Source organism: Pseudomonas sp. SF2, assembly GCF_036858055.1.
Lineage (GTDB): Bacteria > Pseudomonadota > Gammaproteobacteria > Pseudomonadales > Pseudomonadaceae > Aquipseudomonas.
The window spans coordinates 1-57,671 of record NZ_JAMBDI010000004.1 but is presented as its reverse complement, the minus strand read 5'-3'; the positions used below and the strand labels follow the sequence as shown (position 1 = coordinate 57,671).

General features: G+C 62.6%; 49 protein-coding genes and 1 pseudogene (1 of these 50 running past the window's edge). 24 read left to right on the top strand and 26 right to left on the bottom strand.

Annotation, left to right across the window (positions count from 1 at the left end):
• Positions 1-837, top strand: partial view of a bifunctional acylase PvdQ gene (gene pvdQ, locus M2S36_RS01545; protein WP_333956586.1) — the end only. It extends 1,476 nt beyond the left edge of the window; the window shows 837 of its 2,313 coding nt (coding positions 1,477-2,313); the start codon falls outside the window, past its left edge; the stop codon is at positions 835-837.
• Positions 838-888: 51 nt separating this feature from the next.
• Here pvdQ and M2S36_RS01540 read toward each other — a convergent pair whose 3' ends face one another.
• Both M2S36_RS01540 and M2S36_RS01535 read right to left on the bottom strand, forming a co-directional pair.
• Complete coding sequence (locus M2S36_RS01540) at positions 889-1,611, bottom strand: UDP-2,3-diacylglucosamine diphosphatase (protein WP_207835006.1); 723 nt, start codon at positions 1,609-1,611, stop codon at positions 889-891.
• A complete protein-coding gene (locus tag M2S36_RS01535; protein WP_087500592.1) occupies positions 1,608-2,108 on the bottom strand; it encodes a peptidylprolyl isomerase in 501 nt (166 codons plus the stop codon). The genes M2S36_RS01540 and M2S36_RS01535 overlap by 4 nt, the downstream gene beginning before the upstream one ends.
• A gap of 248 nt (positions 2,109-2,356) precedes the next feature.
• Here M2S36_RS01535 and M2S36_RS01530 point away from each other — a divergent pair, with 248 nt between their 5' ends.
• Both M2S36_RS01530 and cysS read left to right on the top strand, forming a co-directional pair.
• A complete protein-coding gene (locus M2S36_RS01530) occupies positions 2,357-4,060 on the top strand; it encodes a glutamine--tRNA ligase/YqeY domain fusion protein (RefSeq protein ID WP_087500591.1) in 1,704 nt (567 codons plus the stop codon).
• A 9-nt stretch (positions 4,061-4,069) separates the two neighbouring features.
• On the top strand, positions 4,070-5,452 hold the full coding sequence (gene cysS, locus M2S36_RS01525) for a cysteine--tRNA ligase (RefSeq protein ID WP_112253490.1): 1,383 nt from the start codon (positions 4,070-4,072) through the stop codon (positions 5,450-5,452).
• A 36-nt stretch (positions 5,453-5,488) separates the two neighbouring features.
• On the opposite strand, the gene M2S36_RS01520 is transcribed toward cysS, so the two are convergent.
• The 3 genes from M2S36_RS01520 to csiR all read right to left on the bottom strand — a co-directional run bounded on the left by M2S36_RS01520 (position 5,489) and on the right by csiR (position 8,434).
• A complete protein-coding gene (locus tag M2S36_RS01520; protein ID WP_207835002.1) occupies positions 5,489-6,880 on the bottom strand; it encodes a sensor histidine kinase in 1,392 nt (463 codons plus the stop codon).
• Positions 6,858-7,538, bottom strand: a complete 681-nt coding sequence (locus M2S36_RS01515) for a response regulator transcription factor (RefSeq protein ID WP_025338946.1) — start codon at positions 7,536-7,538, stop codon at positions 6,858-6,860. The genes M2S36_RS01520 and M2S36_RS01515 overlap by 23 nt, the downstream gene beginning before the upstream one ends.
• A 200-nt stretch (positions 7,539-7,738) precedes the next feature.
• On the bottom strand, positions 7,739-8,434 hold the full coding sequence (csiR, locus tag M2S36_RS01510) for a DNA-binding transcriptional regulator CsiR (protein ID WP_063914834.1): 696 nt from the start codon (positions 8,432-8,434) through the stop codon (positions 7,739-7,741).
• Positions 8,435-8,631: 197 nt separating this feature from the next.
• On the opposite strand from csiR, the gene glaH reads away from it, so the two are divergent.
• The 5 genes from glaH (at position 8,632) to hemB (ending at position 14,679) form a co-directional block, all read left to right on the top strand.
• Positions 8,632-9,609 carry a glutarate dioxygenase GlaH gene (glaH, locus tag M2S36_RS01505; RefSeq protein WP_013972903.1) on the top strand — a complete coding sequence of 326 codons (978 nt, stop codon included), beginning with the start codon at positions 8,632-8,634 and terminating at the stop codon, positions 9,607-9,609.
• A 114-nt stretch (positions 9,610-9,723) separates the two neighbouring features.
• On the top strand, positions 9,724-10,974 hold the full coding sequence (gene lhgO / locus M2S36_RS01500; RefSeq protein ID WP_207834993.1) for an L-2-hydroxyglutarate oxidase: 1,251 nt from the start codon (positions 9,724-9,726) through the stop codon (positions 10,972-10,974).
• 151 nt (positions 10,975-11,125) lie between these two features.
• Positions 11,126-12,517, top strand: a complete 1,392-nt coding sequence (gabP, locus tag M2S36_RS01495; RefSeq protein WP_063914831.1) for a GABA permease — start codon at positions 11,126-11,128, stop codon at positions 12,515-12,517.
• Between the two features lie 86 nt (positions 12,518-12,603).
• Positions 12,604-13,497 carry a PA4780 family RIO1-like protein kinase gene (locus M2S36_RS01490; RefSeq protein WP_063914830.1) on the top strand — a complete coding sequence of 298 codons (894 nt, stop codon included), beginning with the start codon at positions 12,604-12,606 and terminating at the stop codon, positions 13,495-13,497.
• A gap of 207 nt (positions 13,498-13,704) precedes the next feature.
• Entirely contained in the window at positions 13,705-14,679 is a 975-nt protein-coding gene (gene hemB, locus M2S36_RS01485; RefSeq protein ID WP_013972900.1) for a porphobilinogen synthase, read from the top strand.
• Positions 14,680-14,731: 52 nt separating this feature from the next.
• Here the strand turns inward: hemB and M2S36_RS01480 are convergent, their stop codons facing one another.
• The 3 genes from M2S36_RS01480 to M2S36_RS01470 all read right to left on the bottom strand — a co-directional run bounded on the left by M2S36_RS01480 (position 14,732) and on the right by M2S36_RS01470 (position 17,142).
• Positions 14,732-15,433: a YoaK family protein gene (locus M2S36_RS01480; protein ID WP_333956584.1), complete on the bottom strand. Its 702-nt coding sequence runs from the start codon at positions 15,431-15,433 to the stop codon at positions 14,732-14,734.
• A 9-nt stretch (positions 15,434-15,442) separates the two neighbouring features.
• On the bottom strand, positions 15,443-16,072 hold the full coding sequence (locus M2S36_RS01475; RefSeq protein WP_207834989.1) for a riboflavin synthase subunit alpha: 630 nt from the start codon (positions 16,070-16,072) through the stop codon (positions 15,443-15,445).
• Positions 16,073-16,224: 152 nt separating this feature from the next.
• Complete coding sequence (locus M2S36_RS01470) at positions 16,225-17,142, bottom strand: LysR family transcriptional regulator (RefSeq protein WP_063914826.1); 918 nt, start codon at positions 17,140-17,142, stop codon at positions 16,225-16,227.
• Positions 17,143-17,262: 120 nt separating this feature from the next.
• Between M2S36_RS01470 and M2S36_RS01465 the strand changes: the two genes are divergently transcribed.
• The 9 genes from M2S36_RS01465 (at position 17,263) to M2S36_RS01425 (ending at position 28,383) form a co-directional block, all read left to right on the top strand.
• On the top strand, positions 17,263-18,021 hold the full coding sequence (locus M2S36_RS01465; protein ID WP_207834987.1) for a 5-oxoprolinase subunit PxpA: 759 nt from the start codon (positions 17,263-17,265) through the stop codon (positions 18,019-18,021).
• Between the two features lie 58 nt (positions 18,022-18,079).
• The gene (locus M2S36_RS01460) at positions 18,080-18,967 is read left to right on the top strand and encodes a 5-oxoprolinase subunit B family protein (RefSeq protein ID WP_333956582.1); all 888 of its coding nucleotides are present in this window, start codon (positions 18,080-18,082) and stop codon (positions 18,965-18,967) included.
• The gene (locus M2S36_RS01455) at positions 18,964-19,935 is read left to right on the top strand and encodes a biotin-dependent carboxyltransferase family protein (RefSeq protein WP_207834976.1); all 972 of its coding nucleotides are present in this window, start codon (positions 18,964-18,966) and stop codon (positions 19,933-19,935) included. Before M2S36_RS01460 ends, M2S36_RS01455 begins: the two co-directional genes overlap by 4 nt.
• Positions 19,936-20,210: 275 nt before the next feature.
• Positions 20,211-21,086, top strand: a complete 876-nt coding sequence (gene icmH, locus M2S36_RS01450) for a type IVB secretion system protein IcmH/DotU (RefSeq protein WP_207834974.1) — start codon at positions 20,211-20,213, stop codon at positions 21,084-21,086.
• 14 nt (positions 21,087-21,100) lie between these two features.
• Entirely contained in the window at positions 21,101-23,179 is a 2,079-nt protein-coding gene (locus tag M2S36_RS01445) for a type VI secretion system Vgr family protein (RefSeq protein WP_207834971.1), read from the top strand.
• Positions 23,179-24,102, top strand: a complete 924-nt coding sequence (locus tag M2S36_RS01440; RefSeq protein ID WP_233687407.1) for a hypothetical protein — start codon at positions 23,179-23,181, stop codon at positions 24,100-24,102. The genes M2S36_RS01445 and M2S36_RS01440 overlap by 1 nt, the downstream gene beginning before the upstream one ends.
• Entirely contained in the window at positions 24,099-27,317 is a 3,219-nt protein-coding gene (locus M2S36_RS01435) for a T6SS effector BTH_I2691 family protein (RefSeq protein WP_333956581.1), read from the top strand. The genes M2S36_RS01440 and M2S36_RS01435 overlap by 4 nt, the downstream gene beginning before the upstream one ends.
• Complete coding sequence (locus M2S36_RS01430; RefSeq protein WP_325176032.1) at positions 27,314-28,129, top strand: DUF6708 domain-containing protein; 816 nt, start codon at positions 27,314-27,316, stop codon at positions 28,127-28,129. The genes M2S36_RS01435 and M2S36_RS01430 overlap by 4 nt, the downstream gene beginning before the upstream one ends.
• On the top strand, positions 28,126-28,383 hold the full coding sequence (locus tag M2S36_RS01425; RefSeq protein WP_207834959.1) for a PAAR domain-containing protein: 258 nt from the start codon (positions 28,126-28,128) through the stop codon (positions 28,381-28,383). The genes M2S36_RS01430 and M2S36_RS01425 overlap by 4 nt, the downstream gene beginning before the upstream one ends.
• A 202-nt stretch (positions 28,384-28,585) precedes the next feature.
• Here M2S36_RS01425 and M2S36_RS01420 read toward each other — a convergent pair whose 3' ends face one another.
• Genes M2S36_RS01420 through M2S36_RS01390 form a run of 7 tightly spaced genes read right to left on the bottom strand, consistent with a single transcriptional unit; the run spans position 28,586 to position 35,432 of the window.
• Positions 28,586-29,545, bottom strand: a complete 960-nt coding sequence (locus tag M2S36_RS01420) for an SdiA-regulated domain-containing protein (protein ID WP_333956580.1) — start codon at positions 29,543-29,545, stop codon at positions 28,586-28,588.
• Positions 29,542-31,098: a glycosyltransferase family 39 protein gene (locus M2S36_RS01415; protein ID WP_333956579.1), complete on the bottom strand. Its 1,557-nt coding sequence runs from the start codon at positions 31,096-31,098 to the stop codon at positions 29,542-29,544. Before M2S36_RS01415 ends, M2S36_RS01420 begins: the two co-directional genes overlap by 4 nt.
• A 3-nt stretch (positions 31,099-31,101) precedes the next feature.
• Positions 31,102-31,374, bottom strand: a complete 273-nt coding sequence (locus tag M2S36_RS01410; protein ID WP_201201464.1) for a lipid-A-disaccharide synthase N-terminal domain-containing protein — start codon at positions 31,372-31,374, stop codon at positions 31,102-31,104.
• Positions 31,371-32,114, bottom strand: a complete 744-nt coding sequence (locus M2S36_RS01405; RefSeq protein WP_207834953.1) for a glycosyltransferase family 2 protein — start codon at positions 32,112-32,114, stop codon at positions 31,371-31,373. The genes M2S36_RS01410 and M2S36_RS01405 overlap by 4 nt, the downstream gene beginning before the upstream one ends.
• A 34-nt stretch (positions 32,115-32,148) precedes the next feature.
• Positions 32,149-33,123, bottom strand: coding sequence for an NAD-dependent epimerase/dehydratase family protein (locus tag M2S36_RS01400; RefSeq protein ID WP_333956578.1), 975 nt, complete (start codon positions 33,121-33,123; stop codon positions 32,149-32,151).
• Entirely contained in the window at positions 33,111-34,448 is a 1,338-nt protein-coding gene (locus M2S36_RS01395) for a UDP-glucose dehydrogenase family protein (RefSeq protein ID WP_063914818.1), read from the bottom strand. Before M2S36_RS01395 ends, M2S36_RS01400 begins: the two co-directional genes overlap by 13 nt.
• Positions 34,449-34,496: 48 nt before the next feature.
• Complete coding sequence (locus M2S36_RS01390; protein ID WP_333956577.1) at positions 34,497-35,432, bottom strand: LysR family transcriptional regulator; 936 nt, start codon at positions 35,430-35,432, stop codon at positions 34,497-34,499.
• 118 nt (positions 35,433-35,550) lie between these two features.
• On the opposite strand from M2S36_RS01390, the gene M2S36_RS01385 reads away from it, so the two are divergent.
• Entirely contained in the window at positions 35,551-36,414 is an 864-nt protein-coding gene (locus M2S36_RS01385) for a type 1 glutamine amidotransferase domain-containing protein (RefSeq protein ID WP_241106696.1), read from the top strand.
• 118 nt (positions 36,415-36,532) lie between these two features.
• The gene (locus M2S36_RS01380; RefSeq protein ID WP_207834936.1) at positions 36,533-37,579 is read left to right on the top strand and encodes a class I SAM-dependent methyltransferase; all 1,047 of its coding nucleotides are present in this window, start codon (positions 36,533-36,535) and stop codon (positions 37,577-37,579) included.
• Between the two features lie 142 nt (positions 37,580-37,721).
• Here M2S36_RS01380 and M2S36_RS01375 read toward each other — a convergent pair whose 3' ends face one another.
• The 6 genes from M2S36_RS01375 to yghU form a co-directional block, all read right to left on the bottom strand.
• Positions 37,722-38,966, bottom strand: a complete 1,245-nt coding sequence (locus M2S36_RS01375; protein WP_021782415.1) for a saccharopine dehydrogenase family protein — start codon at positions 38,964-38,966, stop codon at positions 37,722-37,724.
• 31 nt (positions 38,967-38,997) lie between these two features.
• Positions 38,998-40,095: a carboxynorspermidine decarboxylase gene (locus tag M2S36_RS01370; protein ID WP_333956576.1), complete on the bottom strand. Its 1,098-nt coding sequence runs from the start codon at positions 40,093-40,095 to the stop codon at positions 38,998-39,000.
• 343 nt (positions 40,096-40,438) lie between these two features.
• The gene (locus M2S36_RS01365; RefSeq protein WP_207834935.1) at positions 40,439-41,356 is read right to left on the bottom strand and encodes a pyridoxal-phosphate dependent enzyme; all 918 of its coding nucleotides are present in this window, start codon (positions 41,354-41,356) and stop codon (positions 40,439-40,441) included.
• On the bottom strand, positions 41,353-42,027 hold the full coding sequence (locus M2S36_RS01360; RefSeq protein WP_207834933.1) for a helix-turn-helix transcriptional regulator: 675 nt from the start codon (positions 42,025-42,027) through the stop codon (positions 41,353-41,355). The genes M2S36_RS01365 and M2S36_RS01360 overlap by 4 nt, the downstream gene beginning before the upstream one ends.
• Positions 42,028-42,211: 184 nt before the next feature.
• Positions 42,212-43,915, bottom strand: coding sequence for an amidase (locus M2S36_RS01355; protein WP_063914811.1), 1,704 nt, complete (start codon positions 43,913-43,915; stop codon positions 42,212-42,214).
• Between the two features lie 269 nt (positions 43,916-44,184).
• Positions 44,185-45,027 (bottom strand): glutathione-dependent disulfide-bond oxidoreductase, encoded by an 843-nt coding sequence (gene yghU / locus M2S36_RS01350; RefSeq protein ID WP_333956575.1) that lies wholly within the window; start codon positions 45,025-45,027, stop codon positions 44,185-44,187.
• Positions 45,028-45,227: 200 nt separating this feature from the next.
• On the opposite strand from yghU, the gene M2S36_RS01345 reads away from it, so the two are divergent.
• Positions 45,228-46,274 carry an alpha/beta hydrolase family protein gene (locus M2S36_RS01345; RefSeq protein WP_333956574.1) on the top strand — a complete coding sequence of 349 codons (1,047 nt, stop codon included), beginning with the start codon at positions 45,228-45,230 and terminating at the stop codon, positions 46,272-46,274.
• Here M2S36_RS01345 and M2S36_RS01340 read toward each other — a convergent pair.
• The 4 genes and pseudogenes from M2S36_RS01340 to M2S36_RS01325 form a co-directional block, all read right to left on the bottom strand.
• A complete protein-coding gene (locus M2S36_RS01340; protein WP_333956573.1) occupies positions 46,236-47,429 on the bottom strand; it encodes an MFS transporter in 1,194 nt (397 codons plus the stop codon). The genes M2S36_RS01345 and M2S36_RS01340 overlap by 39 nt on opposite strands.
• A gap of 247 nt (positions 47,430-47,676) precedes the next feature.
• Positions 47,677-49,263 (bottom strand): ABC-F family ATPase, encoded by a 1,587-nt coding sequence (locus M2S36_RS01335; RefSeq protein ID WP_075045122.1) that lies wholly within the window; start codon positions 49,261-49,263, stop codon positions 47,677-47,679.
• A 20-nt stretch (positions 49,264-49,283) separates the two neighbouring features.
• Positions 49,284-49,490 (bottom strand): annotated as a pseudogene (locus M2S36_RS01330) (site-specific integrase); the annotation flags it as partial.
• 63 nt (positions 49,491-49,553) lie between these two features.
• Positions 49,554-50,921 carry an HD domain-containing phosphohydrolase gene (locus tag M2S36_RS01325; RefSeq protein WP_333956572.1) on the bottom strand — a complete coding sequence of 456 codons (1,368 nt, stop codon included), beginning with the start codon at positions 50,919-50,921 and terminating at the stop codon, positions 49,554-49,556.
• Between the two features lie 171 nt (positions 50,922-51,092).
• Here M2S36_RS01325 and M2S36_RS01320 point away from each other — a divergent pair, with 171 nt between their 5' ends.
• Both M2S36_RS01320 and M2S36_RS01315 read left to right on the top strand, forming a co-directional pair.
• Positions 51,093-52,019, top strand: a complete 927-nt coding sequence (locus tag M2S36_RS01320) for a cytochrome-c peroxidase (RefSeq protein ID WP_333956657.1) — start codon at positions 51,093-51,095, stop codon at positions 52,017-52,019.
• The gene (locus M2S36_RS01315) at positions 52,016-53,827 is read left to right on the top strand and encodes a DAHL domain-containing protein (RefSeq protein ID WP_233687401.1); all 1,812 of its coding nucleotides are present in this window, start codon (positions 52,016-52,018) and stop codon (positions 53,825-53,827) included. Before M2S36_RS01320 ends, M2S36_RS01315 begins: the two co-directional genes overlap by 4 nt.
• 73 nt (positions 53,828-53,900) lie before the next feature.
• Here the strand turns inward: M2S36_RS01315 and M2S36_RS01310 are convergent, their stop codons facing one another.
• Complete coding sequence (locus M2S36_RS01310) at positions 53,901-54,158, bottom strand: hypothetical protein (protein WP_207834883.1); 258 nt, start codon at positions 54,156-54,158, stop codon at positions 53,901-53,903.
• Positions 54,159-54,914: 756 nt separating this feature from the next.
• On the opposite strand from M2S36_RS01310, the gene M2S36_RS01305 reads away from it, so the two are divergent.
• Positions 54,915-55,259: a hypothetical protein gene (locus tag M2S36_RS01305; protein ID WP_207834881.1), complete on the top strand. Its 345-nt coding sequence runs from the start codon at positions 54,915-54,917 to the stop codon at positions 55,257-55,259.
• 355 nt (positions 55,260-55,614) lie between these two features.
• Positions 55,615-57,671 (top strand): Ig-like domain-containing protein (locus M2S36_RS01300; RefSeq protein WP_333956570.1); only part of this gene is annotated, 2,057 nt, incomplete at its 3' end.

Genomic DNA, 57,671 nt, shown 5'->3' with positions numbered 1-57,671 from the left:
GCCAACCCGGCGCAGCCGCTGACCGGTTATTCGCCGCTGGTCAGCCGCAGTGACCAGCCGCTGGGCATGCGTGGCCGCTTTGCCCTGCAACGCCTGCAGGGTCAGGCCCGGTTGGGCGTTGACGACCTGCTGCGCATGGTGACCGATGACGAGGTCTACCTGGCCAGCCTGGTACTGCCTGACCTGCTGCATTGGTGCAAGGGCGCCGATGCGGATGTGCGTGCCGTATGCAGTAGCCTGGCGGCCTGGAATGGCAAGGCTGACCTGGACAGTGGCATTGGCCTGGTGCACTTCCAGAACCTGTTCGATGCCCTGGCCGAGCACCCGGAAAGCTGGCGGGTGGCCTTCGACCCGGCCGATCCGCAGCACACCCCGCGTGGGCTGGCGGTCGAGCAGGCGGCCGTGCGCAAGCTGCTGCACCAGGCCGCGCTGGCTTCGCTCAAGCAGGTGAGTGACAGCGGCATAGCGGGGGAGGCGCGTTGGGGGCAGGTGCAACAGTCGAGCGATGGCACGCCGGTGCCGGGTGGCCCGCAGGCATTGGGTGTGTACAACGCGATCTACAGTGTGCCGCAAGGGCAGGGCAAGCGGCTGGTGGTCAGTGGTACCAGCTACCTGCAGCTGGTCAGCTTTACCGACAAGGGGCCAGAGGCCCGTGGATTGCTGGCGTTTTCCCAGTCGAGTGAAGCGGCTTCGGTGCATGCCAGTGACCAGACCAGGGCGTTTGCGGCCAGGCAACTGGCGGTGATTCCGTTTACCGAGGCGCAGATCAAGGCTGATCCCGAGTACCGGGAAGTGGTGATCAGTGAGCGGGACAAGGGGGCGGTGGTCCAGCAGTAAGGCATACCGGCCTCTTCGCGGGCACGCCCGCGAAGAAGGCGACTCGGTCGGTCAGGAAAACTCGAACGGCGCCAGCTGAAACCCTTGCTCGTCAACCTGCAAGGCCCAGCCCCGGCGGTCCCAGTCGCCCAGCACGATACGCCGTGCCGGTTGCCCGTCGACCACCAGCTTGTGTATCGCCGGCCGATGGGTATGCCCATGCACCAAGGTGCGCACACCATGCGCCGCCATCACCTTCGGTACTTCCTCCGGCGTGACATCGACAATTTCGGTGGACTTCATCCGCGTTTGCGTGCGGCTTTCGCTGCGCAGCTTGCGTGCCAGCTTGTAGCGGGCCGACAGCGGCAGGTGCCGCAACAGCCACAGGCTCAGCGGGTTGCGCAGCAGACGGCGCATTTTCATGTAGGCCAGGTCGCGGGTGCACAAGGTATCGCCATGCATCAGCAGCACCTGTTCACCGCCCAGTTCGATCACGCTGGGGTCGTGCAGCAACGTGCAGCCGGCAGCGTCGCAAAAGGCCTGGCCAATCAGGAAGTCACGATTGCCGTGCATCAGGTAGATGGCCGTGCCGCTGTCGCTCAGCCGACGCATGGCGTGGCAGACCGACTGCTGGAAGGGTGTCATGGCATCGTCACCGATCCAGGCTTCGAAGAAGTCGCCAAGGATGTACAACGCCTGGGCGTGGCGGGCACGGCCATCGAGCAGATCAAGAAACGCCCGGGTAATGTCCGGGCGTTCTTCTTGCAGGTGCAGATCGGAGATCAGCAGGATCACTCAATGATCTCGGCTTTCTCGATGACCACGTCGTCTTTTGGCACGTCCTGGTGGCCAGCCTTGGAGCCAGTGGCGACTTTTTCGATGGCGTCGACGATTTCACGGCCTTCGATCACTTCGCCGAATACCGCATAGCCCCAGCCCTGCACGTTCTTGCCGCTGTGGTTGAGGAAGTCGTTGTCGGACGAGTTGATGAAGAACTGCGCCGAGGCGGAGTGCGGCTCCATGGTGCGGGCCATGGCGATGCTGTACTTCTTGTTCTTCAGGCCGTTGTCGGCTTCGTTCTGGATGCTGGCGCGGGTTTTCTTCTGGCTCATGCCAGGCTCGAAGCCGCCGCCCTGGATCATGAAGCCCTTGATCACGCGGTGGAACACGGTGCCGTTGTAGTGGCCGTCCTTGACGTACTGAACGAAGTTTTCGGTAGTCAGCGGCGCTTTCTCGGCGTCCAGTTGCAGGACGATGTCGCCGTGGTTGGTGCTCAGTTTGACTTTGGACATGCTGAAACTCGCTCTTTCAAGGCAATCGGGAATTAGGGTGCGCAGGGCGCGGGTTATCACCTGACGCAGGATCAGGCGATCGCGACACATGGCGCGCACTGGCCATTTTGCCAGGCTGCGGCAAAAAGCCGTGATAAATCACGCCAGTTTGTCCGGGCCCGGCTGTCAGCAGCTTGACTGCTTCGGCTATGATAGGCCCTTTGATTCAATCGGCCTACCCAGGCCGGACACGTGCATTCAAGGATCCTATGAGCAAGCCCACTGCCGACAACGCGCCCAACGCCGCTGCCAAAGGCGCCCCCGCTGTCCCTGCGAACTTCCTGCGGCCGATCATCCAGGCCGACCTGGACTCGGGCAAGCACAGCAGCATCGTCACCCGTTTCCCGCCGGAGCCCAATGGCTACCTGCATATCGGTCACGCCAAGTCGATCTGCGTCAACTTCGGCCTGGCCAAGGAATTCGGGGGCGTTTGCCACCTGCGTTTCGACGATACCAACCCGGCCAAGGAAGACCAGGAGTACATCGACGCCATCCAGAGCGATGTCAAGTGGCTGGGCTTCGACTGGGCCGGCGACGTGCGCTACGCCTCCGACTACTTCGACCAGCTGCACGATTGGGCGGTCGAGCTGATCAAGCGTGGCAAGGCCTACGTTTGCGACCTTACCCCTGAGCAAGCCAAGGAATACCGTGGCAATCTCAAGGAACCGGGCAAGAACAGCCCGTTCCGCGAGCGCAGCGTTGAAGAGAACCTCGACCTGTTCGCCCGCATGAAGGCTGGCGAGTTCAAGGACGGCGAGCGCGTGCTGCGGGCCAAGATCGACATGGCCTCGCCGAACATGAACCTGCGCGACCCGATCCTGTACCGCATCCGCCATGCCCACCACCACCAGACCGGTGACAAGTGGTGCATCTACCCCAACTACGACTTTACCCACGGCCAGTCGGACGCGATCGAGGGCATCACCCACTCGATCTGCACCCTGGAGTTCGAAGGGCATCGTCCGCTGTACGACTGGTTCCTCGACAACCTGCCGGTGCCGGCTCACCCGCGCCAGTACGAGTTCAGCCGCCTGAACCTGAACTACACCATCACATCCAAGCGCAAGCTCAAGCAGCTGGTTGACGAAAAGCACGTCGAAGGCTGGGACGACCCGCGCATGTCCACCCTGTCCGGCTTCCGTCGCCGTGGCTACACCCCGGCCTCGATTCGTAACTTCTGCGAAATGATCGGCACCAACCGTTCCGACGGCGTGGTCGACATGTCGATGCTCGAGTTCAGCATCCGTGACGACCTGGACCGCACCGCGCCGCGCGCCATGTGCGTGCTGCGCCCGCTGAAAGTGGTCATCACCAACTATCCGGAAGGCCAGGTCGAGCAGCTCGAACTGCCGCGCCACCCGAAGGAAGACATGGGCGTGCGCGTGCTGCCGTTCTCCCGTGAGCTGTACATCGACCGCGACGATTTCATGGAAGAGCCGCCGAAGGGCTACAAGCGCCTGGAGCCGGCCGGTGAAGTGCGCCTGCGCGGCAGCTACGTGATCCGCGCCGACGAGGCGATCAAGGATGCCGACGGCAACATCGTCGAGCTGCGTTGCTCGTACGACCCGGACACGCTGGGCAAGAACCCGGAAGGCCGCAAGGTCAAGGGCGTGATCCACTGGGTGCCGGCCGAGGGCAGCGTCGAGTGCGAAGTGCGCCTGTACGACCGTCTGTTCCGCTCGCCGAACCCGGAAAAGACCGAGGAGGGCGGCAGCTTCCTGGACAACATCAACCCAGGTTCGCTGCAAGTGCTCAGCGGCTGCCGTGCCGAGCCGTCGTTGGCCCAGGCGCAGCCCGAGGACCGCTTCCAGTTCGAACGCGAAGGCTACTTCTGCGCCGACCTGAAAGACAGCCAGCCGGGGCGCCCGGTGTTCAACCGCACTGTCACCCTGCGTGACTCCTGGGGCAGCTGAGGAACCGCCGTGCTTACCATCTACAACACGCTGAGCAAAGCGAAGGAAGTCTTCAAGCCGCTGGATGGCAACAAGGTGCGCATGTACGTGTGCGGCATGACCGTATACGACTACTGCCACCTGGGCCATGGCCGCAGCATGGTGGCCTTCGACCTGGTCACCCGCTGGCTGCGCAAGAGCGGCTATGAGCTGACCTACGTGCGTAACATCACCGACATCGATGACAAGATCATCAACCGGGCCAACGAGAACGGCGAGAGCTTCGACGCCTTGACCGCCCGCATGATCGACGCGATGCACGAAGACGAGCGCCGCCTGAACATCCTGCCGCCGGACCAGGAGCCGCGTGCCACCGACCATATCGCCGGCATGCACGCAATGATCCAGACCCTGATCGACAAGGGTTACGCCTACGCCCCGGGCAATGGCGACGTGTACTACCGCGTCGGCAAGTTCGTCGGCTACGGCAAGCTCTCGCGCAAGAAGATCGAAGACCTGCGCATCGGTGCCCGTATCGAGGTCGACGAAGCCAAGCAGGACCCGCTGGACTTCGTGCTGTGGAAGGGCGTCAAGCCGGGCGAGCCGAGCTGGGAATCGCCATGGGGCCCGGGGCGTCCGGGCTGGCACATCGAGTGCTCGGTGATGTCCACCTGCTGCCTGGGTGAAAGCTTCGACATCCACGGTGGCGGTAGTGACCTGGAGTTCCCGCACCACGAGAACGAGATTGCCCAGAGCGAGGCGGCCACCGGCAAGCAGTACGCCAATGCCTGGATGCACTGCGGCATGATCCGTATCAATGGCGAGAAGATGTCCAAGTCGTTGAACAACTTCTTCACCATCCGCGACGTGCTCGAAAAGTATCACCCGGAAGTGGTGCGTTACCTGCTGGTGGCCAGCCACTACCGCAGCGCAATCAACTACTCGGAAGACAGCCTGCGTGATGCCAAGGGCGCACTGGAGCGCTTCTACCACGCCTTGCGCGGCTTGCCGCGGGTGGCGGCCAAGGGTGGCGAAGAGTTTGTCGAGCGCTTCAGCGTGGCCATGAACGACGACTTCGGCACCCCCGAAGCCTGCGCCGTGCTGTTCGACCTGGTGCGCGAGATCAACCGCCTGCGCGACAGCGACGTGGAGGCCGCTGCCGGCCTTGCCGGTCGCCTGCGCGAGCTGGGTGATGTGCTGGGTGTGCTGCAGCTGGAAGCCGATGACTTCCTGCGTGCTGGTGCCGAAGGCAAGGTGGATGCCGCTGAGGTCGAGGGCTTGATCCAGGCGCGCCTGCAGGCGCGTGCGGACAAGAACTGGGCCGAGTCCGACCGTATTCGCGACCAGCTGACCGCCATGGGTGTGGTGCTGGAAGACAGCAAGGGTGGGACTACCTGGCGTCTGGCTGACTGATCGGCTTCAAGGGGGGCCGCTTTGCGGCCCCGGCTTTTATTTGGCCAGTCCAGCCAATGGGCAATGTAGAACCAACCTGGCCCCACCCAATTCGCTTTCCCCCACCTCCAGCCCGAACCCATGCAGGTCGACGATCGCCGCAACGATCGACAACCCCAGCCCGAACCCCGCATGGCGGTGGCCTTCATCGCTACGGTAGAAGCGCTTCAGCACTGCCGCACGTTCCTCTTGCGGAATACCCGGCCCGCTGTCCTCGATGGCCAGGTGCAGGCCCTTGTCATCCTGGGTGGCAGCAATCCGCACCCGCCCACCCTCAGGCGTGAACTTGATGCCGTTGCCCACCAGGTTGGCCAGCGCCTCGAACAGCAGTTCGCGATCACCGTGCAATGCTGGCAGTTCAGCTGGCTGCTGCAGCTCCAGGCGAATGCCGCCATCTTCGGCCAACGGCAGGTAAAAGTCGTGCAACTCCACCAGCAGTTCGTGCGGGTCAAGCTGGACGAAACCGGCTCGACGCTGGCGGTCTTCCAGTTCACTGATGCGCAACAACCCGCGAAAACGCGCCATCAGGGTGTCGGTTTCGCCGATGGCCTGGTCCAGCGCCTCTGCCTGGGTGGAGTCGACGTCACTTTGCTGGCGAATGCGGTACAGCTGGGCGCGCAGGCGAGTGAGCGGGGTGCGCAGGTCGTGGGCGATGTTGTCGCACACGCCCTTGACCTCATGCATCAGCCGCTCGATGCGGTCGAGCATGGCGTTGACGATGGCCGCCAGCATGTCCAGCTCGTCACGCCGGGCCGACAGCGGCAGGCGGTGGGTAAGGTCACCGGCGACGATCAGTTCGGCCTGGGCCTGGATCGCGCGGATGCGCTTGAGCGGCCGGCGCCTTAGCAGGTACCAGCCGGCAAACCCCGGGATCAGGGTCAGCGAGATCCCCCAGAGCAGGGCATGCAGGATGATCCGGGTGACCACGAACAGCGAGCCGTTGTCGCGCACCAGCACCAGCCAGCGGCCATCCTGCACCTTGATCGCCACCGCGTCGCAGCTGTCACGCGGCATGTGCGGGTCGTCGGCGTCCAGGCAGCGCTTGAGTTCGTGAACCTTGCCGTCCAGCCCCAGCTCTGGCGGGACAGCACGAATGCGCCCGCCGATCGGGTTGAGCTGGTTGTCGAACAGGCCATAGGCGTCGAAGCTGCGTTCTTCGAAGGCCTGGCTGGCAACCAGGGCGTCGTCCAGCTGCTTGCCGCTCATGTGTGCGAACAGGTGCTGGCGCTGCAGCATGGAATGGCGGGTGAGTTTGTTCAGGTAGCTGGACACCTCGAAGTACAGCACCCCCATGAGGATGCTGCTCCAGGCCACGAACAGAAAGCTGTACAGCGCCAGCAGGCGGCTGGTCGAGGAGCTCCAGCCCTTAGACGGGTTCAGCAATGGCATAGCCGGAGCCCCGTACCGTACGGATCAGCGGCGACTGGCCGGGTGAGTCGATTTTCTTGCGCAGACGGCCGATGTGCACGTCGATCAGGTTGGTGCCCGGGTCGAAGTGGTAGCCCCAGACTTCCTCGAAAATCATCATCCGCGTGATCACCTGGCCGCTATGGCGCATCAGGTACTCCAGCAGCTTGTACTCGGTGGGCAGCAGGTTGAGGGTTTGTTCGCCGCGGCGGGCTTCGTGGCTGATCAGGTCCAGTTGCAGGTCGGCGACCTGCAGGCGGGTCTGGGTCATGGGCACGCTGTTGCGGCGCAGCAGTACTTCGACTCGTGCGGCCATCTCGTCGGAGGCGAACGGCTTGGTCAGGTAGTCGTCACCCCCGGCACGCAGGCCGCGTACCCGCTCGTCGACATCGGAGAGGGCGCTGATCATAAGGATCGGTGTGGCGATCTTGAGGCTGCGCAGGGTGGTAACGATGGTCAGCCCATCGACCTCGGGCAGCATGCGGTCGAGGGTGATCAGGTCGTAGCCGCCGGCAATGGCCTTGGCCAGGCCTTCACGGCCATTGTCGGCCCAATCCACCTCCAGGCCGTGGCTGGTAAGTTCGGCGACGATTTCCTGGCCGGTGACGGCGTCGTCTTCGATGGTCAGTACGCGAGGCATGCTGGTTTCCGGGCATCTAATGGAGACTTGATTGTGCCAAAGAATAGCCAAACGGCGATTTAAGAAAAATTCATCTAGCGTCTTTGGCCTGCACTGGCCTCTTGGCCGGTAAACCCGCTCCCACAGGTGCAGCGTCGCCCCCAAGAGCGGTGACATCCCTGTGGGAGCGGGTTTACCCGCGAAGCAGGCGCCGTGGTGTTTCAGCGTGCGCCAATCCCTTCGGCATGCATGATCTGCGCAATGATCGGCACCGGGGTCATCAGGTGCGAACGCATCATGGCACTGGCGCGCTTGGCGTCCCGGGCCAGAATCACTTCGACCAGTGCTGCATGCTCCTGGCGCTTGAGCTCCAGCGCCTGTTCGGAAAACACCGTCTGGGTCAGCCACAGGTGCCGGTAGCGCTCGGCCTGGTCGAACAGGTAGGTGCGCGCCTGCAGCAGGTGCTTGGAGCCGCAGCCCGAGGCAATGGCAGTGTGAAACGCCTTGTGCCGTTCGTCCCACACATCCAGGCGCTGCTCGCGGGTCTTCACTTCCACCACCTTGGCCAGGGTATGCGAGTGGGCCAGTACCGACGCCTCCCAGGCGTCGTCGCCACGCTCGATGGCCAGGGTGATGATCATCGCCTCCAGGTTGGCGCGGGCATCGTAGATGTCGTTCATCTCGTCCAGCGACATGGGCGCCACGCGGTAGCCCTTCTGGCTGATCGCGTTGACCAGGTGCTCGGCCACCAGCTGCGACAGCGCTTCGCGCAGCGGGCCCACGCCCAGGTCGTAGCGGTCCTTCAGGGTGCTCATCAACAGCTTTTCTCCGGGCTTGAACACGCCGCGGATGATGTCCTTCTTGAGCCTCTCATACCCGCTGAATGCTGAGTTTTGTCGGGGGGCGAGCGCTTCCAAGATCCTGTTCCTCAAACGGTTTTGTCGATCATACCGAAAGCGTTCGCTGGCGAAAAACAATGGACAAACAAACGTTTTGTCGTCGAACAACAAAAATGTAGACATTTTCAGTTTGTGGCGATATTTTTACCTCGCCCGCACTGATCCAGCTCATGCCCGGACGGCGCCACCCCACTTTTTTCTGCCAGGACACTGCCATGAACGCTTTTACGCAGATCGACGAACTTGTGATGCCACTGCCGCTCGAACCGCGTGGTTACACCATCGCCCCCTCGAAACAGTCGCCGCGCCTGCTTGAACTCACCTTTGCCCGCGAAACGGTCGAAGCGTTCGTCCAGGCCGTTGCCCAGTGGCCGGTGCAGGCGTTGGAGTACAAGTCGTTCCTGCGCTTCCGGGTTGGCGAGATCCTCGACGAGCTGTGCCAGGGCACCCTGCGGCCGGTGCTGCTCAATACCATCCTCAATCGCGCCAGCGGCGGCATGCTGATCACCCCGGTCGGCCTGGATGACGTGAGCCAGGCCGAGGACATGGTCAAGTTCACCACCGCCTGCGCACACCTGATCGGCCGCTCCAACTACGACGCCATGAGCGGCCAGTTCTATGCCCGCTTCGTGGTGGTCAACACCGACAACTCCGATAGCTACCTGCGTCAGCCGCACCGGGTCATGGAGTTGCACAACGATGGCACCTTCGTCAACCAGATCACCGACTACGTGCTGATGCTGAAGATCGACGAAAAGAACATGGAAGGCGGCAACTCGCTGCTGCTGCACCTGGACGACTGGGAGCAGTGCGACGAATTCTTCCGCCACCCGCTGGCCCGTCGGGAAATGCGCTGGACCGCACCACCGAGCAAGAAGGTGTCCGAGGATGTGTTCCACTCGGTGTTCGACACCGATGCCGAAGGCCGTCCGACCATGCGCTACATCGACCAGTTCGTGCAGCCGGAGAACTACGAGGAGGGCATCTGGCTGAACGCCTTGTCCGAATCGCTCGAAGGCAGCGAGAAGAAGCTGTCGGTACCGGTGGGCGTGGGAAGCTTCCTGCTGATCAACAATCTGTTCTGGCTGCATGGCCGCGACCGCTTTACGCCGCACGAAGGCCTGCGCCGCGAGCTGATGCGCCAGCGCGGCTACGTCGCCTTCCCCAAACCGCTGTACCAGCGCGGGCAATAATGACAGGGCGCGGGGCGGGCGCCCGCCCACGCGCCTTTGCACAAAACGATGCCACCATGACCCGTGCGGGCCATGGTGAGCCAGTCAGGCAATGCCTGCGTGTGAGGTAAGGCTGTGTACGATTTCATCATCATTGGCGGTGGCATTGTGGGCATGTCCACGGCCATGCACCTGATCAAGGTCTACCCGGACGCGAAGATTCTCCTGCTGGAGAAAGAGTCCGGCCCGGCCCGCCACCAGACCGGCCACAACAGCGGCGTGATCCACGCCGGCGTGTATTACACCCCCGGCAGCCTCAAGGCGCGCTTCTGCCTGGAAGGCAACAAGGCCACCAAGGCCTTCTGCACCCGGCACGGCATCCGCTTCGATGAGTGCGGCAAGCTGCTGGTGGCCACCAACGACCTGGAAATGCAGCGCATGAAAGCGCTGTGGGAGCGCACCGCGGCCAATGGCCTGGAGCGCTACTGGCTGTCGGCGGCCGAACTGCGCGAGCGCGAGCCCAATATCGTCGGCATGGGCGGCATATTCGTGCCCTCCAGCGGCATCGTCAATTACGCCGAAGTGACTGCGGCCATGGGCGCCGAGTTCCAGCGCGCCGGCGGCGAAATCCGTTACGGCGCCGAGGTGGTCGGCCTGCAGGAACTGGCCAGCGAAGTGATCGTGCGCACGCAGGGTGACGAATTGCGCAGCCGTTTCCTGGTGACCTGCTCGGGCCTGATGGCCGACCGGGTGGTGAGCATGCTGGGCTTGCGTACCGAGTTCGTCATCTGCCCGTTCCGCGGCGAGTACTACCTGCTGCCCAAACAGCACAACCAGATCGTCAACCACCTGATCTACCCGATTCCCGACCCGTCCATGCCGTTCCTGGGCGTGCACCTGACGCGCATGATCGACGGCACCGTCACCGTTGGCCCCAACGCCGTGCTGGCGATGAAGCGTGAGGGTTATCGCAAGAGCGACATCAGCCCCAGCGACCTGTTCCAGACCCTGACCACCCCCGGCATTCTCAAGGTGCTGGCGAAGAACTTCCGCCCGGGCCTGATCGAGATGAAGAACTCGCTGTTCAAGGGCGGCTACCTCAAGCAGGTACAGAAGTACTGCCCGAGCATCACCAAGGCCGATCTCACGCCTTACCCGGCCGGCGTGCGTGCCCAGGCCGTGTCGCGTGACGGCAAGCTGATCGACGACTTCCTGTTCGTCAACACTGCGCGCAGCGTCAATGTGTGCAACGCGCCGTCGCCGGCCGCCACCTCCGCCATCCCGATCGGTGCCTACATCGTCGACAAGGTCTGTGAGCAGGTTGCCCGCCAGGGCAGCGGGTTCCCCAAGGCCGACCTGGCGCCCCGGCAGCGGGCTGCCGGCTGACATAGCGGTAATACGTTCTGCGGTTTCGTTTTACTCAACCCGTACTGCCCTACTCACCATCTAGGGCAGGGCGGGCTTTTTCGCGCCTGCGTCGGTGACGTGCAAGCCGGCGGCCCCCGCGTGGGCATGACAAAAACAACAAGGTAGCGCCATGCAAACCCACAAGAACAATTTGAGTCATGGATTGAAATCACGGCATGTCACCATGCTGTCCATTGCCGGCGTGATCGGTGCCGGCCTGTTCGTCGGCTCCGGCCGTGCGATTGCCGAAGCAGGGCCCGCCACCATCCTGGCCTATATCCTGGCCGGCGCACTGGTGGTGCTGGTGATGCGCATGCTGGCCGAAATGGCCGTTGCCTCGCCGGACACCGGTTCGTTCTCTACCTATGCCGACCTCGCCATTGGCAAGTGGGCCGGCTACACCATCGGCTGGCTGTACTGGTGGTTCTGGGTACTGATCATCCCCATCGAGGCCAATATCGCCGCCACCATCATCAATTCCTGGGTCCCGCAGATGGAGATCTGGGTATTGTCGCTGGTGATTACCCTGTTGCTGACCGCCACCAACCTGTTCAGCGTGAAGAACTACGGTGAGTTCGAGTTCTGGCTGGCGTTGGTGAAGGTGGTGGCCATCGTCGGTTTCATCGCGCTGGGAGTGTGCGCCATCTTTGGCCTGCTGCCAGGCTCCGGTGTCAGCGGTGTGTCGCGCCTGTGGGATAGCGGCGGTTTCATGCCCAATGGTTTTGGTGCCGTGCTGAGCGCCATGCTGATTACCATGTTCTCGTTCCTCGGGGCCGAGGTGGTGACCATCGCCGCGGCCGAATCCGACGAAGCAGGCAAGCATATTTCCAAGGCCACCAACTCGGTGATCTGGCGGATCACCCTGTTCTACATCCTGTCGATCTTCATTGTCATCGCGCTGGTACCGTGGACCGACCCGCGCCTGGCCACCGAAGGCTCGTATGTCACGGTGCTGGACACCCTCGGGGTACCGAATGCCAAGGCCATCATCGACTTCGTGGTGCTGACCTCGGTGACCAGCTGCCTCAACTCCTCGCTGTACACCGCCTCGCGCATGGTCTATTCGCTGAGCCGCCGCGGTGACGCCCCTGCCTGCGCCCAGGTGACCAGCCGCAGTGGCACGCCGGTGGTGGCGGTGCTGCTGTCTACCGGTGCGGCGTTCCTGGCGGTGATCGCCAATTACCTGGTGCCGGCCAAGGTGTTCGGCTTCCTCATGGCAAGCTCCGGCGCCATTGCCTTGCTGGTGTACCTGGTGATCGCCGTTTCCCAGCTGCGCCTGCGCCAGCGCCTGACCGCACAGGGCAAGACGTTGGGCTACCGCATGTGGCTGTTCCCGTGGCTGACCTGGGGCGTGATCCTGTTCATCAGCGGTGTGCTGGTGCTGATGCTGTTCCGTCCGGACCACCGCCTGGAAGTGGTATCGACCATGGTGCTGGCGGTGCTGGTGGTGTGTTCCGGGCTGCTGGTGACACGGCGTCGGGCGCGCGGTGTGGCGGTTGGCAGTGTAGGGCAGGGCGCCTGAGTCGTTCGCCCTGAAGACAGACGAGCAAGTCGCATCAGGCTGTGAGAGGATGTCCGCAACACAGCCAGGACCCCGAACGCAGCCTGATGAAGACACCGAAAAGAATCGAACCCCTGATCGAAGACGGCCTGGTCGATGAAGTACTGCGGCCATTGATGAGTGGCAAGGAAGCCGCCGTGTATGTGGTGCGCTGCGGCAGCCAGGTACGCTGCGCCAAGGTCTATAAAGAAGCCAACAAGCGCAGTTTCCGCCAGGCCGCCGAGTACCAGGAGGGCCGCAAGGTGCGCAACAGCCGCCAGGCCCGGGCCATGGCCAAGGGCAGCAAATACGGCCGCAAGGAAGCCGAAGACGCCTGGCAGAATGCCGAAGTGGCGGCGCTGTTCCGCCTGGCCGGTGCCGGCGTGAGGGTGCCCAAGCCCTATGACTTCCAGGACGGCGTGCTGTTGATGGAGTTGGTGACCGATGCCGACGGTGACGCGGCCCCTCGCCTGAACGACGTGCACCTCGACGCCGAGGATGCCCGGGCGTTCCATGCTTTCGTGATTCGCCAGATCGTACTGATGCTGTGTGCCGGACTGGTGCATGGCGACCTGTCGGAGTTCAACGTGCTGCTTGGCCCGGACGGGCCGGTGATCATCGACTTGCCGCAGGCTGTGGACGCAGCGGCCAACAACCATGCCTTCAGCATGCTGCAGCGCGATGTGGCCAACATGGCCCACTATTTCGGGCGCTTTGCGCCGGAGCTGAAAAGTACCCGGTATGCGCAGGAAATGTGGGCCTTGTACGAGGCGGGCGAACTGCGCCCGGACAGCCCGCTGACGGGGCTGTTCGAGGATGACGAGCAGGCGGCTGACGTGGCCGGGGTGATGCGCGAGATCGATGCGGCGCGGCTGGATGATGCGCGCCGGCGTGCCGCGCGGGTCGAGGCCGAGCATGGGGTGGCCAGGGCAGAGGAGCCTGCGCCGCCCTGGCTGCAGTAACAGGTTGCTTGCAGTGGCCTCTTCGCGGGTAAACCCGCTCCTGCAAGTGCAGCGCGAATTCTGTGGGAGCGGGTTTACCCGCGAAGAGGCCGGCCCAGGAAAAATGCAGCCATTGCCTTTGACGCAAGACAATATCTCGTCATCTGGCCTTTTCACTGGCGCGAGACAGGCATAAGGTATACGCCGTTCAAATTCCCTGGAGCTGTCATGTCCAACCAATTCCCGTCCGTTCGTCCACGCCGCCTGCGCCAGAACGAGTCCCTGCGCACGATCTTCCAGGAAACCGAGTTCCGCCTTGAAGACCTGATCCTGCCGATCTTCGTCGAAGAGGGCATCGATGACTTCGTGCCGATCACCAGCATGCCGGGCGTCAACCGCATCCCCGAGAAGCTGCTGGCCCAGGAAATCGAGCGCTATGCCCGCGCCGGTATCAAGTCGGTAATGACCTTTGGCGTTTCGCACAACCTGGACGCCGTTGGCAGCGACACCTGGAACGAAAACGGCCTGGTCGCGCGCATGTCGCGCATCTGCAAGGACACCGTGCCGGAAATGGTGGTGATGTCCGACACCTGCTTCTGCGAATACACCAGCCACGGCCACTGCGGTGTGTTGCACGACCATGGCGTGGACAACGACGCCACCCTGGCCAACCTGGGCAAGCAGGCAGTCATCGCCGCCGCTGCCGGTGCCGACTTCATTGCCCCGTCGGCGGCGATGGACGGCCAGGTCCAGGCCATTCGCAGCGCGCTGGATGGTGCCGGTTTCCACGATACCGCGATCATGGCCTATTCCACCAAGTTTGCCTCGTCGCTGTATGGCCCGTTCCGTGAAGCCGGTGGTACCGCGCTGAAGGGCGACCGCAAGAGCTACCAGATGAACCCGATGAACCGCCGCGAAGCCGTGCGTGAGTCGCTGCTCGACGAGCAGGAAGGGGCGGATGTGCTGATGGTCAAGCCGGCCGGTGCCTACCTCGACGTGATCGCCGATATCCGCGCAGCATCGCGCCTGCCGCTGGCGGCCTATCAGGTGAGCGGCGAGTACGCGATGATCAAGTTCGGCGGCCTGGCTGGCGCCATCGATGAAGGCCGGGTGGTGCGTGAAAGCATTGGCGCGATCAAGCGTGCCGGTGCCGACCTGATCCTCACCTACTTCGCCATGGACCTGGCCCGCGAAGGCATCTGATTTCAGTGCGCGCCGCTTTCGCGGCGCATCGCCAACCAGCTTCCACAGGTGATCAGCGCGGCATGTAACCGCGCTGCCAGGCGCCCGGGATGAACCGCGACACCATGGCCAGTACGCAGGCCAGTGCGCAGCTGCCGGTCAGTGCCAGCAGGCCCAGGTGGTGTTGCAGCCAGGCACCCAGCGCGGCACCCAGCAGCATGCCGGCCCAAGGCACCAGTTGCACCCGCCAGCCATTGCGCCGCTCGCCCAGCAGCCAGCGCCCCAGGCCACGACCGAAGCGCGACAGGGCACCGGTGACGTAGGTCAGGCCGATAGGCAGGCCATTCACCTGTTCGACCACGGCATTGATCATGCCCATGGCCAGTGTGGCCGCGAGCAACGCCGGAAAAGTGACCGCCAAGGGCCATGTCGCCGCGAAGGCCAGCAGGGCGGCGACCACCAGCAGCACCGGCCAGGCCCGACGGCGGAAGCCGCGCGCCAGCAGCACGCCCAGGGCGTTGCCAGCGACGAAGCCCAGCACCGCAGCACTCAGGCGCAGCACCAGGGCCAGGTCCGCCTCGCTGATGGCGACGGCCAGGCGGGTGGTATTGCCACTCATGAACGATACGAAGTCGCCCAGGGCCAGCAGGCCAATGGCATCGGTCATGCCGGCCAGCACCGACAGGCCGGCGACCAGGCCAAGGCCGACACGACCACGCAGAATTTGCAGGCGCAGCCGTTTGGCTGTGCGTGCGGGGAGGGCGGTAGGCAGCATGGGCGGGTCTCAGGGCAGCAGTTTTTCGCGGGCCAGGGTGCCTTTGATGGTGCGCTCCACCACATCGACCAGGACCATGGTCTGGTGGTCCACTTCGATATTGAGCAGCTCGCCGGCCTTGTAGCTGGCGAAGGTAGTCTGGCGCAGGGTTTCCGGGATCAGGTTGATGGTGATCACGTTGTCCTCGACATCGGCGACGGTCAGGCTGCAGCCGTTTACCCCGATGAAACCGCGCGGGAACACGTACTTGCCCCATTGCGGTGGCATGCGGAACTTGATGAAGGCACCGGTTTCCTTGATCGACAGCTCGACGATTTCGGCGGTGGTGGCGATGTGGCCGGCCATCAGGTGGCCACCGACTTCGGCGTTCATCTTCGCCGAGCGTTCAATGTTGACGCCCTGGCCGGCCTTGAAGTTGCGCAGGTTGGTGCGCTCGAGGGTGGCGGTCATGGCGTCGAACCTGACCTGGGTGCCGTCGATTTCGGTGACCGACAGGCAGGTGCCCTCGACACTGACGCTGGCGCCGATCTTCAGCTCGTCGAGCAGTTCCGGGGTGAGGTCGATGGTGAACTGGTTGTGGCCCGGGTAGGTGGTCACATCAAGCAGAGGGCGGACGGCCTGGACGATGCCGGTGTACATGGAGTTGCTCCTGGGCACAGTAAAGAAAACTCCCGAACGCTATGCCCGTGGAGCGGTAAAAGCAAGCCGGCCTTGGTCTGGATACTTGAAAGCCACGCGGCCCCTGTGGGAGCGGGCATGCCCGCGAAGAGGCCGGGCCGGCAAAAAACTGGTCAGCGCCGTGCCGACAACTGCTGCGGCGCCAGAAATGCATCATGGAAGTAATTGCGCACGGCCTGCATCGCCGGGCTGAACGCCCGTTCCCGGTGCCAGGCCAACCCCACGCTCATCGGCGTCACCGGGTCGCTGATGGTCACCGTCTCGATACGCTTGCCCTCCAGCGACCACGGGCGGTGCACCAGGTCCGACAGGATCGCCACACCGCTGCCATTGGCGACCATACTGCGCACGGCTTCCACCGAACTGGTCCGCACCCGCACTTTCGGCCGCTGCCCGGCCTGTTCCCAATAGCGCATGGCGCTTTGCTCGGCTTCATCCACGGTCAGCAGGATGAACGGCTCGCAAGCCACATCGGCCAGGCTTACCGCCGAGCGCTCGCACAGCGGATGGTGGCCGGGCAGCCACAGGCGGCGTTCGGAGTTGAACAGGGTTTCCGAGACGATGTCCGGGTGGGTGAGGTTGGCGGTGAGCACCACCGCCATGTCGAAACGCCCCTCCAGCAGGCCTTGCTCGATGGCGCTGCGCTCTTGTTCGTAAAGCTCCAGGGTCACGTCCGGGTGCCAGTGTTCCAGGCGTTGCAGGTGATGCGGCAGGAAGTAGCCGATCACCGTATAGCTTGCTGCCAGGCGCAGCAGGCCGCTGGCGCGCACATCCGGCAGCGGGCTGTTAAGCGCATCGTCCACGCTGCGCAGGATCACGTAGGCGCGGTTCAGGAAGTGCCGACCGGCCTCGGTCAGGCTCATGCCCTGGGCCGAGCGCTGGAACAGCATCACGCCGAGCATCGCCTCCAGCTCCTTGATCGCCGTGGTCACGGCAGACTGGGAAATGTTCAGGTGGATCGCCGCCTGGGAAATCTGGCCGATCTCGGCGGTGGCGACGAAGTAGCGGACCTGGCGCAGGGTCAGTGACACGGTAGGCTCCCTGGGTATCTGATTTTCCGAAGACACCCCATCTGTTTATAAATCTTCCCAAGGGGGTGCGGAGAATCTAACGTGGCTTGCATGCAGTCACAAGCGCCAGGAGAGACAGTCATGCAGGTGGTGGATTTCAACTCGGACATGGGGGAGGGCTTTGGCCCGTGGACCATTGGCGACGGCGTCGACAACGAGCTGATGGGCTACATCAGCTCGGCCAACATCGCCACCGGCTTCCATGCCGGTGACCCCGGCACCATGCGCCGCACCGTCCAGCGGGCCAAGGCCCTAGGCGTTGCTGTGGGGGCGCACCCTGGGTTCCGCGACCTGGTCGGCTTCGGCCGCCGGCACATCAATGCCCCGGCCCAGGAACTGGTCGACGACATGCTCTACCAGCTCGGCGCACTGCGTGAAATTGCCCGCGCCCAAGGCGTGCGCCTGCAGCACATCAAACCGCACGGTGCGCTGTACATGCATCTGGCACGTGACGAAGAAGCCGCGCGGCTGCTGGTGGAAAACCTGCGGGTGATCGAGCCGGAGCTGCTGCTGTACTGCATGCCGGGTTCGGTGATCTGCCGCATTGCCCAGGCACTGGGCCAGCCGGTGATTCGCGAGTTCTACGCCGACCGCGAGTACGACCTGAGCGGGTCGATCGTGTTTACCCGCAATGTGCGGGGCTACGAGCCCAGGGCCGTTGCTGAGCGGGTGTTGCGGGCTTGCCAGCAAGGCGTGGTGCGCACGGTCGAGGGGCAGGACCTGGCCATCGCGTTCGATTCCATCTGCCTGCACAGTGATACCCCAGGTGCGCTCGACCTGGTGGAGGCCACGCGCAAGGCGCTGGACGCTGCCGGTATCGTGGTACGCGCGCCACGCTGAGCCTGTGCAGTTTGCTTTCGCCTGCCTTTCTATAAAGACTCCAAGAAAAGGAACAGTCATGGCCGAACCGCTTGCTACAACCCCGATCCGTTACAGCTTTGGCGCCGACGAGCACCTGTTTGCCGAAGTCAGCGAGAGCATGTCGCTGGAGGCTTTTTTCAAGGGCATGGCCGTCACCCGTGCGGTGGAACGGCTGGCCCTGGATGGCGTGCTGGATGTGTGCCTGGCCAACGCCTCGTTCCAGATCCGCTTCGACCCGGACCGTATCGCCCCGCAGGCGCTGCTGGCAGCGGTGCGCGGTGCTGAAGCGCAGGCGGTGGCCGAGCGCTCGTTGCAGACGCGGATCATCGAGATTCCGGTGCTGTACAACGACCCCTGGACCCATGAAACGCTGATGCGTTTTCGTGACCGCCACCAGGACCCGGGCAGCACCGACCTGGAGTACGCCGCGCGGGTCAACGGCCTGGCCGATGTCGAGGCATTCATTGTCGCACACAGCGGCGCACCGTGGTTCGTGTCGATGGTGGGCTTCGTCGCTGGCCTGCCGTTCATGTTCCAGATGGTCGAGCGCGAGCGGCAACTGCAGGTGCCCAAGTACCTGCGCCCGCGTACGGACACCCCCAAACTCACCCTCGGCCATGGCGGCTGCTTCGGGTGCATCTATTCCGTGCGCGGGGCCGGCGGCTACCAGATGTTCGGCGTGACCCCGGCGCCGATCTACGACCCGCAGCAGACACTGAACTACCTGAAGGAGCATATGGTGTTCTTCCGCCCGGGAGACATCGTGCAGTTCAAGCCCATCGATCGCCGTACTTACGACCAGGCGGTGGCGGATGTAGAAGAAGGCCGTTTCGACCTGCGCATTCGCCCGGTGGAATTCTCCCTGGACGCGTTCCTCGCCGACCCGGTCGGCTATCCACGGACCCTGCAAGAGGTGCTGGCATGATCAAGGTACTCAAACCCGGCCTGGCTACCTCGGTGCAGGACCTGGGCCGCGAAGGCTACTACCACCTGGGCATCCCGCCGTCCGGCGCGCTCGATCAGTACGCCCTGAGGGCGGCCAACCACCTGGTGGGCAACCCGGCCGGCGCCGCGGGCCTGGAGTGCGCGCTGGTGGGGCCGGAGCTGGAGTTTCAGCAGGATGCACTGGTGGCGGTGTGTGGTGCGCAGATGCCAGCCTTGCTCGATGGCCGCGAGCAACGCCCGGACACCGCATTTGCCGTGCGTGCCGGGCAGGTGTTGCGTTTCGGCTTTCCTACCGCAGGCGCCCGGGCTTATCTGGCGGTGGCCGGTGGTATCGATGTACCCGAGGTGCTCGGCAGCCGCTCAACCTATGCGCTGGGTGCATTGGGTGGCTTCCATGGGCGCAAGCTGATGGCGGGCGACCTGTTGCCGGTCGGCGTAGCCAGCGGCAAGACCCGCGCTGGTGCAAGCCTGCCGATGGCCTTGCGCCAGGCCCTGGGGGGCGAGGTGGTGCTGCGGGTGGTGCCGGGGCTGTATTTTCACCGCCTGACCAAGGCTGCGGCGCAGAGCTTTTTCACCGAGGCCTGGACGGTCGGTTCCGAGGCAGACCGTATTGGCTATCGCTACAAGGGCGGCAGTGCCTTGAGCTTTCAGCCGCGGGAGCAGCCGTTCGGGGCCGGCTCGGACCCCTCGAACATCGTCGACAGCTGCTACCCGATCGGTTCGATCCAGGTACCGGCGGGGCTGGAGCCGATCATCCTGCACCGTGATGCGGTGTCGGGTGGCGGCTACGCCATGATCGGCACGGTGATCAGCGCCGACCTGGACCTGATCGGGCAGATGCAGCCCAACCAGCAGGCGCGGTTCCTGGCGGTGAGCCTGGAGGATGCGCTGGAAGCACGGCGCTCGTACAAGAAGAAGCTGGGTTTTCTGGCCAGGTTGTTTGGCTGATTGAACGGTTGCGGCGCTGCACCGCCCACACGAGGGCTGGCGCAGTCGTTGCAGGAGCGGCCTTGCGTCGCGAAAGGGCCGCAAAGCGGCCCCAGAATTCCGGCATCACGGCGACAATTGCTGGGACTCGGGGTAACCGATCAACTGCTGAGGCGTCCAGAAAAGGAGAAAAGGAGAAAATTCCTACAACGTTTTGGGACGCCCCAAGCTCCTCGAAGAATTGATTCCCCGATAGTGTTCATGTCTTCAGTCTACTGGAAGACAAGGACCTCTTCATGCCCGGCCCATCTGCTGTTCCTCCTGGAAAATTCCAGTCAGCCAACACTGCCCATGACGTAACTGAAAACAGCCTGCATGCCATGCTCGATGTCCCGGAGGGCACCGATTCACCCTATCCGCCCGGTCAGGGCAGGCGCGCAGGTCATGAGGGTTATCCGGCCGACCCGGACTTCCAGCTACGCGGCGGCTTCGCCAACCTGATGCTTGACGCGGCAAACCCGCTGTTCGGCCTGGTCATGCGCCTGCGCACGCTGGATGACTTGCCCAACATCGAATACGTGCACAAGACCCTGCAGACCCAGGTCAGCGCCATCCGCGAGGAAATACAGCAGCACGGTTATTCCACTGCGCATCTCGAAGTCTATTCCTATGCCTTGTGCCTGTATCTGGACGAGGCCGTGATGAGCCGACCCTGGGGCAACAATTCGTGCTGGAGCCAAGAACCACTGCTCAGCATCTTCCATGACGAAACTCACGGTGGCGAGAAGATCTTCCTTTTGCTGGAGCGGATGATGCAGTCGCCCGAGGAATTCCAGGATGTGCTGGAGTTCCTGTACTTCTGCTTTTGCCTGGGCCTGAAGGGCAAGTACGCCCTAGACCCAAAGTGCGATGAAATCATCAACGCCCTGATTTCGCGGATGCACAGGGTCATTCGTGAACTGCGCGGCCCCGCGCCGGAATTCCCGGGCGACGATCCCTATACCAACGTCGTCCATCGCCCACACCGCATGCGGCGCTGGGAATGGCCCTGGTGGAGCCCGTTGGTGATCTCTGCTATCGCCATGGTCTGCGCCTACTGCTACTACAGCTACCGCCTGAGCTTGATCACCGCCGAGGTTCTGGAATCGCTCAACGGCATTTTGCAGCAGTAGCAGGGGGAATCCACATGCCTAGCCAATCCGCTTTGCGTTTTACCTTCCAGCCGCTGGCTGGCCAGCATGAGTTCGAAGTGGTTTCGTTCGAATTCGACGAAGCCATCAGCACACCGTTCCAGTTGAAGCTGGAGTTGATCAGTTTCGAAGACGATGTCGACTTCGGCCAGTTGCTCGACAAGCCGGTGCTGTTCACGATCTGGCGCGGTGAGCGCCCCCTGCGCTATGTGCACGGCCTGGTCAGCAGCTTCAGCCAGGGTGAGACGGGGTTCTATCGCACCCGTTACCGCGCCTTGGTCGAGCCCGTGCTGGCCCGTGCCGGCTTGCGTTCGAACTGGCGCATCTTCCAGCAGAAAACCGTGCCGCAGATTCTCGAATTGATGCTCAAGCGCCAGGGCATTGCCCGTTTCGAAATCAAGAGTATGGGCGAGCATCAGGTGCGCGAGTTCTGCGTACAGGCCGGTGAAACGGACCTCGACTTCATCGCCCGCTTGGCTGGTGAAGAGGGTTTCGTCTATCGCTTCGAGCACACGCCGAAACACCACCAACTGGTCATCACTGACCGACTGTTGGCGCTGGGGCAGATCAGCCGGAGCGCGATCAAGGCCGACGACGAGGATGATGTCTTCTTCGATGAAGGCGACATCGGCCCCGACCAGGTGCTGTACCGCGCCAACAGCGGTGGCGACCAGGCCAGGCCTTGCCTGCGCCGCCTGCGTTACAGCGAACAGGTGCGCACCGCCCGCCAGGTGCAGCGGGACTACACCTTCACCAATCCGCAGTACCGGCAGGAACACCGCGCAGGTGACAGTGGCATCACCCATCAGTCCCGGGACTATGAGCGCTTCGATTACCCCGGCCGCTACAAGCGCGATGCGGTCGGTGTACCCTTCACCGCCACCCGTCTAACGGCCCTGCGCCATGACGCCCATATTGCCGAAGTCGAGGGTGACGATGTCCGCCTGCAACCGGGGCTGAGCTTCACCCTCATCGAACATCCGCGCAAAGACCTCAACGCACATTGGCGTGTGATGCGTATACATCACGAGGGCAGCCAATTCACCAGCTTGCAAGAAGAAGCTGCCGGAGCCGAACAAGGAACGCGCTACTCGCAGGAAGCCGTGCTGGTACCCGGCCGGATCGAATGGCGTCCGGCGCCGTTGCCCAAGCCACGCATCGACGGCCCACACATGGCCACCGTCGTCGGGCCGCCCGGGGAAGAGATCTACTGCGACGAGTGGGGCCGGGTCAAGGTCAGCTTCCCCTGGGATCGGGAGAGCGAGAACAACGAATTCAGCTCCTGCTGGGTGCGCGTGTCGCAAGGCTGGGCCGGCGGCAGCTGGGGCTCGATGGCCATTCCGCGCATCGGCCAGGACGTGATCATCCAGTACGTCAACGCCGACCCCGACCAGCCGATGATCACCGGGCGTACCTACTGCGGCAACCAGTTGCCGCCGTACGACCTGCCCGAACACAAGACTCGCATGACCATCAAGAGCCAGACCCACAAGGGCGATGGCTTCAACGAGCTGCGCTTCGAGGACGAACTGGGCAAGGAAGAAGTGTTCATCCATGCCCAGCGGGACCAGAACAACGTAGTCGGTAATGATGAGACCACGCGTGTCGGGCGTAATCGTGTCGAGCAGGTCGGCAATGATGAGCACTTGAATATCGGCAATGACTTCCGCCAGGAAACCGGGCGTGACCATACCCAGCTCATCGGGCAAACCTGCAGCGTAGACATCAAGCATGACCTGATCGAGAAGGTAGGCAACGACCGTAGCGAATCAACGGGGGCCAATCACCAGGTCTTTGTCGGAAAGGACGCCGAGCTTGTCGTCAAAGGTGTGCAAAAGGTCACCGTCGGGCAGGGCATGGAGCAACGTACGACGACCTATCAGGTGCGCGCCAGTGAGCGCATCGAGTTCAGAACCGTGGGCGGTAGCATTGTACTGGATGAGCAGGGCATCACCATCAATGGGCTGAAACTCGACCTGCTGGGGCCAACCAGCGCGGCTACGTCAGGGGCTGGAAATAGCCAGTCACTCATGCTTACCCCTGACGCCAGCAACAAGTGCGAGGCCAAGGTCTGATGGACACTGATGACTTGGTCAGGCTCATCGAAAGCCACCATCGGGCGCACTTGTACTGCCATGTGCTGATAGACCCGCTTGCGACTGCTCACGATGGCGACCACGCCTTGCTTGCCCCGCTGCGCAATGCCCTGGGTGAGCAGGCATTGGCCCGTGTGTACCGGGCCGACCTGGCCCATGCCCCCCAACTGCATCCCGTACTGGTCTGCCTGGCTTCGCCCGGCACTGTCCCCAGTCGCCGTTTGCTGGAACTGACCGCCCGGGCAGCGCAGAGGGCGTTGTTTCAGCAACGGCGTTACCTGTGTGGCTGGCTGTTCAGTGAGGCACCTTCGGCCGCTGTCGCGTCCCATCTCACGGCCTTGTGTCGGCTGCCCGATTCCAATCGGGAATTTGGCTGCTACCCGGTCTACGAACCCGTCCGTCTGGAGTTGCTGGCGGCGACGTTCGAGCGGCTTGAACAAGGCCCATGGTGGCCGATCAGTGATTGGTTGTTCCTGAGTAGCGGTGGGAGGTTGGCAAGCCTGAAAGGGCAGAGCGGGCAGCGACACCCTTTGCCGCCCCCTGCGCGGCGAATTCAGGATGACGTGGGGCTGATCGAACGTGTGCTGGCTACCTGGAGAGTGTTGCGGGCGGGTTCGCAGCATATCAATCAGTGTCAGATTCCACCGTTTGCTGCGGTGCGTGCTTCGAACCATGTCGATGATGCACGCAGGTTGGGCCTGAGCGAGATGGAGGACATCGTGGCCTTCGCTCTCCATCACCTGTGCATTCACCCTAGGCTGCATACCGTACCTGTGGTGGGCGAAATGATCGACGCAGCTGCCAGAGGTCAGGCGCCTCTTGCCGCATTGCTCGCCCGCTACTCCGAGGCGCAATGGCGCCAACTGATCGAATGCCTGCCGAAATCCGAGAGTCGTTTATGACCATCAGCCAACGTATTGCCCTCGCGATCGCCGAAGCCGGGCTGCCACACGACCAGTGCATGTCCTGCGAGCGGCAGGGCCTGCCGATCTTGCCGCTGCGTCGCGCCCTGGTGCCGGATACCCGCCCCAGGTGTGTCTCCACCGTGGCGGATAACCGGCATATCTCGACCAAGATCGGCTTGCGCACTTTGCGCAGGGGCTACCTGTATGTCCTGCTCGACCAGCAGGTCTGGCACGCCTATGCCGTCAGCGAGCAAGGTCATCTGCGCCGCTTTAATCCTTATGAGCCGCCAGACGGCCCGCCTTCGCCGCTGCCCGAAAAATGCGTGAACGCAGATCACGACATTCCTTCGGCCTTTCTCAACATCGATACCAGCAGGTACGCCAGCGCCTGGCTGGCCTTCTCCAGCGATCCTTGGCCGGTGAGCGTGCTGAACGCCTACAAGAGCGGCGCGTCGCCTGCGCATCGCTTCGAGGGCCTGGACCTGATTCAGGCACGCAGCAATCCCGAACTCCTAGGCATCGCCATGACGCCCGATAAGCTTGGGGTCGACCAGCAGGTGTTCGAGTATGCCCAGCATGGCTGTGCCCCCTTCGACAGTGCGCATGGCTTCCACAGCCGCTGGTTGCGCCGGTTCGCCCTGCGTGGGTATCTGGTCAATGCGATCAACCGGCACAAGCTGGAAAACGGCGTGCTGGCGGTGGTGCTCGACGACACCGTCGGGCTGATTCAGGAGTACAACCATCAGCGCCTGAACTGGGTACTGAAGCGTCAGGCCTGGCGTGAAGAACCGATGCGGGCCTATCAACTGCAGACCTCGCAGATCCTGCAGATCATTCGTGCCACGCACAGGGAATGGGCGGCGCAGAAGGTGCCGTCGCTGGAACCGATGACGGGCGATGGGTCGCCGGTGTTCACCGACCCGGCAGTCGAGCGGCAGCTATTGGTCGAGCGTGCGCAGCAGGAGAGTGACGAGCGGCTTGAAGAGCGCTACCACGAACCGCAGCGGGCCGCGTTCCAGGCTGAATATGAGCAGCAGGAGCGCGAGTTTCAGCGTTTCATCGACAAGGATGCAAAGGCGTACGCTGCCTTGTTCGATACGCCCATGTTCAAGGTGGCCGAGGCGTACGACTACGACGGTAACGATCGTGAGTCCGGGGTGGCCTATGCCAAGACCATGGCCCTGTGCCTGGGTGGCGGCGTTACGGAAGCTGTCGTCCTCCGCCTTGAACCGCATGTTCCCGCATCCGGCACCAGCGAACTGCTCTGGTTGAAATGGCTGCAGGATCCGGACAGCCCGCCCTACCGCGCCTTGCTGATGCGCGACCAGTCATTGCTGGCCGGGCTGCTGCCCAGTTTCTCCGCCACAGAAGCGATCAACTGGAACGACAGCGACAAGCTCTACGGCATGCTGAGCAAGATCATCGCCAGCGATGACGCCGGCCTGCGCATGCGCAACACCCTCAAGCAGGCCATTGCTGAAACGCAGGGTGCGCTCAATGCGGCCAGTCAGCGGCTGGCGCCATGTCTGTCGCCTGGCATTCAGAAGGCTGTGCGGCATCTGAACAGCGCCACGCAGTTTCTCTACAACGGCGTCCACCTGATCGAGCTGGAAGTGAAGATGAAGCTGGGCGAGTACTACGCCTTGCAAAGTGCCCACCTCCGGGAGTTGCAGCACAAGGCCAATGCGTCGATCAGCGAGGCACGAGACCGGATGCATCGCAACATCGATGACTTCGAGTTTGGCTCGATGAAGTCGATGCGCAAAGTACAGCCGATTATCCAGCACGGGCTGATGAGCCTGGCAGTGCTCGACCCGCGGTTCACCAATACGATGATCAGCGTGACGGTGTGGGTCGAAGGCAAGGCCGAGGAGGTGCACGGCCGGTTGTTCAAGGAAGCCAACATGGGGGTGACCCAGGCGAGCAGCGCGGCGCAGCTTGCCCTGCTGGATATCTCGGTGGCAGCGGGGACGTTGGAAACCGATGCGCGCAGGTTATTGCACGGGATGAAGATCACGACGCAGCAGGCGGCCCGATCGGTAAAAACCGGTTTTTCCGGGTTGCGCGGGATTGCTGGCAGCTGGGAGGTCCTGCTGGCGATAGGCGGGTTGTATTTGCAGCAGGATAGCCTGGGCAGGAATCAGGAAAAGGCGGAAACGGAGATTGGGCCGAAGGCGTATGAGGCCAAGTTGGCGTTGCAAGGATCTCAGTTGGGCGTGCTGGGAGGGCAAGTCGAGTTGGTTGGGCTCATTTTGAGATCAAGCGCTGGTCCACTGAATTTGGCGTCGGCAAAGGGTGTCGCAGTCACTGGGGGAGCCTTGATAAGGCTTGGTGCTTTGGTGAGTTCGGTTGCAGGGGGCTTTGATACGGCTCAAGCAATCAATGCCATGAGGCGCACCGCCGCTGCGGGTGATGATGCAGCGAGGAACCAACACTTCTTTTCATTCCTCTTATATGGCTCGGGCACTATGGTGTTTAGTGTTGCAGTACTCAAGCCCTTGTTTTTCGGCCCGCTGGGACTGGCGATAGCCCTCACGCTTGCTGCTTATCAACTAAGCAAACGGGCTCAGGAAAATGAATCAACTGATCTGGAGCGGTGGGTAAGGCGGTGCTGCTTTGGAAAAGCAGACGAAAAGCCGAGCATTCATTGGAATGCTCCAGAACATGCGGATATCGCTTTTGCCGAACTCAATGCTGCCACGCTAGGCGTTCAGGCGAAGTTAAGTTTTGAGTCGCGCTTGGCAACTGATCCAGGACTTCCGAAAATCGGTGGCTTGATTAGTGTCGAAACAATTAGGAAGCTAAAGTTATTAATCGCTTTGCCAATGTACGATGAGCGGTCCTCGGGATATCGTTGGAAATTGATAGTGCATCGTTACGGTGACGGCAATCACCCTGATTACGATGGTGGGGAAACTATTGCTTCGGGCAATTTTTTTGCGAACTCTGAAGAGCCTCTATCGCCGCTCTCTTCATTTTCGAGCTTTACATCACCACGAATCCCCGACCACGACCGCAAATATTCTATTAACGAGAAGCGAAAACCTTATTCTACTGGACTCTGTCAGCTAGAGATTTCTGGCTCGATATCGCTCATGGCGACTACAGGGAAACACACAATCTTGGCGGCTACGCTGTTGGTAATGTACTGGCCGGATAGGAGCCTACCAAGTGGCTACGTTGAGGTTTGTGTCAGGGAGATTAACGAGTGAAGCGTGATGGTAAAGTTTTGTGGGAGCGTGCTTTGGGCTGGAGCCATGACCTTCCCAAGGTGCATGAAGTGCCAAAGTGGCGGGAAGTGTGGGCGAGTGTCAAGCCGTCACCCAACTATTTCGATGATGTTTATCTCGAGTTGCCGCGGAGCAGCACCATCCTTCGAGGCGTTATATTCCTAATCGGTGTTCCGGGTCTGCTTTTTCTTTTTGGAATGACGCTTTACTTGTACTGGGATTTGTTATATGACGATTGGCGGTACGACTGGTTGTTGAGCCTATCATTGGTAATTATCGGCCCAGCACTACTATGGGTTTTGATTCCTGACATCAAGCTTGATCTCGTTGCCCCTAGAGATGAACCAATTCGCTTCAATCGGCTTCGCCAAAAGATATATATTTACGAGTTTCGATATGACCGCATATTCATCTTCAGCCGCAAACGCTGGGGCGTCAAACCGGTCGCCTACAACTGGGACGACGTAACCGCCGAAGTCTACCGAGTCTACGCCCCCGGCCACGGTGGCCTGATCGAGAACGTCATGCTGTCGATCCGCAACCCGGAAACCAACGAAGTCATCGACCGCGTGTTCTTCACCTATGACCTCTACAAAGGCGAAGCCTACTGGGCCATCGCCCGGCTATTCATGCAGCAAGGCCCCGAAGCCCTGCCGAAGTTCGCCCACCCACCCCGTGACTGGAACGATGACGATGGCCTGAGCCACATGCACTGCCTGGCACCGAAGGTTCATTGGCCAGAGGAGATAGACCGTGAATCTCGTACCGGGCCATCAAAAGGAGAAGCCCAATGAACCCTGTCGTACTTGTAGGCCATCGCCATGTCTGCCCGTTACATGGCATCAACCAGGTAGAAAGTGGCAGTGCCACGTACACCTTCAATGGCAGGGCGGTTGCCAGGGTGGGTGATCGGACCACGTGCGGCGCCGTGATCGAGAGTGGAGCGGAGCATTTCCTGATCGAAGGCGCGGCTGTGGCGCGTAAAGGTGACCGGACGGATCACGGTGGTGTGCTGGAGGAGGGCGATGCCGGGTGGATGTTGGATTGATGAAAACAGCGCAGGCTCTGTATCTTGTGCAAAATCTGGCAGCTTGCCCAGATCCCTGTGGGATCGGCCGCGAACACTGGCGTAGCCGGTGCCATGCACCGCGTGGAATTCCTCGCGGGTGAACCCGCTCCCACAAGGTGGGTGGCTTGTCGACAATGGGCCGCAAGGCGGCCCCAGTTCGCTTGACTGACAGGCATCAAGCTCAAGGCTTGCTGAACCGGTAGAACAAATTCGGCTCGCTGACCACGTACAGGTTGCCGGCATTGTCCATGGTGATGCCCTCGGGCTGCGGTGCATCGCGGCCCAGTCCACCGATAGCGGCGCGCAGCGAGCGAATGCTGACGAAGCGGCCATCGCTGTCGAGTTCGCTGATGTTCTTCGCCTGGTCGCTGAGCAGCAGCAGGTGGCCCGTGCGCGCGTCGTAGTAGCCGTCAGACAGGTCGGTGGCGAAAACACTGCGCTTGACCCAGTGACGCCGGTCATTGACGGTGAGGTGCAAGGGCCCGCCATTCAAGACATCGACCAGGCCGGTTACCTCGAACAGCTGCCGTGGGGCACGTTCCTTGATGGCGTACAGACGGTCGTGCTGGCGGTCGTAGGTCACGCCCTCGAAGCCCTTGTTGCTGTGGGTCGGGTTGATGCCGAGGGTGATCCACTGGGCCTGGCTGGCGTCGATTGGCTGCGGGTGGTCGGGCAGGGTTATCACGCTTAGCCGTTGCAGCTGCTCGTCACTGATGGCCAGGCGACCCTTGCCTAGGTAGGCGAGCCCCTCGGCGTCCTCGAAGCCCACCAGCGGGTAGCGGGCCTGGATGTCGCCGCTCTTGCTCAGCTCCAGCAGCTCCATGGGGTAGCTATTGGTGATGGCCAGCAAGCGGTCGTGGTCATCGTCGTAGGTGATCCCGGACAGGTTGCCCAGGCCTTGTTCCACCACCTTGGCGTCGATCGCCAGCTGGTAGGCCGGTAGCCAGATGTTCTGGCCGGGTGCGGTGTCGCCGCTCCAGCGGTTGCTCAGGTGGGCGTAGAGCTGCTGGGGCCAGAACGAGCGGGCGGCCTCGATACCGAGCACACCCATGGCCAGCAGCGTCACGGCGGCTACCTGGCGCCAGCGGTTTACCCGCTGCCACCAACGCCGGCGCTGGGCCGGCAGGGTCTGGCTGGTCATTTCCCGGGGTGCTCCGCGGCGGTTTGCAGGTTGCCGGGCGTGTGCGCCCAGGCGAAGTGGTAGACGTGACTTGGGGCTGTGGCCTGGCACTGGCCATTATCGGCATCGGCGCCGACCACATACCACTCGGCGCGCGAGGTCTCGCCCAGCCTGCGTGCCTTGTCGGCAGCGAAGCAGCGGCCCAGTTCCGAAGCCGGGATCAGGGCAAAGGCCGTGGGATTGTGGCGCAGCCAGTAGGCGGCCGCATCTGCCTTGGACTGGCCGGTGAAGCCGAAGTGCACGATGGGTTGCCGGGCAAACAGCCAATGCCCCTCGCGCCAGTCGACCAGCACCAAGTCGGCGCCGCCGGTGGCCCGTGCGGCTTCACTCATCAAGGTCTCATGCGGGTTGCGGCCTTCCTTCAGCGGCTCGACGAAGCCGCGCGCGAACCACAGCGCGAACCATGCCAGGGCCACGGCAGTGAACGCCCTGCGCCAAGCCGGTCGGCGCTGCAGCCAGCGCTTGAGCAGCCACGGCAGCAGTGGCGCGATGGCCAGCACCAGGCCCGGCAGCGCCGGGAAGATGTACAGCTTGCGCTTGCCGCTGCTGAGGCTGAAAAACAACAGCACCAGCGCCACCCAGCCAAGCAGCAACAGGAAGCGCCCGTCGCGTTTTTGCAGCTGCCGGCGCCAGGCCGGCACCAGCCAGGGCAGGGCCAGCACCAGTGGCAGCCAGTATTTGGGGATGACCATGACGAAGAAGTACCAGAACGGTTCGCGATGGTCCCAGGCATTGGCATAACGGCTGGCGGTCTGGCGCAGCAGGATTTCCTTCAGGTAGGCCAGCTCCGCCGCGCCACCGCCATGGGCGATCGATATCAGCAGTGGCAGCAGCCACACCGCGCAACCGGCCAGCAACCACAGCAGCCCCAGGCTCCAGCGCCAACCCTGGCCGGGCATGGCCACCACCCCGTGCCAGCGCTGGCGCACCGCCCAGGCATAGGGCAGCAGCATCAGCGCCGGCACAAAGCCCACGCCCTTGCTGATGATACCCAGGCCCATGGCCGCGCAGGCCAGGTAGAACCAGCCCCAGGCCGGCCCCAGCAGCAGATGGCGAACCATGCCGTAGAAACCCAGCGCCACCCACAGGCACAGAAAGCTGTCGATCTGCCCGGTGCGCAGGATGCTGTAGCTCTGGTAGGTGGCCAGGAACAGCAAGGCGGCAATCACGCCGATGCGCCGGTGCCACAGGCGTTGCCCCAGGTCATGCAGCACCCAGGTGATGGTCGCCGCCGACAGCAGCCCCGGCAGGTACAGGGCAACCTTGGGCGAGCCGGTCAGGTGGCTGAACAGGGCCACGGTCCACATGAACAGCGGCGGCTTGTCGCCGTAGATTTCCGCCGCCCGGTGCGGAATGAACCAGTTGCCGCTCTGCAGCATTTCCAGGGCGACGCCGAGAAAGCGTTCCTCATCCACATTCATCGGCTGGCGCGAGCCGATGCCCGCGCCTACCAGCAACACCGCGAGGGCAATCAGGGCCAGGCGTTCGGCCCTGAGCGTCTTGAACCTTGGCAAGGGCTATTCCTTCTGTTCCTGGTGGCGGGCGATCAGTTGCAGGTTGCGCAGATAGACCAGGAAGCCGAAGCTCTGGCCGATGATGAACACCGGGTCCTGGCGATAGATGGCGTAAGTCAGCAGCAGTGCGCTGCCGAGCATGCTCAGGTACCAGAAACCCACCGGGATCACGCTGCGTCGCTTCAACTCGCTGTACAGCCACTGCAACACGAAGCGCCCGGTGAACACGGCCTGGCCGGCGAAGCCGATGATCAACCACAGGGTTTCTCGGGTCATCCTTCGAGCTCCTGGGGATGCGTGTCCAGGCGGGTGCGACGGATCAGCCACCAGACCCCGAACAGGTCGAGGATACCGACCAGGGCGCGGTCCAGATTGCCGTACTTGGACACCCCGGCGTGACGTGGCCGGTGGTTGACCGGGTGCACCAGCATACGCCCGTTGTGGCGCAGGATCAGTGCCGGGATGAAGCGGTGCATGTGGTCGAAATAGGGCAGGCGCAGGAAGGCCGCGCGCTCGATCAGTTTCAGCCCGCAGCCGGTGTCTGGTGTGGCGTCCTTGAGCAGGCGGCTGCGCAGGCCGTTGGCAAGGCGCGAGGCCCAGCGCTTGCTGGCGCTGTCGCGGCGGTTGACCCGGTGCCCGGCCACCAGCGTGACGCCACCGGCCAGGCCCTGGTTGGCGCGCACCAAGGCCAGCATGCCGGGGATGTCTGCCGGGTCGTTCTGACCGTCGCCGTCCAGGGTCGCCAGCCAGCGTCCGCGTGCCGCCTGGGCGGCATGCCACAGTGAGGTGCTCTGGCCCAGCGAGCGCTCGTGGCGGAGGATGCGCAGTTGCGGGTAACCCTGGCTTTTCAGTTGCTGCAGTACGCTCAGGGTGCGGTCGCTGCTGCCGTCATCGACCACCAGCACTTCATAGTCTTCAGCCGCCAGCGCGGTGCGTATTTCCATCAGCAGTGATGGCAGGTTGTCGACCTCGTTCTTGGCGGGGATGAGTACCGAGAGGTCAAGTGGATCTGTCATGAGGCTACCTGTGATCTTGTGGTGATTGCACGGCTCAAACCCGGTAGAAATCCCGGTACCAGCCAACGAAGGCGTCGACGCCGTGTTCCAGCGATGTGTCCGGGGTGTAGTCGATCCAGCGCGCCAGCGAGCCGACGTCGGCCCAGGTTTCCAGCACGTCACCCGCTTGCAGCGGCAGGTAGTCGCGCCGGGCCTTTATGCCCAGTGCACGCTCCAGGCTTTCGACGAAGTCCAGCAGCCGTACCGGCTGGCCTCGGCCGATGTTGAACAGCTGGCAGGGCGGTTGCCCCTCAGCCGGCAGTGGCGGCTTCAGGCGCAAGCGCACGATGCTCTCGATGATGTCGTCGATGTAGGTGAAGTCGCGCCCCATCAGGCCGTGGTTGTAGACCTCGATCGGTCGGCCCTCGAGCATGGCGCGGGTGAACTTGAACAACGCCATGTCCGGGCGGCCCCAGGGACCGTAGACGGTAAAGAAGCGCAGGCCGGTGGTCGGTAGCCGGTACAGGTGTGCGTAGCTGTGCGCCATCAGTTCATTGGCGCGCTTGCTGGCGGCATACAACGACACCGGTTGCTCGACCGGGTCGTCGACGCTGAACGGCAGCTTGGCGTTGGCGCCGTACACCGAACTGCTGGAGGCGTAGATCAGGTGGCGGGGGGGCTGCTGGCGGCAGGCTTCGAGGATGTTGAGAAAACCGACCAGGTTGGCCTGGCCATAGGCACCAGGGTTGTCCAGCGAATAGCGCACCCCGGCCTGCGCCGCCAGGTGGATAACTTCACTGAACGCCTGCCCGGCGAACAGCTGTTGCAATTCGCTCGGGTGGGCAATGTCGAGGGTGTGGAAGCGGAAATTGGCAAAGCCGAACAGTTGCTGCAGGCGCGCCAGTTTCAGCTGGACGCTGTAGTAGGCGTTGAGGTTGTCGATGCCGACCACTTCGATGCCTGCCTCGCACAGGCGCCGTGCAACGTGGTAGCCAATGAAGCCGGCCACGCCGGTAATCAGTACGGGCATGCTGGCTGTACCTGGCCACGGCCGATGCCGTAGTAGGTCAGGCCGGCGGCGGCCATGTGCTCGGGTTCGAACAGGTTGCGCCCGTCGAACACCACCCGGTCGGCCAGTTGTTGCGGCACCTTGTCCAGGTTGAGCACACGGTAGTCCTGCCATTCGGTGACGATCACCAGGGCATCGGCGCCGCGCAGCGCATCCTCCTTGCACGGCACCAGTTGCAGGTCGGCGCGCGGGCCATAGTGGCGCTGGATCTCTTCCATGGCCTGCGGGTCGTGGGCCTGCACCCGCGCACCGGCGGCCCACAGCGCTTCCAGCAGGACCCGGCTGGAGGCCTCGCGGATGTCGTTGGTATTGGGCTTGAACGACAACCCCCACAAGGCGAAGACCTTGCCCCGCAGGCCACGTGGGTAGTGGCGCTGGATCTTGCTGAACAGCCGGCCCTTTTGCTGCTCGTTGACCGACTCCACCGCACGCAGCAACTGCGGCTCGAAGCCTTCGGCCTCGGCGCTGCGGCGCAGGGCTTGCAGGTCCTTGGGGAAGCACGAGCCGCCAAAGCCGCAGCCGGCGTAGATGAAGTCGTAGCCGATGCGCGGGTCCGAGCCGATGCCGCGGCGCACCATTTCGATGTCGGCACCCAGGTGCTCGGCCAGGTTGGCGATTTCGTTGATGAAAGAGATCTTGGTCGCCAGCATGCAGTTGGCCGCGTACTTGGTCAGCTCGGCGCTGCGCGCATCCATGACCATGAGCTTTTCGCGGTTGCGGCTGAACGGCAGGTACAGCTCGCGCAGCAGCTCTACCTCGGCGGGTTCCGCGCCCCCAATGATGATGCGCTCCGGGCGCATGCAGTCATCGACTGCCGAGCCTTCCTTGAGGAACTCGGGGTTGCTGATGACGTGGAAGCGGCTGGTATCGGCTACGGCTTGGGCGATGCGTGCCTTGATGCGCTGCACCGTGCCGACCGGTGCGGTGGATTTGTTGACGATCACCTTGGGGCCGTCGGCATGTTCGAGGATGCTGTCGACCACGGCGAATACGTGCTTCAGGTCGGCACTGCCATCGGCCTGTGGCGGGGTGCCGACGGCGATGAACTGCAACCTGGCGTAGTTGGCCGCTGCGCTGGCGTCGGTGGTGAAGCGCAGGCGACCGCAGGCCAGGTTCTTCTCCAGCATCGGCGCAAGGCCGGGCTCGAAGATCGGGCAATGGCCTTCATTGAGGCTGGCGACCCGCTCGGCGTCGACATCCATGCACAACACCGAGTGTCCCACCTGTGCCAGGCACACTGCCTGGGTGAGGCCGACATAACCGGTACCGAAAACCGTGACCTTCATTTGACAGCTCCTTGGCGAGAAAGCTGAAAAAAAATGTCACATTGTTGTTTAGAAATTGTTACTTGCGCCGGCCGCTGCCTCCTGGGCTACGCGCCAAAGCTGTTGGCGGAACCAGCGCCGCAAAGGATCGGCATGGGTGCGTTCGTGCCAGATCTGCATCACCTCGACTGCTGGCAGTGTCAGCGGCAGCGGGTACATGAGCAGGTCGTCATCACGCTCGGTGGCTTCGATGGCCAGCGAGCGAAGGCAGGTGAGCAGCAGGTTGGTACCGCGCAGCAGGCGCGTGGGTGCTACGAAGCTCGACAGGCCTGCCACGACCCGGCGTTGCATTCCTTGGCCGCGCAAGGCGCGGTCGACCAGGCCATCGAGGTCGCCGGTGAGGGTAGTGAGCAGGTGGTCGCTGGCGAGGAAGGTATCGAGGTCCAGGCCTTTGTCCAGGCCTGGATGGCTGCGCGAGGCCAGCACCACGAAGTGTTCGGTGAGCAGGCGCTGTTGGTGGAAGGTTTCTGGCAGGTCGGTGTAGAACCCGGCAACGGCCAGGTCACAGGTGCCTTTCTCCAGTTCTTCGCGAGGTAGCTGGCCACGGGTGTTGTGGGTGACCAGGGTCAGGTTCGGTGCCTGGCTGCGCAGGATCGGCAGCAGCCTGGGCAACAGCGTCTGTTCTACATAGTCGGTGCTGTACAGGTGCAGGCGGGCAGGGCGGGCGAGGAAATCCTGCCCTTCGCAGCGCTCATAGAATCCCTCCAGACCCACCACCAGGCGTTCTACCTCGGGCGCCAGTTCGTGGGCGCGCGGTGTCGGGGTCAGGCCCCTGGGTGCGCGGACGAACAGGGGGTCACCAAACTGATGACGCAGCTTGTTGAGCTTGTGGCTGAGCGCGGGCTGGCTCAGCGCCATGCGCTGGGCGGCAAGGGTGGCGTTGCGTTCCTGATACAGCACATGGAACAGGTACAGCAGGTTGAGGTCCTTGCTGGTGATATTCATTTTCTGGATCACAGGCATGCGAGCTTTCGAATTATCGAATCATAGCCTTGCCATTAGCATGAACGCATCCCGCCAACGTGAGCGGAAGGCCCTATTTGCCAGATCAGGAGATTGTTGCATGACCAAGATGTCCCGGCTTGCCTTGGCTGTTGCCGGCACCCTGCTTGCCGCCGGTGCCCTTGCCGCACCCAAGGGTGAAGTGCTGGTGCTGTTGTCCAGCGAGCACCAGCTGCCACTGCAGGACGGCAAGCGCTACGCCACCGGCTACTACCTCAACGAATTCGGCGTGCCTGCCGACCAGTTGCTCAAGGCTGGTTACAAGCTGGTGCTGGTTACCCCCAAGGGTAATGCCCCGCGCGTGGACCAGCGTTCGATCGACCCAAGCTACTTTGCCGGTGATGCAGCGGAGATGCGCCGGATCGAGAAGGTCGTGCAAGGCCTGCCGGGCATTGACGATACCCTGTCGGTGAAAGAAGTCCTGGCAGGTGACCTGGGGCGCTATGCCGGGCTGTTCATCCCCGGCGGCCATGCGCCGTTGATCGACCTGGCCAACAACCCGGACGTGGGCGCCTTGCTGCGGCATTTCCACCAGGCTGGCAAGCCCACAGCCGCCATCTGCCACGGCCCCATCGCCTTGCTCTCGGCCCAGCAGGATCCGGCAAGCTACCAGTCGGCGCTGGCACGTGGTGAAAAGCCGGCAGCCAAAGACTGGTTGTACAAGGGCTACAAGATGACCATTTTCTCCGACCCGGAGGAGCAGGTGTTCGAGGGATCGCTCAAGGACCAGCGGCTGTTGTTCTACCCGGCCAATGCCATGGCAATGGCAGGGGGCGACATGGGCTACGCCAAGGCCTGGCAACCCAATGTGGTGGTAGACCGCGAACTGATCACCGGGCAGAACCCGTTCTCGGACAAGGCGCTGGCCAAGGTGCTACTGGAAAAGTTGGCTGGGCAGGCAAAGCCTTCTGATCAGGGCATCTAGACTTACAAGTGGCCTGCGTTGGGCAACGCTCGGCAGGCCCACACCATTCAATCGACCACCGCCTCCCGGAGCGGATGTCCCTCGCTGGCGATGGCCTTCTTGCAGAGGAGGGCAGGTCATGGACGAGGCAAGGCTTCACGACTTCATGGGCAAGCTGGTGGGCGACATGGGCGCTGCGGCGACCTTGGCCAACGTGATTCTTGGCGATGAGCTGGGGTTGTATCGGGCCATGGCCGACAGCCAGCCGACCACCCCCGAGGCGCTGGCGGAAAAGACCGGCTGCCACCCGCGGCTGGTGCGCGAATGGCTCAGCGCCCAGGCCGCCTCGGGTTACATGGTGCATGACAAGGGCCGTTTCGTGTTGCCCGAAGAGCAGGCCATGGCCCTGGCGCTGGAGGATTCCCCGGCCTACATGGCCGGTGGTGCGGCGGTGGTGGCAGCGCTGTTCCATGACAAGGACAAGTTGGTCGCGGCCATGCGCGGCGACGGCGGGCTGGCCTGGGGCGACCACCACCCCTGCATGTTCAGCGGCACCGAACGGTTCTTCCGGCCGGGCTACCGCACCTTCCTGGTGGCCGAATGGTTGCCGGCACTGGAGGGCGTGGTGGCCAAGTTGCAGGCGGGCGCCAAGGTGGCGGATGTGGGCTGTGGGCATGGTGCTTCCACGCTGGTCATGGCCCAGGCGTTTCCGGCATCCACCTTCGTTGGCTACGACTACCACGGGCCTTCCATCGCCACCGCCAACGAGCGTGCGCGCGAGGCGGGGTTGGCGGGACGGGTGAGCTTCCAGCAGGCCAGCGCCAAGGACTACCCGGGGCATGACCATGACCTGGTGTGCTTCTTCGATTGCCTGCACGACATGGGCGACCCGGTGGGGGCTGCGAAGCATGCTTACCGCGCGTTGAAGGCCGACGGCACGGTGATGCTGGTGGAGCCTTACGCCGAGGATTCGCTGGAGGGCAACCTGACACCGGTTGGGCGCTTGTTCTATGCGGCATCGACGTTTATCTGCACGCCGAATTCGTTGTCGCAGGAGGTGGGGCTCGGGCTGGGCGCGCAGGCCGGGGAAGCGCGGTTGCGGGCGGTGTTCGAGGAGGCGGGGTTCAGCCGGTTCCGGCGAGCGACGCAGACGCCGTTCAACCTGATCCTGGAGGCTCGGAAATAGAGGTAAGCCTGTGCCGGCCCTTTCGCGGGTAAACCCGCTCCCACAGGCATTTCACAGGTCTGTAGGAGCGGGTTTACCCGCGAAGAGGCCGGGCCTGCAAAAACAGAAGGGGCGCCTTGATGGCGCCCCTCTGTCTTGCTGCTTAGGCTTCAGCGTCCCAGGGACGATCACCTTTTTCATCCTTGACGCGGGTCGGCAGGCCCATCACGTCCAGCGCCTTGAGGAACGGCTCGGCTGGCAGCTCCTCGACGTTGACCATGCGCTTGGCATCCCACTCGCCACGGGCAACCAGCAGGGCGGCAGCCACTGGCGGTACCCCGGCGGTGTAGGAAATGCCCTGGCTGTCGGTCTCGGCGTAGGCTTCTTCGTGGTCGGCCACGTTGTAGATGAACACTTCGCGCGGCTGGCCATCCTTGGTGCCCTTGACCAGGTCACCGATGCAGGTCTTGCCGGTGTAGCCCGGGGCCAGCGAGGCTGGGTCCGGCAGCACGGCCTTGACCACTTTCAGCGGTACCACTTCCAGGCCTTCGGCGGTTTTCACCGGTTGCTCGGAGAGCAGGCCCAGGTTCTTCAGCACGGTGAACACATTGATGTAGTGCTCGCCGAAGCTCATCCAGAAACGCACGTTCGGTACGTTGAGGTTCTTCGAAATCGAGTGAACTTCATCGTGGCCGGTCAGGTACAGGTTCTGCGAACCTACCACCGGCAGGTCGTCGGTACGCTTGACCTCGAACATGGTGTTGCTGGTCCACTGGCTGTTCTGCCAGCTCCACACTTGCCCGGTGAACTCGCGGAAGTTGATTTCCGGGTCGAAGTTGGTGGCGAAGTACTTGCCATGCGAACCGGCATTGACGTCGAGGATGTCGATCGAGTCAATGCTGTCGAAATACTGTTGCTGCGCCAGCTTGGCGTAGCTGTTCACCACACCCGGGTCGAAACCGACGCCGAGAATGGCGGTAATGTTCTTTGCCTGGCACTCTTCGAGGTGTTTCCACTCGTAGTTGCCGTACCACGGCGGGGTCTCGCAGATCTTGCCCGGCTCTTCGTGGATGGCGGTGTCCAGATAGGCGGCACCGGTATCGATGCAGGCACGCAGCACCGACATGTTGAGGAAGGCGGAACCAACGTTGATCACGATCTGCGATTCGGTCTCGCGGATCAGCGCCTTGGTTGCCTCGACATCCAGGGCATTGAGCGAGAAGGCCTGGATGTCTGCGGGTACCTTGAGGCTACCCTTGGCCTTGACGCTGTCGATGATGGCCTGGCATTTGGAGATGTTCCGTGACGCAATAGCGATACGACCCAGTTCGTCGTTATGCTGCGCGCACTTGTGGGCCACCACCTTGGCGACACCTCCTGCACCAATGATAAGAACGTTCTTCTTCAATTTGTCACTTGCTCCTTACTGAAAGCCGGTCTTACGACAGGCTGGAAACGTAGTCTTCGAAACCGAACTCGCGCACCACTTCGACGCTGCCGTCGAGTTGCTTGACCACGATGGATGGCATTTTCAGACCGTTGAACCAGTTTTTCTTGACCATGGTGTAACCCGCCGCGTCGACGAACGACAGGCGATCACCGATGGCCAGCGGACGATCGAATTGGTACTCGCCGAAGATGTCACCGGCCAGGCACGACTTGCCGCAGACCATGTAGGTATGCGCGCCGTCGTTGGGGGCCATCTTGGCGTTGAGGCGGTAGATCAGCAGGTCGAGCATGTGTGCTTCGATCGAGCTGTCGACCACGGCCAGGTGCTTGCCGTTGTACAGGGTATCGAGCACGGTCACTTCCAGCGAAGCGCTGTTGGTGATGGCCGCTTCGCCCGGCTCCAGGTACACCTGCACGCCGTACTTTTCCGAGAAGGCTTTCAGGCGCGCACAGAAGGCGTCCAGCGCGTAGTCCTCACCGGTGAAGTGGATGCCGCCACCGAGGCTGACCCACTCGACCTTGTGCAGCAGGTGCCCGAAGCGTTCTTCGATGTGCGTGAGCATCTTGTCGAACAGGCCGAAGTCGCCGTTCTCACAGTTGTTGTGGAACATGAAGCCGGAGATCTGCTCGATCACCTGTTCGACCTTGGCCGGGTCCCATTCGCCCAGGCGGCTGAACGGGCGGGCCGGGTCGGCCAGCAGGTAGTCGGAGCTGCTGACCTGCGGGTTGACGCGCAGGCCGCGGACCTTGCCTTCGGACTGAGCGGCAAAGCGTTGCAGTTGGCCGATCGAGTTGAAGATGATCTTGTCGCAGTTATCGAGCATTTCCTCGACCTCGTCGTCGGCCCAGGCCACGCTGTAGGCGTGGGTTTCGCCGGCGAATTTCTGGCGGCCGAGCTTGAGCTCGTACAGCGACGAAGAGGTGGTGCCGTCCATGTATTGTTGCATCAGGTCGAAGACCGACCAGGTGGCAAAGCACTTGAGGGCGAGCAGCGCCTTGGCACCGGAGTGTTCGCGCACGTAGGCGATCTTCTCCATGTTGCCCAGCAGCTTGGTTTTATCGATGAGGTAGTACGGCGTCTTGATCATTTAAAGGCCCCCGGCCAGGCCGGCCAAAAAAAGGACACGCATTGTGCCTTCACTTGCCGCAGACCGAAAGGGTGGGTTACGCATTTCGTCGTGGTTGACGCCGTTGCGAGGGGATTTTTCCGGTTGCGGCGGGCTTAGTAGAACAGCGGCATGTGACTATCGTAATCAGCAACCGTGTGTCTCAAGGAGAATCCGATGAGCGTTGGATTGGATGGCACCGGCTTCGCCGGTGTTCGCGGGCTTGCCCGCTCCCACAGGAACCGCGTCAGCTTACACAACCCTTGATGCCAATACAGTACTTGTGGGAGCGGGTTTACCCGCGAGGAGGCCGGTACAGGTAACCTCAATCAACCTGCTTCAACCACGCCTGGATCTGCTCCAGCGTGGCGGTAGCCCCGCCACAAACCACCACCAGCACATTCTGGTACTGCGCCAGGGCGCCTGGTGCATAGGCCAGTGCCAACGCCGCCCCACAGGCAGGTTCCACCAGCACGCGATGGTCTCGCAGGAACCGCTCGCAGGCTTCCAGGGCAGCGCGGTCACTGACCAGATGGCTGTGCACCGGATGCTGCTGCACGCACACCAGCGCCTGGTCAGCCACACGCTTGGCCCCCAGCGACGTCGCCACCGAGGCAATACGTTCCAGCTCCACCGAATGCCCCGCCTGGATGGCCGCATGCAGCGATGCCGCGCCTTCGGTTTCCACTGCCAGCACCGGCACATCGCCCCAGCCGTTGCGCTGCAGCCCCTCGACCACGCCACTGAGCAAACCGCCACCGCCGACCGACAACACAACGGCATCCGGCTTCACGCCGGCCTCGGCGACTTCATCCACCAGGCTGGCATGCCCGGCCCACAGCAGCGGGTCGTCAAATGGGTGGATGAAGGCGTCATCCGGGCCGACCAGGGTCTGCGCCAGGGCGTTGGCTTCTTGCCAGGAGCTGCCATGCACCACTACCTGTGCGTCCTCCAGGCGCAGCAGTTCCTTGGCCCGCTCAGTGGTGGTCTCGGGCACCACCACGGTCACTGGTACGCCCAGCTTGCGCCCGGCATAGGCCACTGCCAGGCCCGCGTTGCCGCCCGAGGAAGACACGAAATGCCGCGCGCCACGGGCATGGTGCACCTCGCAGGCGTGGCCTACGCCGCGCAACTTGAACGAGCCGCAGGGCTGCAGGGCCTCGAGCTTGAGCCAGACGTTGCGGCCAGCGGCCAGCGAAAGCGGCCGGGATTCGATCAGGGGGGTATGAATATGCAAGGTCATTGGCTGGCTCCGCGCAGTTGCTCAAGGTAGTTGTAAACGGTGTAGCGGGTCACGCCAAGGGCGCTGGCGGCCTTTTCCACGCCGCCCTTGACGATGAACAGGCCACGCTCCTGCATCACTCGTACGGCCTCGACCTTGGCCTGCTTGTTCATCCGCCCTTGGCCGCTGCGCTGCAGGGATGCCTGGATTATCTCGCTCATCAGCAGTTCCATGTCGGCGGGTTCACTGACGGCAGGCGCCGCCCCCAGCGGCTGGAACTGCTGGAGAAAACTCATGGCGGCGTCGAGGCCGGTGACGTCGGTGTTGACACAGAGGCTGGCGAAGGGGTGCCCGCTGCGGTCGCGGAAGATCGCCGTGGCGCTGCGCAGGGTGCGGCCCTTGAGGGTGGTAGGGTAGTCGGGCAGCACTACCGGCGCGCAGCCGTGCTGGTCGGCCGACGCCTGCATCAGTGCCTTGAAACCTTGGTCCTGTTCCGGGGCGGCGAGGATCGGGCTACCGACGCTGCGGCCGGAAAGGTGGCCGTTGACGATCGCCACCACGGAGTGTTCCGGGTGGTCGAGGTCGTGCAAAAGGATTTCCATGTTGCGCGCGGCAACGCTGCCCAGGGCCTGGATGGCGGCCTTGAGGACGGTGAGGGTGAGCTGGCGTTCTTCGCTGGGGGTGATAGGCATGGCAGATCGAAAAATCAACGTTTTGTGTATTTTTACACATGAAGTTGAATTTTGCGATTTGCTTTTTCAGGTCCATTCGCGGGTAAACCCGCTCCCACAGGTTCACCACAGGTCTTGAGTACTGTGGGGGCCCTGTGGGAGCGGGTTTACCCGCGAATGGGCTGCAAAGCAGCCCCTTCAGACCTCAGCTCAGGGCCGGGGTACGCGGCGGGATCATCCGCCGCGACCCGGTCGCCTCGAAGGCTGCACCGAAGCTAAGCAGCGCATTGTCGCTGTAAGCCCGGCCCGCAAAGGTCAACCCCACTGGCATGCCGATATCGGCCATCACGCCCATCGGCACAGTCACGGTCGGCACCCCCAGGTGACGGATCGCCAGGTTGCCGTTGGCCACCCAGATTCCGTTGCTCCAGGCGATGTCGGCCGATACCGGGTTGACGTCGGAGTCAGCCGGGGCCACATCGGCCACGGTGGGGAACAGCACCGCATCCAGGCCCAGCTTGTCCATCCAGTCTTCCAGGTCCATCTTGCGGGTCTGCTCCAGACCGCGCAGGCCGTCGGGCAGGGTCTCGATCTGGTCCCAGGTCTTCAGGCCACGCTTGGCCATGTTGACGTATTCGTCCATGCCGGCAGCCAGGTCGTCCTCACGGTTGGGCAGGGTGCCCGGGTCGTGGGGGAAAATCTGCGGCCCGTCGACGTCGGCCAGGCGGTTGAGCCTGGGGTCACCATTGGCGCGCAGGAAGTCGTCAAAGGCCCAACCCGACAGCTCCCACAGTTCGTCATGCAGGAACTCCTTGCTGACGATGCCGCGGTTGTACACCGTCGGTGCGCCCGGGCGATCACCTTCGCAGTTCGACACCAGCGGGAAGTCCACTTCCAGCACTTCGGCACCGGCCGCTTCCAGTGCCTGCCGGGCCTGCTGCCACAGGTCGATCACCGTGGCGCGGGTGTTGATGCGCTGGCCGGTCGGGCCGCCAATGCCAGGCTTTTCGGAAGTACCGGCCTCGGCATCGGCATTGATGTACATGCGCGGCACGCCAAAGCGCTTGCCCTTGAGCGCGCTGGCATCAACGGCCAGGTCCAGGTACGAAGCCGGGCGCACCGTCGAAGCCGCCGGGATGGGCACCCAGGGTTGCAGGCGCCACAGGTCGCCACGCTTGTCGGCGTCGTCAGCTACGACTACATCGAGAATTTCCAGCAGGTCGGCCATGGTGCGGGCATAGGGCACCACCACGTCCATGGTCGGTGTGAGCGGCCAGTTGCCACGCACCGAAATCACCCCGCGCGACGGGGTATAGGCGCACAGGCCGTTGTTGGACGCCGGGCCGCGGCCGCTGGACCAGGTTTCTTCGGCCAGGCCGAAGGCACTGAAGCTGGCGGCGGTGGCGGTGCCGGCACCGTTGGACGAGCCCGAGGCGAACGGTGCGGTCAGGTAGTTGGCGTTGTACGGACTTTCGGCGCGGCCATATACGCCGCGCTGCATGCCGCCGTTGGCCATGGGCGGCATGTTGGTCTTGCCCAGGCACACGGCGCCGGCGGCGCGCAGGCGTTCGATGGTGAAGGCGTCGCGCTGGGCCACCAGGTCCTTGAAGGCCGGGCTGCCCGATGCAGCGGTCAGGCCCTTGACCAGATAGCTGTCCTTGGCGGTGTAAGGGATGCCGTCCAATGGGCTCAGGACCTGGCCTTTGGCACGACGGGCGTCGGAGGCCTCTGCTTCTTTCAGTGCCTCGGGGTTGCGTACCACTACGGCGTTCAGGGCAGTGGCGGTGTCGGCGCCATCGTAGGCGTCGATGCGTGCCAGGTAGGCCTGGACCAGCTCGACCGCCGTCGTGCGACCCGATTCGAGCGCGTCGCGCAGCTCGGCAATGGAAACCTCGGTTACCTCGATCATGCGTTCACCAAAAAAAAATGTGCAGGTGGGGGCTAATGCGAGGAGTGTACAAGAAGGGCTTGCCGGGCGCAGGTTTGCGCGGGGGCAAATGGTTTTTTGCAGGCGGGCATTGTCGGGGCCTTCCCAAGCACTGCACGGACTCTTGTGGGAGCGGCCTTGCGTCGCGAAAGGGCCGCAGAGCGGCCCCGGCGATTTCACAGTGATACGAAGACCCTGGGGGCGCTTCGCACCCCTTTCGCGACGCAAGGCCGCTCCCACAAGGGGGCGCGTCAACCGTCCAGGTCTGCCGCCGCATGCCGCTCCGGCACCTGGCTGGCTTCATCCCCCCAGGTCCGGTTCACCCGGGTGCCGCGCTGTACCGCCGGGCGCAAGGCAATCTCCTCGGCCCAGCGCTGCACATGTCGGTACTCGTCCACCGCCAGGAACTCCGCCGCGCCATACAGGTTGCCGCGCACCAGCTGGCCATACCACGGCCACACGGCGATGTCGGCGATGCTGTATTCCTCGCCGCCCAGGTAGCGGCTTTCGGCCAGGCGCCGGTCGAGCACATCCAGCTGGCGCTTGGCTTCCATGGTGAAACGGTTGATGGCGTACTCGAACTTTTCCGGCGCATACACATAGAAGTGGCCAAAGCCACCGCCCAGGTAAGGCGCCGCCCCCATCTGCCAGAACAGCCAGTTCAGGCTCTCGGTGCGTGCAGCTGGCGCTTTCGGCAGCAAGGCGCCGAATTTTTCTGCCAGGTACAGCAGGATCGAACCCGACTCGAACACCCGCACCGGCGGCTCGACGCTGCGGTCGAGCAGGGCGGGGATTTTCGAGTTGGGGTTGACCTGGACGAAGCCGCTGGAGAACTGCTCGCCCTCGCCAATGCGGATCAGCCAGGCATCATATTCGGTACCTTGGTGGCCCTGCGCGAGCAGCTCTTCGAGGGCGATGGTGACCTTGACGCCATTGGGCGTGGCCAGGGAGTACAGCTGCAGCGGGTGCTTGCCCAGCGGCAGGTCCTTGTCGTGGGTCGGGCCGGCAACCGGGCGGTTGATGCTGGCGAACTGGCCGCCGGACGCTGCGTCGTTGCGCCAGACCTTGGGTGGTACGTAGGCGGGCTTGCTCATGCATGAATCTCCTTCAATGGCGCGAAACGGTCACGTAAGAACGTGGGTCTGCATCTATGCCACGGGTTCGACGAATAGCGCAAATGCATAGGGTGCGAGCGTGAAGTGCATGACTTCGGTTTCATCCAGGTTTCATCCGGCGCAGGCCAGGCCGGTTCTATGCTGGGCTATCTCTTCGCCCTGCAAGGAACCGCCGGCCGATGACTCTTGCACGCTGCGTGTTGGCGCTGGCCTTGCTCGGCGGCCTGCTGGCCCACGCCGAGGCCGCGCCCTGGGTTGCCGGCCTGCACTACATGACCCTGGCCGACCCGGTCGACGCCCGGCCCATGCAGGCGCTGGCGTTCTACCCGGCCATTGGCAAAACCCGCACCAGCCGCATCGATGGCTACCCGGTCAACGTGACTGAAGAGGCGCCGGTAGCGTTGGGCCAGTTCCCGTTGCTGGTGCTGTCCCACGGCAACACTGGCAGCCCGCTGGCCTTGCACTACCTGGCGACGTCGCTGGCGCGCCAGGGCTTTATCGTGGTAGCGGTGGTACACCCCGGGGACAACGCCCGCGACCACAGTCGCCTGGGCACCCTGAGCAACCTGTATGGCCGGCCGCTGCAAGTCAGTGCCGCCATCACGGCCGCTCGCGCTGATGCCTTGCTGGGGCCCTACCTGAACGACGGCAAGGTGGGGGTGATCGGCTACTCGGCCGGTGGTGAAACCGCCTTGATTCTCTCCGGCGCGCGCCCTGACCTGGACCGCCTGCGCCAGTATTGCCTGGAGCGCCCGAATGACGCCGACGCCTGCAAGACCCACGGTGTGCTGATTGCCGATCGCAGCGAACTGGTGCCCGAAGCCGACCAGCGGGTGGGGGCGGTGATGCTGATGGCACCGCTGAGCCTGCTGTTCGGGCGCCATGCCCTGGCCGGGGTGCAGGTGCCGGCACTGATCTACAGTGGCGACAGCGACCAGTTGGTGGCTGTGGACCGTAACGCCGAAGCCCTGGCCCGCAAGCTGCCGGTTACACCGGACTACCGCCTGTTGGCCGGCGCCGGGCACTTCGTGTTCATGGCCCATTGCGATGCCGAGCAATACGTGCGGATGCCGGCGCTGTGCAAGGACGCCGAAGGCGTGGACCGCCGTCATATCCATCATTCACTGCAGCGTGAAACCGCGGCGTTCTTCAGCCAGACGCTGGGCGCGCCGCAGCCGGCCGAGCGTTCAGCCGCGACCAGCGCGCCGCGCCAGCAACAGCGTTAGGCCGACACCGGCCAGGGCGAGCAGGGCCGCCACACAGAAGATCGAGGCATAGCCCAGGTGCACGGCCACCGCGCCCATCACCGGCCCGGCGATGGCCAGGGCGATGTCGAAGAACACCGCGTAGGCGCCCAGCCCTGCGCCACGACTGCTGCTAGGCACCTGCTTGATCGCCTCCACCCCCAGCGCCGGGTACACCAGCGACAGGCCGAAGCCAGTAAGCCCGGCGCCGATCAGCGCCCACGATGGCGACGGTGCCAGCCACAGCAGGCTCAGGCCGAGCACTTCAGTGGCCATGCACGTGACTGCGACGTTGTAGCCGCCAAAACGGTTGACTGCGTTGACGAACAGCAGCCGCGAAATGATGAAGCACACGCCAAAGGCACTCAGGCACCAGGCCGCGCCCACCCAGCCGCGCTCCAGGTAATACAGGGTGACGAAGGTGGTCAGGGTGCCGTAGCCGATAGAAGCCAGGGTCAGGCCCAGGCCGCACGGTGCGACGCGGCCGAAGGCCGACCAGAAGGGCAGGCGCTCGCCGCGCACCACCACCGCGTCTGGCCGCCTGCGCAGCACCAGCAGGGCCGATACCGCCAGCACCAGCAATGCCGGCCCCAGCACGCTGAAGCCCAGCCCGTCCACGGTCAGTACGCCCAACGGGGCGCCGATGGCGATGGCGCCATAGGAGGCGATACCGTTCCAGGAAATCACTCTGGCGGTGTGCTCGGGCCCGACCTGGCTGATACCCCAGCTCAGCGTGGCCACGCCGATCAGCCCTTGGGCGATGCCCAGCAGCAAGCGCCCGCCGAGCAACAGCGCCAGGCTCAGCAGCGGTAGCGTCAGGGTCCAGGCCGATAGCAGGGTCAACGCCCCGCAGCCGGCAATCCCCAGCAAGCCGAAGCGAATGGCCCGCTTGCCCCCCAAGGTATCCGCCACGCGCCCGGCAAACGGGCGGCTGAGCAGGGTGGCCAGGTATTGCAGGCCAATGGTCAGCCCGGCGACCACCGCGCCATAGCCCAACTGGTCGTGCACATGGCTGGGCAGCACGGCGATGGGCAGGCCGATGCAGAGGAAGGCAATGAAGGTGTAGAAAACGATCGACAGGATCTGCAGGGTGATTTGCAGCGTGTTGCTGGCGGGGACGGGCTGTTGCGCGGTCATGGGCTCGTTCGCGGGCGGGCGGTTGGGCGTGGTCCCATCATGGCCGTTGCGTGAAGGAAATGAAAGCAGGCTAACGAATTATTCGTCGGGCAGTGCCAGACTGTGGGATTGATGGTGGATTGTTCGCGGGTGAACCCGCTCCCACAGGATTTGCATAGGCCTCAAATGCTACGCAGTCCCTGTGGGAGCGGGTTTACCCGCGAAGAGGTCGGCCCTGCCATACAACATGGCCAGGCCGCCCTGTCAATCAGACCAGTACGCCCTGGCTACGCAGGTAATCGTCGTAGGTACCGCTGAAGTCCACCACGCCATCAGCCGACAGCTCGATGATGCGCGTGGCCAGCGACGACACGAACTCACGGTCGTGGCTGACGAACAGCAGGGTGCCCGGGTAGTTTTCCAGCGCCAGGTTCAGCGCCTCGATCGATTCCATGTCCAGGTGGTTGGTCGGCTCGTCCATCACCAGTACGTTCGGCTTCTGCAGGATCAGCTTGCCGAACAGCATGCGGCCTTGCTCACCACCGGAAATCACCTTCACCGACTTGAGGATCTCGTCGTTGGAGAACAGCATGCGCCCGAGGGTGCCGCGGATCACCTGTTCGCCGGAGGTCCACTGGCCCATCCAGTCGAACAAGGTCATGTCGTCTTCGAAGTCGTGGGCGTGGTCCTGGGCGTAGTAGCCCACTTCGGCGCTGTCGGTCCACTTCACTTCACCCTTGTCCGGGGTCATTTCACCGACCAGGGTGCGCAGCAGGGTGGTCTTGCCGATACCGTTGGGGCCGATGATCGCCACGCGCTCGCCAGCTTCGATGGTGAAGCCCAGGTCCTTGAACAGCACCTTGTCGTCGAAGGCTTTGGCCATTTTCTCGACGGTAACGGCCTGGCGGTGCAGCTTCTTGGTCTGTTCGAAGCGGATGAACGGGCTCACCCGGCTCGACGGCTTGACCTCGGCCAACTGGATCTTGTCGATCTGCTTGGCCCGCGAGGTGGCCTGCTTGGCCTTGGAGGCGTTGGCCGAGAAGCGGCTGACGAAGGTCTGCAGTTCAGCGATCTGGGCTTTCTTCTTGGCGTTGTCCGACAGCAGTTGCTCGCGGGCCTGGGTGGCAGCGGTCATGTACTCGTCGTAGTTGCCCGGGAACACGCGCAGCTCGCCGTAGTCCAGGTCGGCCATGTGGGTGCAGACACTGTTGAGGAAGTGCCGGTCGTGGGAAATGATCACCATGGTGCTGTTACGCGCGGTGAGGATGGTTTCCAGCCAGCGGATGGTGTTGATGTCCAGGTGGTTGGTCGGCTCGTCGAGCAGCAGCACGTCCGGGTCCGAGAACAGCGCCTGGGCCAGCAGCACGCGCAGCTTCCAGCCCGGTGCCACTTCGCTCATCGGGCCGAAGTGCTGTTCCAGCGGAATACCCAGGCCCAGCAGCAGTTCACCGGCGCGGGATTCGGCGGTGTAGCCGTCCATCTCGGCGAATTCGGTTTCCAGCTCGGCGACGGCCATGCCGTCTTCCTCGGTCATTTCCGGCAGCGAGTAGATGCGGTCACGCTCGGCCTTGACCTTCCACAGCTGGCCGTGGCCCATGATCACCGTGTCGATCACGGTGAATTCCTCGTAGGCGAACTGGTCCTGGCGCAGTTTGCCCAGGCGAGTGTTTGGCTCGAGCATGACCTGGCCACCGGACGGCTCCAGGTCACCGCCGAGGATCTTCATGAAGGTCGACTTGCCGCAACCGTTGGCGCCGATAAGGCCGTAGCGGTTGCCGTTGTTGAATTTGACGGAAACGTTTTCGAACAGCGGCTTGGAGCCGAACTGCATGGTGATGTTGGCGGTGGAGATCAAGGAGCTTACCTATCAATAACTTACGTGGCTTCTTCGCAGCTGCGGACCAATTTCGGACCAATCTGGAGCTTTTCCGGCTCCTGCCAGTCGTTGGACGAGTTAATCCAGCGCGCATAAGTCGATAGAGCATCTGCACGCCATGCCCGAGCTGTTGGGCGATAAATGCGGGGGTTGAGACCAGACATTGAACCTATTGTCGCATATGTGAGACGGCAGTCATACGGGGGCGGCCAGGCACCGCGCTTGCCACGATGCTGGTCAAACGGATTCAGCGCCTGCCCGCAACCGGGTCAGCCCGCCGCTGCGGGCGCCGGCTGCAGGCAGGCTGACTGCTCGGGAATCCTGACGAACACGCTGTATTTGCCACCTTCCATTTCTTCGAAGGCAATCAGTTTTTTTACCAGCAGACCGCTCAGTACCTTGCCGGCATTCAATAACAGCATGCCGTTGTCGGCATTGAGGTTGCGCGCCAGTATCATGCCCTCTGCCAGCTCGTGGGTGCTCAATACCTTGATCGCCGGGTCGGTCAAGGTAATGTCACGCATGTACTCGGCACAGACGTTGACGAAGTCTTCCACCAGGTCTGGGTCATACAGCTTTCCAGAATATTTGCGTATGTAGAGCAGTGCCTCATCGCTGTTGAGCTGGCGATCCAGGACCAGTCCGCGCTGCAATTCGATGAAATCCACGGCCATTTTCAGCCAGCGGGCGCCCAGTGGAATTGCCGCGCCTTTCAGGTGGCCCGGAAAACCGCTGCCGTCCCACCGTTCCTGGTGGTGAAGTATGAGTTGTGCGGCCTCCTTCATTGGCTCCAGGGTCATGACCAGCGCTTCGCTCTGTTTCGGGTATGACCGGTATAGTTCGCGCTCTTGTGGAGGTATGAGATCGGCAGGGCAGGTGAGCATGCTGTCGGTCCAGCTCATCTTGCCGATGTTGTAGAGGGCTGCAGCCATGGTCAGGTTGCGACAGGTACCTTCGTCCAGCCCATGGCTGGCGCAATACACCCGTATCAATTCTATGACCTGCCGGTTGGTCTGCTTGGCCTTGGGCAGGCGCATGTTGCCTAACTGCGAAAAGAACTCGGTGCTGGTCACGTAACTGCGCTTGAGTTCTTCATAGGCAAGGTCAAGCATGTCGGCAGTTTGTTGCAGCTCGGCGGTGCGCGCCGCTACACGCTGTTCAAGGCTTTCGTTAAGCGCCTTGAGCTGCCTGATCTGAACCTGAGTGAGCTGTTCCAGGCGCTTTCGTTCGCTTTCCGAATGTTGGTGGGCCAACGCCTGGCGCAAGGTGACCACCAGCTCTTCATCATTCCAGGGTTTGCTGATGTAACGATAGATATGCCCATCATTGATGGCTTTTGCGATGGTGTCCGTGTCAGCGTAACCCGTAAGCAGAATGCGCAACGTGTCGGGAAAACGCTCATGTACGTGCGCCAGCAGCGTGGCCCCGTCCATGTTTGGCATGCGTGCATCACTCATCACCAGGTTGATCGGGCGCTGCTGGAGTAACTGCAAGGCATCGGCGCCGTTTTCAGCGAGGAGGAGTTCGTAGGGTTGGTTGCGTAGCAGACGACGAAGGCTGTTGAGAATCGAGGGTTCGTCGTCAACCAGAAGTATCACGGCTTTGTCTGCTGTGCCATCGGTAACGGGTAGCTCCATGGGTCCCTCCTTGCCGGTCTCAGCCAGACTAGTCCCTGGCCACAGCCTAGATGATATTTGCCCCGGCTGTTAGCTTTTGTCGGTTGGCCTCACTATGCTCGGAGACAGGTGCTTCTCGCCAGGGAGGGTTGCGCTGTGCCGATCTGTCTGCAGGTTCGCATCGTTTCCGCGATGCTTGTGGTTTTGCCAGCATTGGCGTTTGCCCAGAGCATCGGTGGGCCGTTGACGCCATTGCCGGCGGTGCCTGAGCTTGACCCTGCCCGGGTGGAGCTGGGACGCAAACTGTTCAATGACCCGCGTTTGTCCCCCGATAACAGCCAGTCCTGTGCTGATTGCCATCGCCTGGACCGTGGTGGCGCGGACGGGCAGGTGCGCTCGCCTGGTGCAGATGGCAAGCCCTTGGCAGTTCACACCCCCAGCGTTTTTAACGCCAGCCTGAACTTCCTGCAGTTCTGGGATGGGCGTGCGCAATCGTTTGACGGCCTGGTGCACCTGGCAACCGGCAGTGCGGACGACAAAGGAGATGGCTGGTCTGCCGTGGTTCAACGAATTGCTGGCGATCCGGCCTACCAGGCTGGTTTTGCCCAAGCCTATGGCAAGCCAGTGACTACCCTCGATGCCAGGGATGCCCTCGTCACGTACCAGCGTACCTTGCTGACACCCGATTCACGCTTCGATCGCTATCTGAAGGGGGATACCAGCAGCCTCAGCCTGGAAGAGAAGCATGGCTATCAGCGCTTCCAGGAATACGGTTGCATAGCCTGCCATCAGGGCGTGAACATCGGCGGCAATATGCTGCAGAAGTTCGGTGTTTTCGATGACTACTTCGCCAACCGTGGCAATGTTGCCGAGGTGGATCGGGGGCACTACAACGTGACCGGTGATCCGGATGACCTCTATCTGTTCAAAGTTCCCAGCCTGCGAAACGTAGCGGTCACTGCCCCTTACTTTCATGACGGTTCGGCGCCTACCCTGGAAGCCGCTGTCGATGCCATGTTTCATTATCAGTTGGGACGTAATCCGAGCGGCGATGATAAAGCGCTGATCATCAAGTTTCTGCAGACGCTCACTGGTCAGTGGGAGGGTAAGCCGCTATGAGATTGAACGCGCGGCGCAGTCTTCTGCTGTTGGCTACATGTGCCATGTCGCTGGCGTCGGTGCTGGTCTATTTGTACTGGATGTCCAAATCCGATGAGAATGGTACCTACGCCCAGGCGCGTGATCTGATTCGCCAGATCAAGCAGTACGATGCCCAGTGGGAAGGCGCAGTGCTCAAGTCGCGCACCACTACCAATTACAACTATGACCCGCTGGTGCTGCCGCTGCTGGAAATGAAACGTCTTTGGCGGGAATTCGGCACGCTGGAGGGGCGTCACCCGCAAACAGATATGCTTGCCTGGCAAACGGCCTTTCGCGATTACCAACAAGCCTTCGACGACAAGGTGCTGCTGGTCTCGCGCTTCAAGTCGCACAATGCGATCCTGCGAAACTCCCTGGCTTTTCTCCCGGCTGCAGCGGATGTAATACAGGTGCACCTTCGTCAATTGGTCGATGCCGATACACTGCGCCTGCGCAGAATCACCAGCGATACCTATGACTTGATGCTAAGCAGCCTTGAGTTTGCCCAGACCACAACCGATGAAAAAGCTGCCGACATCCTGGTTGGACTCAACAATCTTTCGGTCAACAAGGAGCGCTTGCCTGTCGACTTTCAGGTGCCTATCGATACCATCAGCAAACACATAGAGTTGATTCTTCGTGAGCAACCCAAGGTCGATCAGCTGCTTGAAGCGATCGAGGCGGTTCCGATCGCCGAGCGCCTGGACGCCATTGCCCTGATGCTGGACCGCGACGAGCAAGCAGCAGCGCTAACGGCTCAGCGATACCATTTCTACCTGCTGGTGTTTTCCACCCTGCTGGTGTTGCTGTTGCTGTACATGGGGATATGGCTAATGCGCAGCTATGCCGAAATTAACCGTGTAAACCGAGCGCTGGTGAGCGCCAACGACGAATTGGAACAGCGGGTTGAACGGCGCACCCAGGCACTCACCCAAGCCAGCGCTGCACTGCAGCGCGAGGTGGATGAACGCCGGCAACTCGAAAACCAGTTGGTCCAGTCGGAAAAGCTCGCCTCGCTCGGTCAGCTGGCAGCCGGCGTCGCCCATGAGGTCAATAACCCGATTGGTTTTGTCTCGTCCAACCTCGGCGCACTGGATGATTATTTCAACCGTTTGCAGGACATGCTCAAGGCATATGCTGACGCGGAAAATACCCTGATTCCGAACGGGCTCAGCGCGGAGCTGGCGAAATTGCGCACGGAAATCGAGCTGGACTACTTGCTGGAGGACATTCCGGCGCTGATCCGCGAATCCAAGGACGGTATCAGCCGCGTTGCGCGGATCGTCAAGGACCTCAAGGACTTTTCACGAGTAGACAGCAGCCATGACTGGCAACTGGCAGACCTGCATCAAGGCATAGAGTCAACATTGAACATTGTTGCCAGCGAACTCAGGCACAAGGCAGACCTTGTCAAGAATTACGGCGCATTGCCGCAGGTCGAGTGCCTGCCTTCGCAGATCAATCAGGTAATCATGAATCTGCTGGTCAATGCCACCCAGGCGATGGGCGCCGAGCGTGGCAGAATTACCCTGCGAACCGGCGCCAGTGACAATTGGGTGTGGATCGAAGTTGCAGACAATGGGTGTGGCATTCCTGCCGAAAGCCTGCAAAAGATCTTCGATCCGTTCTACACGACGAAGCCCATCGGCCAGGGCACCGGGCTGGGATTGTCACTTTCGTACGGAATCATCAAGCGTCATGGTGGCGAGATCCGCGTAGACAGCGAGGTGGGTGTCGGTACGACATTCAGGGTCGAACTGCCCATCCGTCAGGCCAGGTCGGCCTGAACCCGCCCCCGAGGGCACCAGGGAGGGAATGCAAAATGCCGTGCCCCCTGGGACATAAGCGCAAACAAACCCTTTAAGTGTAGTGGTGAGGATAAAGCTTCATGTCGTGTTCCAGCTTTTCGGCATCCGTCACCCGTTTGCGAACCTCGGCATAAAATTGCTGGCTGTGATTCTGGAATCTTTTATAGTTCTGCGCACTTGCTTTCAGGGCTGCCTTCAGCTCGTCTCCGTTCAGGCCTTCAGCTTTTTTTTGGGAAACTACATATTTTTGCCAGCTGTTTTCTACTTGCGAGAGCCCTTGTGCTAGGGCTTGAGTCTCGATTGTCGCCATGGGTGCATCCTCTTCAAGGCCGGTTCTGGCCAGATGGTATGGATCGCTAGAGCGACGATGCAGATGCAGGGTACTGAGGCCATCGAAAAAGCGCCCGAACGTGGAGCTTAGCTTGTATGTAGCGCTTTGCGGGACAGTCCAGTGTCAGGATGTTGGAACGGGAATTGCTGCGACCCTGAGGCATCGATCATGCGGGGTACGCAGAAATGACTCAGAATGACCGCTACTACATGATCTTCGTTGTGGTTGCTGTGCTGGTCCTGGATCTGGCAGCGACGTTTGTGTTTCTGAAGGCCATCGCCTGATCCCCGTTTGTGGGCCCAGTTGCACCCGAAATCGGGGGCTTCGGCAGGGTGACAACCCGGCTCGGGCAAGCCTTGCCCGCTCTCTGTCGGGTTCATGGCCACACGGCACTGCAGGCCCCGAGTCGAGCGCCAGCTGAAATCTCGCGCAAGAAGACCATGCGCTTGCGGCCATGCCTGTGCGAGCCCACTGGAAAACAAGGGAAGCTCGCCCAGGCTGGCCGATCTGGAACATGCCGAGTAACCCACGAACCAGGTTATCTTCGCGGGGAGAGCCCGCCCCTTGAACCGATATAGCAAACAAGCCTAATGCCCGGGTGACATTGAGCAGTAACATGGGCAAACCAAAACAAAAAAAGGGCATGCGGCTTGGCAACACTTTACCAGGTTACTCGATGGGGTAGCAGGAGTGTGTCGCGTGAAGAGCTCAAGGTCGGTAGCAGGCGCAATACTGATGTCTACTTTCGCCACACTGTTCATGGCAGGCTGCGCACATGACCCCGATGTGCGTGAGGGCCATGGGTATGCGTCCGGAGCCACGGAAAGAAGTACGCCGGCGTACCTGGGGTGCGTCAAAAGCGAACTTCCAGGGCGTGTGAAAACCTACCAGGTCGATGGTGACAACTCGGTCAAACTGTTCGTCGATAGCACCGACCCCAACAAGGCGGGTGGCTTGGTCGAGGTGCGGGGCACGGGAGCCCGGCAACAGTTCAGGGCTTATCAACGCGATGCCTGGTACGACCACGGCAGGCTGCTGGACGCCGCGCTGATGTGTTCAAAACCAGTGGCTGGTCTCTGAGCAAAGTGGCCAAACTCAAGTTTGGCCAGGAGACTGCCAATTTTTTGCCTGCGTCCAGTTGAGTGGGTCTGACCGGGAAGTGCCATCCGTTTGCATCCATCAACATGGCCGAAGGTACTTTTACGTACGCTTTCCCAAATAAGGTCAACTTTATTTTATTGATCAAGAAACTATTTGTGACTATTTAATTCGGAATAGCAGGACACTCGGGTCGCCGTGTTGGTGTAGTCGTCAGCGTTGTAAGTCTTTCCGAGTTATTTATAGAAAACCGACTGGCGTTTTAGGGAGGGCATGCTATTTCTGGAAATACGAGTGCGACTGCTCGGTCGTGCTGTTGACAAAGGGACTGTCAGGTATGTCGATTCAGGCCAAGGTATCTCCCCTCGCTCAAAGTGTTTCTTCTGCCGCCCCCATCGCAATCCCCAACAACGGAATACTGACACTCACCCAGAGCAGTAACGTTGTTCTGGATATTGCTCCTGAAAGCGTGACGGGCTACACAAAAAGCGGTCCCGATCTGATCGTACAACTGAAGTCCGGCGAAAGCCTGCGCATTGCCAACTTCTATGTCGAGGGGCAGCCTGCAAGCCAGTTGTATCTGGTTGACCGGGACAAACTACTGGCCGTCGACTTGCCGCCGGTTGCTGCCGATGGGCCGCTGGTGGCGGGTTATGTGCCCCAGGAAAGCCTTGCCGGGTTCGACTCGCTCACTGCTGCCGACAGCACCGTTGCCGGGCTGAGCCCTGGCGGTGCACTGCTGGCCGGCGCAGCGATCATCGGTGGCGGCGTTGCGATCGCCAATAGCAACGATGGTGGTGGTGGCGGTGGCAGTGGTGAAGGCAGCGTGCCGCCTGACACCACGGCCCCGGCCCCGGCTAGCGGCCTGCAGATTGCCACGGATGGCAGCAGCATCAGCGGCAAGGCCGAGCCGGGCGCCACCGTGGGCGTCGACAGCAACGGCGACGGGCAAACGGATGTAAGCGTGGTGGTCGGCCCTGATGGCAACTTCCAGATTCCGCTGAACCCGCCACTGACCAACGGCGAAACGGTTTCTGTAGTGGTGACCGATCCGGCCGGCAACAGCAGCCCGCCCGTGACCGTGCAGGCCCCTGACTTTCCTGATGCGCCGCAGATCAACCCGAGCAATGGTTCCAGCCTAAGCGGTACCGCCGAGCCGGGCAGCACCGTGGTGCTCACCGACGGCAACGGTAACCCTATCGGCCAGACTACCGCCGACGGCAACGGTAACTGGTCATACACCCCGGACACCCGGCTTCCAGATGGCACGGTGGTCAAGGCGGTGGTCGAGGATGCCGCCGGTAACAGCAGCCCGCCCGCCAGTACCATCATCGATGGCGTGGCGCCGTCGGCACCGGTGATCAATCCGAGTAACGGTACCGAACTCAGCGGTACCGCCGAGCCGGGCAGCACCGTGACCCTGACCGATGGCAGCGGCAATCCGATCGGCCAGATCACCGCCGATGGCAGCGGCAACTGGAGTTTCACCCCCGGCACGCCGCTGGCCAACGGTACCGTGGTCAACGCCACGGCAACCGACCCGACCGGCAACACCAGCGGACAGGGCAGCACCACCGTGGACGGCGTGGCCCCGGGCGCGCCCACCATCAACCTGAGCGATGGCAGCAGCCTCAGCGGCACCGCCGAGCCAGGCAGCACTGTGGTCCTCACCGATGGCAACGGCAATCCCATCGGCCACACTACAGCCGACAGCAATGGCAACTGGTCGTATCCCACGGATAGCCAACTGCCTGATGGCACGGTGGTCAACGCGGTGGTCGAGGATGCCGCCGGCAACAGCAGCCCGCCCGCCAGCACCATTATCGATGGCGTGGCGCCGTCGGCCCCCTCGGTCGACCCGAGCAACGGCACCGAGATCAGCGGTACCGCTGAGCCGAACAGCACCGTGACCCTCACCGATGGCAGCGGTAATCCGATCGGCCAGGTGACGGCCGATGGCAGTGGCAACTGGACCTACACCCCGGCCACGCCGATTGCTGATGGCACAGTAATCAATGTGGTGGCCCAGGACGCAGCCGGCAACAGCAGTATTCCGTCGAGCACCACAGTGGATTCGCAGGCCCCGGCCGCACCAGTGGTCAACGCCAGCAATGGCACCACGATCAGTGGCACCGCAGAACCGGGCAGCACCGTGACCCTGACCGATGGCAGCGGCAACCCGATCGGCCAGACTATTGCCGACGGCAACGGTGACTGGACCTTTACCCCGGCCACACCGCTGGCCAACGGCACGGTGGTCAACGCCGTGGCCCAGGACCCGGCCGGCAATACCGGCCCGCAGGGCAGTACCACGGTGGATGCGCTCGCACCCGCTGCGCCGGTGGTCAACCCGAGCAATGGCGCCGTACTCAACGGCACCGCCGAGCCAAACAG

What these genes read in the sequence shown, in the direction of transcription:
- M2S36_RS01535 (WP_087500592.1), bottom strand. Translation starts at nt 2,108, where the DNA reads ATGTCCAAAGTCAAACTGAGCACCAACCACGGCGACATCGTCCTGCAA.
- M2S36_RS01530 (WP_087500591.1), top strand. Translation starts at nt 2,357, where the DNA reads ATGAGCAAGCCCACTGCCGACAACGCGCCCAACGCCGCTGCCAAAGGC.
- M2S36_RS01520 (WP_207835002.1), bottom strand. Translation starts at nt 6,880, where the DNA reads ATGCCATTGCTGAACCCGTCTAAGGGCTGGAGCTCCTCGACCAGCCGC.
- M2S36_RS01515 (WP_025338946.1), bottom strand. Translation starts at nt 7,538, where the DNA reads ATGCCTCGCGTACTGACCATCGAAGACGACGCCGTCACCGGCCAGGAA.
- glaH (WP_013972903.1), top strand. Translation starts at nt 8,632, where the DNA reads ATGAACGCTTTTACGCAGATCGACGAACTTGTGATGCCACTGCCGCTC.
- gabP (WP_063914831.1), top strand. Translation starts at nt 11,126, where the DNA reads ATGCAAACCCACAAGAACAATTTGAGTCATGGATTGAAATCACGGCAT.
- M2S36_RS01490 (WP_063914830.1), top strand. Translation starts at nt 12,604, where the DNA reads ATGAAGACACCGAAAAGAATCGAACCCCTGATCGAAGACGGCCTGGTC.
- hemB (WP_013972900.1), top strand. Translation starts at nt 13,705, where the DNA reads ATGTCCAACCAATTCCCGTCCGTTCGTCCACGCCGCCTGCGCCAGAAC.
- M2S36_RS01480 (WP_333956584.1), bottom strand. Translation starts at nt 15,433, where the DNA reads ATGCTGCCTACCGCCCTCCCCGCACGCACAGCCAAACGGCTGCGCCTG.
- M2S36_RS01475 (WP_207834989.1), bottom strand. Translation starts at nt 16,072, where the DNA reads ATGTACACCGGCATCGTCCAGGCCGTCCGCCCTCTGCTTGATGTGACC.
- M2S36_RS01465 (WP_207834987.1), top strand. Translation starts at nt 17,263, where the DNA reads ATGCAGGTGGTGGATTTCAACTCGGACATGGGGGAGGGCTTTGGCCCG.
- M2S36_RS01460 (WP_333956582.1), top strand. Translation starts at nt 18,080, where the DNA reads ATGGCCGAACCGCTTGCTACAACCCCGATCCGTTACAGCTTTGGCGCC.
- M2S36_RS01455 (WP_207834976.1), top strand. Translation starts at nt 18,964, where the DNA reads ATGATCAAGGTACTCAAACCCGGCCTGGCTACCTCGGTGCAGGACCTG.
- icmH (WP_207834974.1), top strand. Translation starts at nt 20,211, where the DNA reads ATGCCCGGCCCATCTGCTGTTCCTCCTGGAAAATTCCAGTCAGCCAAC.
- M2S36_RS01445 (WP_207834971.1), top strand. Translation starts at nt 21,101, where the DNA reads ATGCCTAGCCAATCCGCTTTGCGTTTTACCTTCCAGCCGCTGGCTGGC.
- M2S36_RS01440 (WP_233687407.1), top strand. Translation starts at nt 23,179, where the DNA reads ATGGACACTGATGACTTGGTCAGGCTCATCGAAAGCCACCATCGGGCG.
- M2S36_RS01435 (WP_333956581.1), top strand. Translation starts at nt 24,099, where the DNA reads ATGACCATCAGCCAACGTATTGCCCTCGCGATCGCCGAAGCCGGGCTG.
- M2S36_RS01425 (WP_207834959.1), top strand. Translation starts at nt 28,126, where the DNA reads ATGAACCCTGTCGTACTTGTAGGCCATCGCCATGTCTGCCCGTTACAT.
- M2S36_RS01420 (WP_333956580.1), bottom strand. Translation starts at nt 29,545, where the DNA reads ATGACCAGCCAGACCCTGCCGGCCCAGCGCCGGCGTTGGTGGCAGCGG.
- M2S36_RS01410 (WP_201201464.1), bottom strand. Translation starts at nt 31,374, where the DNA reads ATGACCCGAGAAACCCTGTGGTTGATCATCGGCTTCGCCGGCCAGGCC.
- M2S36_RS01405 (WP_207834953.1), bottom strand. Translation starts at nt 32,114, where the DNA reads ATGACAGATCCACTTGACCTCTCGGTACTCATCCCCGCCAAGAACGAG.
- M2S36_RS01400 (WP_333956578.1), bottom strand. Translation starts at nt 33,123, where the DNA reads ATGCCCGTACTGATTACCGGCGTGGCCGGCTTCATTGGCTACCACGTT.
- M2S36_RS01395 (WP_063914818.1), bottom strand. Translation starts at nt 34,448, where the DNA reads ATGAAGGTCACGGTTTTCGGTACCGGTTATGTCGGCCTCACCCAGGCA.
- M2S36_RS01390 (WP_333956577.1), bottom strand. Translation starts at nt 35,432, where the DNA reads ATGAATATCACCAGCAAGGACCTCAACCTGCTGTACCTGTTCCATGTG.
- M2S36_RS01385 (WP_241106696.1), top strand. Translation starts at nt 35,551, where the DNA reads ATGACCAAGATGTCCCGGCTTGCCTTGGCTGTTGCCGGCACCCTGCTT.
- M2S36_RS01380 (WP_207834936.1), top strand. Translation starts at nt 36,533, where the DNA reads ATGGACGAGGCAAGGCTTCACGACTTCATGGGCAAGCTGGTGGGCGAC.
- M2S36_RS01370 (WP_333956576.1), bottom strand. Translation starts at nt 40,095, where the DNA reads ATGATCAAGACGCCGTACTACCTCATCGATAAAACCAAGCTGCTGGGC.
- M2S36_RS01365 (WP_207834935.1), bottom strand. Translation starts at nt 41,356, where the DNA reads ATGACCTTGCATATTCATACCCCCCTGATCGAATCCCGGCCGCTTTCG.
- M2S36_RS01360 (WP_207834933.1), bottom strand. Translation starts at nt 42,027, where the DNA reads ATGCCTATCACCCCCAGCGAAGAACGCCAGCTCACCCTCACCGTCCTC.
- M2S36_RS01355 (WP_063914811.1), bottom strand. Translation starts at nt 43,915, where the DNA reads ATGATCGAGGTAACCGAGGTTTCCATTGCCGAGCTGCGCGACGCGCTC.
- yghU (WP_333956575.1), bottom strand. Translation starts at nt 45,027, where the DNA reads ATGAGCAAGCCCGCCTACGTACCACCCAAGGTCTGGCGCAACGACGCA.
- M2S36_RS01345 (WP_333956574.1), top strand. Translation starts at nt 45,228, where the DNA reads ATGACTCTTGCACGCTGCGTGTTGGCGCTGGCCTTGCTCGGCGGCCTG.
- M2S36_RS01340 (WP_333956573.1), bottom strand. Translation starts at nt 47,429, where the DNA reads ATGACCGCGCAACAGCCCGTCCCCGCCAGCAACACGCTGCAAATCACC.
- M2S36_RS01325 (WP_333956572.1), bottom strand. Translation starts at nt 50,921, where the DNA reads ATGGAGCTACCCGTTACCGATGGCACAGCAGACAAAGCCGTGATACTT.
- M2S36_RS01320 (WP_333956657.1), top strand. Translation starts at nt 51,093, where the DNA reads ATGCTTGTGGTTTTGCCAGCATTGGCGTTTGCCCAGAGCATCGGTGGG.
- M2S36_RS01315 (WP_233687401.1), top strand. Translation starts at nt 52,016, where the DNA reads ATGAGATTGAACGCGCGGCGCAGTCTTCTGCTGTTGGCTACATGTGCC.
- M2S36_RS01310 (WP_207834883.1), bottom strand. Translation starts at nt 54,158, where the DNA reads ATGGCGACAATCGAGACTCAAGCCCTAGCACAAGGGCTCTCGCAAGTA.
- M2S36_RS01305 (WP_207834881.1), top strand. Translation starts at nt 54,915, where the DNA reads ATGTCTACTTTCGCCACACTGTTCATGGCAGGCTGCGCACATGACCCC.